At 57.3% G+C, this 57671-nt stretch carries 50 protein-coding genes (2 of these 50 running past the window's edge); 18 read left to right on the top strand and 32 right to left on the bottom strand.

The annotated features are described in order from the left end of the window. From mlaE to RSF91_RS04095, 5 genes are all read right to left on the bottom strand, one after another. A protein-coding gene (gene mlaE / locus RSF91_RS04115) for a lipid asymmetry maintenance ABC transporter permease subunit MlaE (protein ID WP_099738712.1) crosses the window boundary here: on the bottom strand, positions 1–164 show its beginning. It extends 613 nt beyond the left edge of the window; the window shows 164 of its 777 coding nt (coding positions 1–164); its start codon is at positions 162–164; the stop codon falls past the left edge of the window. Further along, complete coding sequence (locus RSF91_RS04110) at positions 161–973, bottom strand: ABC transporter ATP-binding protein (protein ID WP_332567218.1); 813 nt, start codon at positions 971–973, stop codon at positions 161–163. Before RSF91_RS04110 ends, mlaE begins: the two co-directional genes overlap by 4 nt. A gap of 219 nt (positions 974–1192) precedes the next feature. Continuing rightward, complete coding sequence (locus RSF91_RS04105; RefSeq protein ID WP_332567261.1) at positions 1193–1945, bottom strand: amino acid ABC transporter ATP-binding protein; 753 nt, start codon at positions 1943–1945, stop codon at positions 1193–1195. Between the two features lie 117 nt (positions 1946–2062). Beyond that, a complete protein-coding gene (locus RSF91_RS04100; protein WP_198461935.1) occupies positions 2063–2716 on the bottom strand; it encodes an amino acid ABC transporter permease in 654 nt (217 codons plus the stop codon). A gap of 158 nt (positions 2717–2874) precedes the next feature. After that, positions 2875–3684, bottom strand: a complete 810-nt coding sequence (locus RSF91_RS04095; RefSeq protein ID WP_332567217.1) for an amino acid ABC transporter substrate-binding protein — start codon at positions 3682–3684, stop codon at positions 2875–2877. 179 nt (positions 3685–3863) lie between these two features. Between RSF91_RS04095 and RSF91_RS04090 the strand changes: the two genes are divergently transcribed. Further along, positions 3864–4310: a DUF3293 domain-containing protein gene (locus tag RSF91_RS04090; RefSeq protein ID WP_332567216.1), complete on the top strand. Its 447-nt coding sequence runs from the start codon at positions 3864–3866 to the stop codon at positions 4308–4310. Between the two features lie 134 nt (positions 4311–4444). Here the strand turns inward: RSF91_RS04090 and RSF91_RS04085 are convergent, their stop codons facing one another. The 3 genes from RSF91_RS04085 to RSF91_RS04075 form a co-directional block, all read right to left on the bottom strand. Further along, positions 4445–5920 carry a glutamate synthase subunit beta gene (locus RSF91_RS04085; RefSeq protein ID WP_332567215.1) on the bottom strand — a complete coding sequence of 492 codons (1476 nt, stop codon included), beginning with the start codon at positions 5918–5920 and terminating at the stop codon, positions 4445–4447. A 71-nt stretch (positions 5921–5991) separates the two neighbouring features. Further along, positions 5992–10740, bottom strand: a complete 4749-nt coding sequence (locus RSF91_RS04080) for a glutamate synthase-related protein (protein WP_332567214.1) — start codon at positions 10738–10740, stop codon at positions 5992–5994. A 184-nt stretch (positions 10741–10924) separates the two neighbouring features. After that, a complete protein-coding gene (locus tag RSF91_RS04075) occupies positions 10925–11632 on the bottom strand; it encodes a transposase (RefSeq protein ID WP_332567213.1) in 708 nt (235 codons plus the stop codon). Between the two features lie 175 nt (positions 11633–11807). Between RSF91_RS04075 and pcaF the strand changes: the two genes are divergently transcribed. Continuing rightward, on the top strand, positions 11808–13016 hold the full coding sequence (pcaF, locus tag RSF91_RS04070) for a 3-oxoadipyl-CoA thiolase (RefSeq protein ID WP_332567212.1): 1209 nt from the start codon (positions 11808–11810) through the stop codon (positions 13014–13016). A 32-nt stretch (positions 13017–13048) separates the two neighbouring features. On the opposite strand, the gene RSF91_RS04065 is transcribed toward pcaF, so the two are convergent. Next, positions 13049–13897, bottom strand: a complete 849-nt coding sequence (locus RSF91_RS04065; RefSeq protein WP_332567211.1) for an SIS domain-containing protein — start codon at positions 13895–13897, stop codon at positions 13049–13051. 249 nt (positions 13898–14146) lie between these two features. Here RSF91_RS04065 and tal point away from each other — a divergent pair, with 249 nt between their 5' ends. Next, positions 14147–15103 carry a transaldolase gene (gene tal, locus RSF91_RS04060; protein ID WP_332567210.1) on the top strand — a complete coding sequence of 319 codons (957 nt, stop codon included), beginning with the start codon at positions 14147–14149 and terminating at the stop codon, positions 15101–15103. A 16-nt stretch (positions 15104–15119) separates the two neighbouring features. Then, positions 15120–16727, top strand: a complete 1608-nt coding sequence (gene pgi / locus RSF91_RS04055; RefSeq protein ID WP_332567209.1) for a glucose-6-phosphate isomerase — start codon at positions 15120–15122, stop codon at positions 16725–16727. A 30-nt stretch (positions 16728–16757) separates the two neighbouring features. Here pgi and RSF91_RS04050 read toward each other — a convergent pair whose 3' ends face one another. The 11 genes from RSF91_RS04050 to RSF91_RS04000 form a co-directional block, all read right to left on the bottom strand. Further along, positions 16758–17666: a class I SAM-dependent methyltransferase gene (locus RSF91_RS04050; protein WP_332567208.1), complete on the bottom strand. Its 909-nt coding sequence runs from the start codon at positions 17664–17666 to the stop codon at positions 16758–16760. Further along, on the bottom strand, positions 17666–18283 hold the full coding sequence (locus tag RSF91_RS04045) for a DUF1415 domain-containing protein (protein ID WP_198461911.1): 618 nt from the start codon (positions 18281–18283) through the stop codon (positions 17666–17668). The genes RSF91_RS04050 and RSF91_RS04045 overlap by 1 nt, the downstream gene beginning before the upstream one ends. 168 nt (positions 18284–18451) lie before the next feature. Further along, a complete protein-coding gene (locus tag RSF91_RS04040; protein WP_332567207.1) occupies positions 18452–19630 on the bottom strand; it encodes a deoxyguanosinetriphosphate triphosphohydrolase in 1179 nt (392 codons plus the stop codon). A gap of 102 nt (positions 19631–19732) precedes the next feature. Further along, entirely contained in the window at positions 19733–20824 is a 1092-nt protein-coding gene (aroB, locus tag RSF91_RS04035) for a 3-dehydroquinate synthase (protein ID WP_332567206.1), read from the bottom strand. A 66-nt stretch (positions 20825–20890) separates the two neighbouring features. Continuing rightward, the gene (locus RSF91_RS04030) at positions 20891–21433 is read right to left on the bottom strand and encodes a shikimate kinase (RefSeq protein ID WP_332567205.1); all 543 of its coding nucleotides are present in this window, start codon (positions 21431–21433) and stop codon (positions 20891–20893) included. 174 nt (positions 21434–21607) lie between these two features. Then, the gene (locus RSF91_RS04025) at positions 21608–23224 is read right to left on the bottom strand and encodes an Ig-like domain-containing protein (RefSeq protein WP_332567204.1); all 1617 of its coding nucleotides are present in this window, start codon (positions 23222–23224) and stop codon (positions 21608–21610) included. Between the two features lie 15 nt (positions 23225–23239). Beyond that, positions 23240–25393 carry a type IV pilus secretin PilQ gene (gene pilQ / locus RSF91_RS04020; RefSeq protein WP_332567203.1) on the bottom strand — a complete coding sequence of 718 codons (2154 nt, stop codon included), beginning with the start codon at positions 25391–25393 and terminating at the stop codon, positions 23240–23242. Next, entirely contained in the window at positions 25390–25941 is a 552-nt protein-coding gene (locus tag RSF91_RS04015; RefSeq protein ID WP_332567202.1) for a pilus assembly protein PilP, read from the bottom strand. The genes pilQ and RSF91_RS04015 overlap by 4 nt, the downstream gene beginning before the upstream one ends. Next, positions 25938–26612 (bottom strand): type 4a pilus biogenesis protein PilO, encoded by a 675-nt coding sequence (locus RSF91_RS04010; protein WP_332567201.1) that lies wholly within the window; start codon positions 26610–26612, stop codon positions 25938–25940. The genes RSF91_RS04015 and RSF91_RS04010 overlap by 4 nt, the downstream gene beginning before the upstream one ends. Continuing rightward, entirely contained in the window at positions 26612–27223 is a 612-nt protein-coding gene (locus tag RSF91_RS04005; RefSeq protein WP_332567200.1) for a PilN domain-containing protein, read from the bottom strand. The genes RSF91_RS04010 and RSF91_RS04005 overlap by 1 nt, the downstream gene beginning before the upstream one ends. Beyond that, positions 27220–28299, bottom strand: coding sequence for a pilus assembly protein PilM (locus RSF91_RS04000; protein WP_332567199.1), 1080 nt, complete (start codon positions 28297–28299; stop codon positions 27220–27222). The genes RSF91_RS04005 and RSF91_RS04000 overlap by 4 nt, the downstream gene beginning before the upstream one ends. A gap of 352 nt (positions 28300–28651) precedes the next feature. Here RSF91_RS04000 and RSF91_RS03995 point away from each other — a divergent pair, with 352 nt between their 5' ends. Next, on the top strand, positions 28652–30988 hold the full coding sequence (locus RSF91_RS03995) for a penicillin-binding protein 1A (RefSeq protein WP_332567198.1): 2337 nt from the start codon (positions 28652–28654) through the stop codon (positions 30986–30988). Positions 30989–31050: 62 nt separating this feature from the next. Here RSF91_RS03995 and cyaY read toward each other — a convergent pair whose 3' ends face one another. After that, the gene (gene cyaY / locus RSF91_RS03990; protein ID WP_332567197.1) at positions 31051–31392 is read right to left on the bottom strand and encodes an iron donor protein CyaY; all 342 of its coding nucleotides are present in this window, start codon (positions 31390–31392) and stop codon (positions 31051–31053) included. 12 nt (positions 31393–31404) lie between these two features. Here cyaY and lptM point away from each other — a divergent pair, with 12 nt between their 5' ends. Both lptM and RSF91_RS03980 read left to right on the top strand, forming a co-directional pair. After that, complete coding sequence (gene lptM, locus RSF91_RS03985; protein WP_332567196.1) at positions 31405–31659, top strand: LPS translocon maturation chaperone LptM; 255 nt, start codon at positions 31405–31407, stop codon at positions 31657–31659. Positions 31660–31732: 73 nt separating this feature from the next. Next, positions 31733–32560 carry an MBL fold metallo-hydrolase gene (locus RSF91_RS03980; RefSeq protein WP_332567195.1) on the top strand — a complete coding sequence of 276 codons (828 nt, stop codon included), beginning with the start codon at positions 31733–31735 and terminating at the stop codon, positions 32558–32560. On the opposite strand, the gene RSF91_RS03975 is transcribed toward RSF91_RS03980, so the two are convergent. The 5 genes from RSF91_RS03975 to RSF91_RS03955 form a co-directional block, all read right to left on the bottom strand. Further along, positions 32561–33157 (bottom strand): sulfite oxidase heme-binding subunit YedZ, encoded by a 597-nt coding sequence (locus tag RSF91_RS03975; protein WP_332567194.1) that lies wholly within the window; start codon positions 33155–33157, stop codon positions 32561–32563. Next, positions 33157–34152 carry a protein-methionine-sulfoxide reductase catalytic subunit MsrP gene (gene msrP / locus RSF91_RS03970; protein ID WP_332567193.1) on the bottom strand — a complete coding sequence of 332 codons (996 nt, stop codon included), beginning with the start codon at positions 34150–34152 and terminating at the stop codon, positions 33157–33159. Before msrP ends, RSF91_RS03975 begins: the two co-directional genes overlap by 1 nt. A 195-nt stretch (positions 34153–34347) precedes the next feature. Then, on the bottom strand, positions 34348–35682 hold the full coding sequence (gene ccsB, locus RSF91_RS03965) for a c-type cytochrome biogenesis protein CcsB (RefSeq protein ID WP_332567192.1): 1335 nt from the start codon (positions 35680–35682) through the stop codon (positions 34348–34350). Then, the gene (locus RSF91_RS03960; RefSeq protein ID WP_442878797.1) at positions 35679–37862 is read right to left on the bottom strand and encodes a cytochrome c biogenesis protein ResB; all 2184 of its coding nucleotides are present in this window, start codon (positions 37860–37862) and stop codon (positions 35679–35681) included. The genes ccsB and RSF91_RS03960 overlap by 4 nt, the downstream gene beginning before the upstream one ends. Positions 37863–37994: 132 nt before the next feature. After that, positions 37995–38618, bottom strand: a complete 624-nt coding sequence (locus tag RSF91_RS03955) for a c-type cytochrome (protein WP_198461886.1) — start codon at positions 38616–38618, stop codon at positions 37995–37997. 77 nt (positions 38619–38695) lie between these two features. Between RSF91_RS03955 and yihA the strand changes: the two genes are divergently transcribed. Together yihA and RSF91_RS03945 are read left to right on the top strand one after the other, a co-directional pair. After that, positions 38696–39436 (top strand): ribosome biogenesis GTP-binding protein YihA/YsxC, encoded by a 741-nt coding sequence (gene yihA, locus RSF91_RS03950; protein WP_332567191.1) that lies wholly within the window; start codon positions 38696–38698, stop codon positions 39434–39436. Between the two features lie 44 nt (positions 39437–39480). Next, entirely contained in the window at positions 39481–40395 is a 915-nt protein-coding gene (locus tag RSF91_RS03945; protein WP_332567190.1) for an alpha/beta fold hydrolase, read from the top strand. Between the two features lie 51 nt (positions 40396–40446). Here the strand turns inward: RSF91_RS03945 and RSF91_RS03940 are convergent, their stop codons facing one another. Beyond that, a complete protein-coding gene (locus RSF91_RS03940) occupies positions 40447–41328 on the bottom strand; it encodes a lysophospholipid acyltransferase family protein (protein WP_332567189.1) in 882 nt (293 codons plus the stop codon). After that, positions 41325–42197 (bottom strand): lysophospholipid acyltransferase family protein, encoded by an 873-nt coding sequence (locus RSF91_RS03935; protein WP_332567188.1) that lies wholly within the window; start codon positions 42195–42197, stop codon positions 41325–41327. The genes RSF91_RS03940 and RSF91_RS03935 overlap by 4 nt, the downstream gene beginning before the upstream one ends. A 126-nt stretch (positions 42198–42323) precedes the next feature. Between RSF91_RS03935 and metK the strand changes: the two genes are divergently transcribed. Beyond that, entirely contained in the window at positions 42324–43511 is a 1188-nt protein-coding gene (gene metK, locus RSF91_RS03930; protein ID WP_332567187.1) for a methionine adenosyltransferase, read from the top strand. Positions 43512–43570: 59 nt separating this feature from the next. On the opposite strand, the gene RSF91_RS03925 is transcribed toward metK, so the two are convergent. Then, positions 43571–44254: an NUDIX hydrolase gene (locus RSF91_RS03925; protein WP_332567186.1), complete on the bottom strand. Its 684-nt coding sequence runs from the start codon at positions 44252–44254 to the stop codon at positions 43571–43573. 123 nt (positions 44255–44377) lie between these two features. On the opposite strand from RSF91_RS03925, the gene RSF91_RS03920 reads away from it, so the two are divergent. The 6 genes from RSF91_RS03920 (at position 44378) to RSF91_RS03895 (ending at position 50587) form a co-directional block, all read left to right on the top strand. Further along, a complete protein-coding gene (locus tag RSF91_RS03920; protein WP_332567185.1) occupies positions 44378–45226 on the top strand; it encodes a cysteine hydrolase in 849 nt (282 codons plus the stop codon). A 66-nt stretch (positions 45227–45292) separates the two neighbouring features. Beyond that, entirely contained in the window at positions 45293–46507 is a 1215-nt protein-coding gene (pncB, locus tag RSF91_RS03915; protein WP_332567184.1) for a nicotinate phosphoribosyltransferase, read from the top strand. A gap of 16 nt (positions 46508–46523) precedes the next feature. Then, positions 46524–48227, top strand: a complete 1704-nt coding sequence (locus RSF91_RS03910) for an NAD+ synthase (protein WP_332567183.1) — start codon at positions 46524–46526, stop codon at positions 48225–48227. 107 nt (positions 48228–48334) lie between these two features. After that, positions 48335–49498: a bifunctional nicotinamide-nucleotide adenylyltransferase/Nudix hydroxylase gene (locus RSF91_RS03905; RefSeq protein ID WP_332567182.1), complete on the top strand. Its 1164-nt coding sequence runs from the start codon at positions 48335–48337 to the stop codon at positions 49496–49498. Between the two features lie 69 nt (positions 49499–49567). Continuing rightward, positions 49568–50065, top strand: coding sequence for a GNAT family N-acetyltransferase (locus tag RSF91_RS03900; RefSeq protein WP_332567181.1), 498 nt, complete (start codon positions 49568–49570; stop codon positions 50063–50065). 183 nt (positions 50066–50248) lie between these two features. Continuing rightward, positions 50249–50587, top strand: a complete 339-nt coding sequence (locus tag RSF91_RS03895; protein WP_332567180.1) for an H-NS histone family protein — start codon at positions 50249–50251, stop codon at positions 50585–50587. Here RSF91_RS03895 and RSF91_RS03890 read toward each other — a convergent pair. Beyond that, entirely contained in the window at positions 50581–53244 is a 2664-nt protein-coding gene (locus RSF91_RS03890; protein WP_332567179.1) for a chemotaxis protein CheW, read from the bottom strand. The genes RSF91_RS03895 and RSF91_RS03890 overlap by 7 nt on opposite strands. A 246-nt stretch (positions 53245–53490) precedes the next feature. Between RSF91_RS03890 and groES the strand changes: the two genes are divergently transcribed. Beyond that, positions 53491–53781 carry a co-chaperone GroES gene (groES, locus tag RSF91_RS03885; RefSeq protein ID WP_099738785.1) on the top strand — a complete coding sequence of 97 codons (291 nt, stop codon included), beginning with the start codon at positions 53491–53493 and terminating at the stop codon, positions 53779–53781. 91 nt (positions 53782–53872) lie between these two features. Further along, positions 53873–55522 carry a chaperonin GroEL gene (groL, locus tag RSF91_RS03880; protein WP_332567178.1) on the top strand — a complete coding sequence of 550 codons (1650 nt, stop codon included), beginning with the start codon at positions 53873–53875 and terminating at the stop codon, positions 55520–55522. A 164-nt stretch (positions 55523–55686) separates the two neighbouring features. On the opposite strand, the gene RSF91_RS03875 is transcribed toward groL, so the two are convergent. Both RSF91_RS03875 and RSF91_RS03870 read right to left on the bottom strand, forming a co-directional pair. After that, on the bottom strand, positions 55687–56856 hold the full coding sequence (locus tag RSF91_RS03875) for a porin (protein WP_332567177.1): 1170 nt from the start codon (positions 56854–56856) through the stop codon (positions 55687–55689). Positions 56857–57082: 226 nt separating this feature from the next. After that, on the bottom strand, positions 57083–57671 hold the 3' portion of the coding sequence (locus RSF91_RS03870) for a porin (RefSeq protein ID WP_332567176.1). Its footprint extends 497 nt past the window's final position; 589 of the gene's 1086 nt are visible here — the last part of the coding sequence; its start codon lies beyond the right edge, outside the window; its stop codon occupies positions 57083–57085.

The raw sequence follows: 57671 nt of genomic DNA, 5'->3' as shown, positions 1-57671 counted from the left end.
GCCAGCGAGTAATTGCCCAAAAAGTGAATCTGGTCCCCGATCAGGCGCGGGCGCTTGAGGGCCGGGCCCAGCAAGGTCAGCAGACGCCAGAACAGACGCGCGCCTATGCCCATATTGATCAGCTGGCCGCGTACAGCCGCGCCAATGCGTGCGATAAAGTTCATGCACGCCTCCCGCTGCCAAAGTCTTCATCGGCGCTGACGCCAGGATAGTGAAACGGCACAGGCCCGACAGGCCTGGCGTTGATGAATTGCTGCACCAGCGGATCGGTGCTGGCGCGCACCTCATCGGGTGAGCCCTGAGCGGCGACACCGCCAGCACCCAGAATCACCACATGGTCGGCCACGCGGAAGGTTTCTTCCAGATCGTGAGAGACCAGAATCGAGGTCAAACCCATGGCGTCGTTGAGCTGACGAATCAGCTGCGCCGAGGTACCCAGAGAAATCGGATCCAGCCCGGCAAACGGCTCGTCATACATGATGAGCTCAGGGTCCAGCGCAATCGCTCGGGCCAGCGCCACGCGGCGTGCCATGCCGCCGGAAACCTGCGAAGGCATCAAATCGCGCGCACCGCGCAGGCCCACCGCGTGCAGCTTCATCAAAACGATGTCACGAATCAACTCTTCGGGTAGGTCGGTGTGCTCGCGCAGCGGGAAGGCTACGTTGTCAAACACGCTCATATCGGTAAACAACGCACCAAACTGGAACAGCATGCCCATGCGGCGACGGGCGGCGTAGAGCTGAGCGGAATCCATGGTGGTCACATCCTGACCATCAAACAGCACCTGCCCTTGCTGGGCATGGTTTTGACCACCAATCAGGCGTAGCACCGTGGTTTTGCCGCCGCCCGAGGCCCCCATCAGCGCCGTGACTTTGCCACGCGGCACTTGCAGGGAGAGATCGCGCAGAATGACACGGTCACCATAGCCAAAGGTGACATTGCGCAATTCCACAAAGGGTGCGTTAGATGACATGCTTGAGGAGCAACTGAGAGAAGGCAATCGAGTATTGTGCCGGTAAGCACGGCAAAAAGCCCGGTTACCCCGAAGTAAACATTCATCAACGAATGTTTATTCGGACACCTGTATGCCTGACAGAGCCCTTACTCCTATTTCAGGAGCTACCAGCGCTTGTTGCAAAAGCGTTAGCTGCCAATTTTGCCATATGAAATTACACAGGCAGCTGTAACGTTTTTACAACATATTGTGCAAAAATGCCTTGGTTCGCTCGTGCTTGGGAGCTGCGAAGAACGCTTCCGAAGGACCTTGTTCGACGATGTGACCGCCGTCCATGAAAATCACGCGGTTGGCCACTTCGCGGGCAAAACCCATTTCGTGGGTCACCACCAGCATGGTCATGTGCTCTTCGGCCAGCTCGCGCATGGTGCGCAGCACTTCACCGGTCAGCTCGGGGTCGAGTGCCGATGTGGGCTCGTCGAACAGCAAAATATCAGGCTCCATGGCCAGCGCACGGGCAATGGCCACGCGCTGCTTTTGACCGCCGGAGAGGTGATTCGGGTAGGCATCGCGCTTGGCAGCCAGGCCCACCTTGGCCAGCAGGGCTTCGGCCTTGGGGATGATTTCCTCGCGCGTCAGGCCTTTGACGATGACGGGTGCCTCAATGATGTTCTCCAGCACCGTGAGGTGGGGGAACAGATTGAAGGACTGGAACACCATGCCCATCTTGCGGCCGATCTTGCGGATCTCGGCATCGCTCACATACTGAGCCTTGGCCTCGCCTTCGGATTGGGCCAGCACTTCACCTTCGATGGTGATGGTGCCGCGGTCAATGGATTCCAGATGGTTCAGGCAGCGCAAAAACGTGCTCTTGCCCGAGCCCGAAGGGCCGATCACTGCCACCACTTCGCCGCGCAGCAAATCCACCGAGACGCCACGCAGCACTTCGTTGCTGCCAAAGGCCTTGTGAATGCCTTGCGCAGAAATCATTACGTCAGAGGTAGACGTCATTACAAACTCTCCATAGCGCCCGGCGCAGAAAACTGGCAAGGCTCTACCGGCAAGACGCCGGTCAAGAGCCGCCTTGCGGCGCAGCCGCACAGGGGATCACGCTTCATACTTGGCATACTTCTTCTCAAGGTGCTGGAAGCCCCAGGTCAGCACCAGCGTCATGATGAGATAGAAAGCCGCAGCCACGATGAACGGGGTGAAGCTGAAGTCACGCTGCACCACGCCGCGCGCCACGCGCAGCAAATCGTTCAGCGCCAGCACATAGATCAGCGATGTGTCTTTGACTAGGGTAATGGTCTCGTTGCTGACGGGCGGCAAAATGCGGGCCCACATCTGGGGCAGCACGATGCGGCGCATGGTCTGCGCATAAGTCATGCCCAGTACCTTGGCGCCTTCATACTGGCCGCGATCCACGGACTTGATGCCAGCGCGGAAGATTTCAGCAAAGTAGGCGGCGTAGTTCAGTGCAAACGCGACCACGGCAGCAGGAAAGTCGGGCAGGCGCACGCCAATCACGGGCACAAAGGGCAGCGCGAAATAGACGAACAGCAACTGCAGCATCAGCGGCGTGCCGCGCATCAGCCAGATATAGGCGCCCACAGCGCTGCTCAATGGCTTGATGCTGGAGATGCGCATCAGCGCCAGTGCCAGCCCCATGGGGATGGACAGCATCAGCGTGATGAAAAACAGCTTGAGAGTAACAAGGGCACCAGCCGACATGGGCCCCAAGAGCGAGATTACATATTCCATCAATTGGCCTTCAGTGTGGCACCGCAGCTATCAAAAGCCCGCCACAGGCACAGGGCGTGCGCCGGAGGGAGTGTTTACCACTATCTTCCTGCACCGCATTGTCGTCGCAAAAAAAACCGGCAATGCCAGGCATTGCCGGTGCAGTACGCTAAAAAGGATTAGTGCTTGATAACGTCAGCGCCAAACCACTTCTGAGCGATTTCAGCGGCCTTGCCGTCCTTCTTCATTTCGGTCAGCACGTCGTTGACCTTGTTGCGAGTGGCTTCGTCGTCCTTGCGGAAGCCCACGCCATAGTCTTCGGTACCGAAGTCTTCGGTCAGAACCGTGTAGTTGTCAGGCTTCTTGTTGACGTAGTAACGACCCACAACTTCGTCCACCACCACCACGTCCAGACGGCCTGTTTCCAGATCCATCATGGCGGCAATGTTGTCACCGAACAGCTTGGTTTGCTTGAACTTGTCGGACAGTTCCTTGTCCTTGGTCATGGCGGTCACAGCGCTGGAGCCTTCCTGGGCGCCAACGATCTTGCCAACCATGTCAGCCTTGCCCTTGATGGGCGAGCCGGCCTTCACGATGATGATCTGCTTGTTCACCATGTAGGGGTCGGAGAACAGAATCTTTTCCTTGCGCTCTTCCAGAATGGTCAGGCCATTCCACAGAGCGTCAACGCGCTTGCCCAGCAGCTCGGCTTCCTTGGCGTTCCAGTCGATTGGCTTGAATTCCACTTCGATGTTGGCGCGCTTGGCCACTTCACGGGCCATGTCGATGTCAAAACCGACCAACTCGTTCTTCTCGTCACGGAAACCCATGGGAGGGAAGTTGTCGTCCAGACCCACCACCAGCTTGGTAGCAGCAGCCACAGGAGCCGGTGCAGGAGCTGCAGCAGTGCTGGATGCGGGTTCGTTCTTGCCGCAAGCAGCCAAAATGGCAGTCAGGGCCACGGTGGCCAGCAGGGTACGTTTTTTCATGGCGTCGAAAAGAGTGAAGTGAAAAAAACCGAAGAGCATTGACGGCACTCGCCTACCCCAACATCGCTGAAGCCAGACCGGGCTGCCGCCAGCGCCGAATCCGCTATTGTCGCGCAGACCGGCCACGGCGTCACCCGCGCGCAGCAAAACCATGCGCCGGCTTTCAAAAAATCACTGCCATGCCGTCCATACAAAGTCCCAACACCAGCCAGCTCCCCGCCGCCCTGCAGCAGGCCTACCGCGCAGCGCTCTACCGGGTGGATGCCGAGGGCGCTGTCTCTCAAACGCTACGCGTGGGTGAGCGTAGCAACTGGCTGCATCAGCAGCTGAGCCAGCGATCAACGCCCGCCGCCTGCTACCTCACGGCCTGCAACCCTTGGGGAGCCGTCTTAAGCGATGCGGCCAATGCAGAGCGCATGACTGCCCTGCGCCAAGCCTTAGATTCAAACGGCTGGCAATACCTGAACGGCTGCGGCCAGGACGCTGCAAACCAGTGGCGCGAAGACAGCCTGTTGATCTGGGGCATGGACGCCGCCACCGCCCTGCTCTGGGGCCAGCAATGGGAACAGAACGCTGTTTTGTGGAGCGCAGCAGATGCTGTGCCGCAGCTGCTATGGCTTCGCTGACCTTATTTTGATAGCTGCTTGCGCCTTCTATTGCTCAAAATATTCAGCAAACCCTGCTGAAGTGCCCTCAATACAAGCGGTAGCCGCTATGAAAAAAGGCATTCCTAAGAATGCCTTTTTCTGAATGTGCCTGATTAACGGGGCAGCTCGCTCGCACCCATCAGGAACTCATCGACCGAGCGTGCCGCCTGACGGCCTTCACGAATGGCCCAGACCACCAGCGACTGACCCCGGCGGATGTCGCCCGCCGCAAACACCTTGCTCACATTGGTGGCATAGCCGCCGATGAAGTCCGTACTCGCCTTGACATTGCCGCGTGCGTCCTTATGAACGCCAAAGGCTTCGAGCACGGGCGAGACAGGGTGGACAAAACCCATGGCCAGCAGCACCAAGTCAGCGGGCCAGACCTTTTCAGTGCCGGGCACTTCGGTCAGCTTTCCGTCCTTGAACTCGACCTGCACGGTGGTCAGGCTCTTGACCTTGCCCTTGTCGCCCGTGAACTCCTTGGTGGAGATGGCGAACTCACGCACCACGCCTTCGTCGTGACTAGAGCTGGTACGCAGCTTGATTGGCCAATAAGGCCAGACCATGGGCTTGTTCTCCTGCTCAGGCGGCATGGGCATGACTTCAAACTGAGTCACGCTCTTGGCACCGTGGCGGTTGCTGGTGCCCACGCAATCAGAGCCGGTGTCGCCACCGCCGATGACGATGACATGCTTGCCTTCGGCACGGATCTGGCCCTTGAGCTTGTCGCCACCGTTGATCTTGTTTTGCTGAGGCAGGAACTCCATCGCGTAGTGCACGCCATCCAGCTCACGGCCAGGCACGGGCAGGTCACGCGACTGCTCGGAGCCACCAGTCAGCAGCACGGCATCAAACTCGGCCTTGAGTTGCTCGGGGCTGATGGTTTCCTTGGCCCAGTTGGTGACCTTGGAATCCTTGCCCAGACCATCCTTGCCTGCAATCAGCACGCTGGTGCGAATCTTCAGGCCTTCGGCTTCCATCTGCTCCACACGGCGGTCGATCAGGCCCTTATCCAGCTTGAAGTCGGGGATGCCGTAGCGCAGCAGGCCGCCCACACGGTCGTTCTTTTCAAACAGCGTCACATCGTGGCCCGCGCGCACCAGTTGCTGGGCAGCGGCCATGCCGGCGGGGCCAGCACCGACCACGGCAACCTTCTTGCCGGTTTGGTGCTTGGGCAGCAGAGGCTTGACCCAGCCTTCGTTCCAAGCACGGTCGATGATGGAGTGCTCGATGGACTTGATACCAATGGCATCGCCATTGATGTTAGCCACGCAAGCCGCTTCGCAAGGTGCGGGGCAGATGCGGCCGGTGAACTCGGGGAAATTGTTGGTGCTGTGCAGCGTGGCGATGGCGTTCTTCCAGTCGTCGCGATACACCAGGTCGTTGAAGTCCGGAATGATGTTGTTGACCGGGCAGCCGTTGTTGCAGAAAGGCGTGCCGCAATCCATGCAGCGCGCGGCCTGAACCTTGGCCTGGTCAGTCGTCAAACCGATGACGAATTCTTTGTAGTGCTTGAGGCGTTCCGCAACGGGGGCATAGCCCTCTTCGATGCGCTCGTATTCCATAAAGCCGGTGGTCTTGCCCATGATCTGTATTCCTTGAAATCTGTGTTCGCTTGCAGTGCGGTGGCAGCTGGCCGCCACCGCTTCAGGCCTTGTTACTTGGCTGCCACTGCTTCTTTTTGAGGAGCTGTCAACGCTTTCGCTGCTTGCGATTGCGCCTTTTCAGCCTTCTGTTTGCGTTCAAAGATCTCGCCCAGAGCACGCTGGTACTCGGTCGGGAACACCTTGACGAACTTGGCACGCGCTGCGGCCCAGTTGTCCAGCAGGTCACGGGCACGCTTGGAGCCCGTCCAGCGGCTGTGTGCTTCCACCATATTGCGCAGCTGCTGATCGTCGCTCTGACCACGGTGCCAGATAGCGGGGTCAATACGCGAGACAAACTCGTCGTGCGGCAACACTTTTTCCAGCTTCACCGAAGCAGTGTTGCAGCGCTCGGCAAACTTGCCGTCTTCGTCGTACACATAAGCCACACCGCCGCTCATACCGGCCGCAAAATTGCGACCTGTCTTACCCAGCACCACGGCCGTGCCGCCGGTCATGTATTCGCAGCCGTGGTCACCCACGCCTTCGACCACTGCAGTCGCACCCGACAGACGCACGGCAAAGCGCTCGCCAGCCACACCGGAGAAGAAGGCTTCACCGCTGGTTGCACCAAACATCACGGTGTTGCCCACGATGGTGTTGGTGGTTGTCGAACCACGGAACTCATGGCTGGGATGCACCACCACGCGACCGCCGGACAGACCCTTGCCGGTGTAGTCATTGGCTTCGCCAGTCAGGTTCAACGTGATGCCGTTGCACAGGAAGGCACCGAAGGACTGACCGCCCGTACCTTCAAAGTGGATCCGGATGGTGTCGTCTGGCAGACCTTCGGCGTGCTGCTTGGTCACCGCACCGGAGAGCATGGCCCCCACGGAACGGTTGACGTTGCGCGCCACTTCCATGATGCGCACCTTCTCGCGGTTTGCGATGGCGGGCTTGCAGCGCTCGATGAGCTTGACGTCTAGTGCCTTGTCCAGCAGGTGGTCTTGCGACTCCACATGGTAGCGAGCCACATCGGCAGGCACTTCGGGCTGGTAGAACAGGCGGCTGAAGTCCAGACCCTGCGCCTTCCAGTGTGCGATGCCCTTGCGGGTGTCGAGCAGGTCGGAGCGGCCGATCAGGTCGTCGAACTTGGCGATACCCAGCTGGGCCATGATCTGGCGCACTTCTTCAGCGATGAAGAAGAAGTAGTTCACCACATGCTCAGGCTTGCCAGTGAACTTGGCGCGCAGCACGGGGTCTTGCGTCGCCACGCCCACGGGGCATGTGTTCAGGTGGCACTTGCGCATCATGATGCAGCCCTCGACCACCAGAGGTGCGGTGGCGAAGCCGAATTCATCCGCACCCAGCAGAGCGCCAATGATCACGTCGCGGCCAGTCTTCATCTGGCCATCGGCCTGCACGCGCACACGGCCACGCAGACGGTTCAGCACCAGTGTTTGCTGGGTTTCAGCCAGACCAATTTCCCAAGGGCCGCCCGCATGCTTGATGGAGGACCAAGGAGAAGCGCCAGTGCCGCCGTCATGGCCGGCGATCACCAGGTGATCACTCTTGCACTTGGTCACGCCAGCTGCAATCGTGCCCACACCGACTTCAGACACCAGCTTGGTGCTGATGCTGGCGTGCGGTGCCACGTTCTTCAGATCGTGAATCAGCTGCGCCAAGTCTTCGATCGAGTAGATGTCGTGATGCGGAGGAGGCGAAATCAGGCCGACACCGGGGACGGAGTGACGCAGTGCACCGATGTATTCGGACACCTTGCCGCCGGGCAGCTGGCCGCCCTCACCGGGCTTGGCACCTTGCGCCATCTTGATCTGGATCTGATCGGAAGAAGCCAGGTACTCGGCGGTCACGCCAAAACGACCCGAAGCCACCTGCTTGATCTTGGAGCGCAGGCTGTCGCCAGCTTGCAGCTCGATATCCGACTCGACCTTGTCGGCTCCGATGATGGAGCCCAGCGTCTCACCCTTGTTGATGGGGATGCCCTTCAACTCGTTGCGATAGCGCTTGGGATCTTCGCCGCCTTCGCCGGTGTTGCTCTTGCCGCCAATGCGGTTCATGGCCACGGCCAGCGTAGCGTGGGCTTCGGTGGAGATGGAGCCCAGGGACATGGCACCGGTGGCAAAGCGCTTGACGATTTCCTTGACCGACTCAACCTGATCTACAGGAATGGCCTTGGCGGGGTCAAACTTGAACTCAAACAGGCCGCGCAGCGTCATATGGCGCTTGCTCTGATCGTTGATCAGCTGGGCGTATTCCTTGTAGGTGTTGAAGTTGTTGGAGCGAGTGGAGTGCTGCAGCTTGGCAATCACGTCCGGCGTCCACATATGTTCTTCACCACGGGCACGCCAGGCGTATTCGCCACCGGCGTCCAGCATGGATTCCAGCACGGGGTCGTCGCTGAAAGCGGCTTCGTGGTTGCGAATGGTTTCTTCGGCGATCTCAAAGACGCCAATACCTTCCACGCGGCTGGCCGTGCCGGTGAAGTATTTGTCCACGGTTTCAGTGTTCAGGCCCACGGCCTCAAACAGCTGGGCACCGCAGTAAGACATATAGGTAGACACGCCCATCTTGGACATGATCTTGGACAGGCCCTTGCCAATGGCCTTCACGTAGTGATAGATGGCCTTCTCAGCCGTGATGGGCGCAGCTTCGCGGCTGAAAATGTCGACCAGCGTTTCCAGCGCCAGATAGGGGTGTACGGCTTCTGCGCCGTAACCAGCCAGCACGGCGAAGTGATGCACTTCACGGGCGGTACCGGTTTCTACCACCAGACCAGCGGTAGTACGCAGACCTTCCTTCACCAGATGCTGGTGAATGGCGGACAGCGCCAGCAGCGCAGGGATGGCCACTTGCGTAGCGCTCATGCCGCGGTCGCTGATGATCAGGATGTTGGCACCGCCCTTGATCTCGTCCACCGCGTGGGCGCACAGCGATGCCAGCTTGGCTTCCACGCCTTCCTTACCCCAGCTCAGGGGGTAAGTGATGTCGATGGTCGAGCTCTTGAACTTGCCGTTGGTGTGCTTTTCAATGTCGCGCAGACGGGCCATGCCTTCGAAGTCGAGGACAGGCTGCTGCAGCTCCAGGCGCATGGGCGGGTTGACCTGGTTGATATCCAGCAGGTTGGGCTTGGGGCCCACGAACGACACCAGCGACATCACGATTGCTTCGCGAATCGGGTCGATAGGCGGGTTCGTCACCTGGGCGAACATCTGGCGGAAGTAGTTATACAGCGGCTTGTTTTTGTCAGACAGCACGGCCAGCGGGCTGTCGTTGCCCATGGAGCCAATGCCTTCTTCGCCCAGCTGGGCCATGGGGGTGAGCAGGAACTTGATGTCTTCCTGTGTGAAGCCAAAAGCTTGCTGGCGGTCCAGCAGCGACAGGTCGGCCTTGGCCACGGGGGCCTTGAAGTCGGCGGGGATTTCCACCTCGTCGAGCTTGATGCGCAGGTTTTCAATCCATTGCTTGTAGGGCTTGGTGTTGACAACGTTGGCTTTGAGCTCATCGTCTTCAATCATGCGGCCTTGTTCCAGGTCGATCAGCAGCATCTTGCCGGGCTGCAGGCGCCACTTGCGCACGATCTTGCTATCGGGCACAGGCAGAACACCGGCTTCAGAAGCCAGGATGACCATGTCGTCATCGGTAATGCAGTAGCGCGAGGGACGCAGGCCATTGCGGTCCAGCGTGGCGCCGATCTGGCGGCCATCGGTGAACACGATGGAGGCGGGGCCATCCCATGGCTCAATCATCGCGGCGTGGTATTCATAGAAAGCGCGGCGGCGCTCATCCATGGCTTCGTGCTGTTCCCATGGCTCGGGAATCATCATCATCACGGCCTGGCTGATGGGATAGCCAGCCATGGTCAGCAGCTCCAGGCAGTTGTCAAAAGTGGCCGTGTCAGACTGGCCGGCAAAGCTGATGGGGTACAGCTTTTGCAGGTCGTCACCCAGCACAGGGGAAGCCATCACGCCTTCGCGCGCCAGCATCCAGTTGTAGTTGCCGCGCACGGTGTTGATTTCACCGTTGTGCGCCACATAACGGTAGGGGTGAGCCAGAGGCCACTCGGGGAAGGTGTTGGTGGAAAAGCGCTGGTGCACCAGACCAATGGCGGAGACGCAACGCTCATCCGACAGGTCCTTGTAGTACACGCCCACCTGATCAGCCAGCAGCAAGCCCTTGTAAACCACGGTGCGGCTGCTCATGCTGGGAACGTAGTATTCCTTGCTGTGCTTGAGGCCCAGGTTCTGGATAGCGGCAGAGGCGGTCTTGCGAATCACGTACAGCTTGCGCTCCAGCGCGTCCTGCACGATCACATCGGTGCCGCGGCCAATAAAAATCTGGCGCAGGATGGGTTCTTTTTCCTGCACGGTGGGCGACATGGGCATGTCGCGGTTCACCGGCACATCGCGCCAGCCCAGCAGCACCTGGTTTTCAGCCTTGATGGCGCGCTCCATCTCCTGCTCGCAGGCCAGACGGGAAGCGTGCTCCTTGGGCAGGAAGATCATGCCCACGCCGTATTCACCAGCCGGGGGCAATGTCACGCCCTGCTTGGCCATCTCTTCTCGATAGAGCTGGTCAGGAATCTGAATCAGGATACCTGCGCCATCACCCATCAACGGATCGGCACCGACGGCACCGCGGTGATCGATATTTTCCAGAATCTTGAGCGCGCCCAACACGATGTCATGACGCTTCTGGCCCTTGATATGTGCCACAAAACCCAGACCACAAGCGTCATGCTCGTTGGACTTGGAATACAGACCGTGGTCTTGGAGATGCTTGATCTCGGCAGCCGTCGTCATGGGGGAATCCTCTTATATCAATCGCGGGGAATGCAAGATTACGACAGAGCATAGAGTTATGCAATAAATTTTAATCAGGGTCAGATACCAATTAATTTCAGACTATTTTTATTTGTATTTAATTGGGGACATATTTAAATCAAATGCAGCAATTCAATAAAAACAAAGAGATAGAAATTGAGCCTTAGCTCTCGTGCACCAAAGCTGTGCGGGCGGGTGGCCTGCCGGCCTTCTGTCGCATAACCCGGCGCTCGGTTTTTTGTTGCAAATTTTCAATAAATTCAGGCTCGCCCAGAGCCCATCCACGCAAGGCAGCGTGGCTGATCTGCTCCTGGGTGTCTTGATCAAGTCCGGCTTCCACCGCTTTGACATAAGCAGCATCGCGCGCAAACGGCGTGTTCCCCAGAGCCCAGAAAAGCGCGTGCGGGCTGATGAGAGCATCTTGCTGAATGCCAGCGTTATGCGCATAGCTGGACCAGGGCCAGTCCAGAGCCCGAGGCACCAGCCCCGCGCGCACGGGGTTCAAATCCATGGACACCATCGTGGGCAGCAGCCATTGCTCAGCCTGCAGCAACGTGCCCCGGTAGCGCCCCTCCCACAAGGTGCCGGTTCGCCCATGGCGGTTATTGAAGTAGCGCACATAGCTGCGTCCCAGCGCCTGCATGAACTGGGGAACGCCCTGCTCTGTCTTGGGCGTCAGCAGCAGGTGAAAGTGATTGGGCATGAGTACATAGGCATGCACATCGACATCAAAGCGCCGCGCCATCTCGCGCATCAGGTCCAGCATGGCAAGGCGATCCTGCGCATCCACAAAAATCTCGCCGCTGTTATTGCCGCGCTGAATGATGTGGTGCGGCATGTTTGCCAGCGTGAGACGGGGAAGACGGGCCATGGTGATGAGCTGTAGTACCCAGCAATTATCTGGCGCAGAGCGTCAATCCGCACGCGGCAATCATTACAAGCCCCGAAATCATCACTGTCACAGAGGCGCAGCCAAAGCCGCCATCACTTGCCTAGACTGATGCGGACAAACTACACCAGTCAAATCAGAGTATTGGAGACATGGGATGAGCCAGCCACACGCTTTTATCTGCGATGCCATTCGCACCCCTATTGGCCGCTATGGGGGTGCACTGTCATCCATACGTACGGATGACTTGGCCGCCATTCCCATCAAGGCATTGATGGAGCGCAATCCGGGTGTGGACTGGAGGGCCGTAACCGACGTGATCTATGGCTGCGCCAATCAGGCCGGCGAAGACAACCGCAATGTGGCCCATATGGCATCGCTACTGGCAGGCCTGCCCGTGGATGTGCCCAGCGCCACGATCAATCGACTCTGCGGATCAGGGCTAGACGCCGTAGGTACAGCGGCACGCGCTATCAAATCAGGAGAAGCAAGGTTGATGATTGCAGGCGGCGTGGAAAGCATGAGCCGCGCGCCATTCGTCATGCCCAAGGCTGATTCCGCCTTCAGCCGCAATAACGCGGTTTATGACACCACCATTGGCTGGCGCTTCATCAACAAACAAATGAAAGCCCTGCATGGTGTGGACTCCATGCCCGAAACGGCCGAAAACGTCGCTGACGATTTCGAGATTGAACGCGAGGCGCAAGATCGCATGGCCCATGCCAGCCAGCAAAAAGCGGCGGCAGCCATTGCAGCAGGCTATCTGGCACAAGAAATCGTGCCCGTACACATCGCCCAGAAGAAGGGTGATGCCGTTGTCGTGAGTCAGGACGAGCACCCTCGCGCAACAACGCTTGAGGCGCTGAGCAAACTCAAAGGCGTGGTTCGCCCTGATGGATCGGTCACCGCAGGCAATGCCTCAGGCGTCAACGATGGCAGTTGCGCCCTGCTGCTCGCCAATGAAGAGGCCGCCTTGCAATATGGACTGACGCCCAAGGCCCGCATCGTGGGCATGGCTGTTGCCGGCATCGCCCCTCGCATCATGGGAATGGGCCCCGCCCCTGCCGCGCGCAAGGTGCTGGAGATGACGGGCCTGAGTCTGGAGCAGATGGACATCATCGAACTCAACGAAGCATTTGCTGCCCAAGGGCTGGCAGTGCTGCGCGATCTGGGGCTTAAGGATGACGATTGCCGCGTCAATCAGTGGGGTGGTGCGATTGCGCTGGGTCACCCTCTGGGTGCATCAGGCGCCAGACTGGTCACCACCGCTACCAATCAGTTGCACATACTGGACGGTCGCTATGCGCTATGCACCATGTGCATAGGCGTGGGGCAGGGGATCGCGCTGATTATCGAGAAGGTATAGCGGAGGGGATAGCGCTCTTAATTAAAGAGCTATTACCCCGTGTAGCGCTTGGCCCTGAGGTTGTTTTTCATCTGCTCCAGCGCTGGCTGCAGCGCTGGACCAATGCGCAAGGCTACGCAGGTGGCCAGCACGTCAATGATGAGCAAGTGCAGCAGACGCGACACCATGGGGCTGTAGCGGTCATAGCCCTCGGGGTGGTCTGCAGCCAGATGGATCTGACAGGCCGATGCCAGCGGGGAGCCACTGGCGGTAATGGCAATCGTGGTAGCGCCGTTTTTGCGCGCAATATCAGCGGCATCCATCAAATCGCGCGTACGACCAGAGTTGGAAATAATCACCACGCAATCACCCGGCCCCAGCAAAGTCGCACTCATCACCTGCATATGGCCGTCGCTGGTGGCAAGACTGGTAACACCCAGGCGAAAAAACTTGTGCTGTGCATCCAGCGCCACAATGCCTGAATTACCCGCGCCATAAAATTCAATGCGTTTACCGGTCTGCCAGGTCGCCGCAATAGCCTGCGCGGCCTGCTCTATGGCCGCGGTGCTGGATGCATTGCGATATTGCAAAAAGGCTGCGACGGCGTTATCCACCACTTTGACCATGACGTCGCTGGTTTTATCGTCACTATCCACACTGCGGTGAATAAACGGCACACCTTCGCTGACGCTGCCGGCCAGTTTGAGTTTGAAATCTGCCAGTCCGTCATACCCCATGCTGCGGCAAAAACGTACCACCGTGGGCTTGCTGACATGGGAGCGCAAAGCCAGCTCACGCACCGGCAGATGCGCAAACGCTCTGGGATCAGCCAATACCAAGCGTGCAACACGCTGCTCTGCAGGCGCCAGAGACGGAAGGGAGGCGGTAATGCGATCAAGCATATTGGCAGCAGATAAGGCAAAAACCGTTAGTAAACACTAGAACGACAAAGCATAAGACCGAAGCGACTCATCACCCAGCAAATGGCTGCAAAACTTGGATATTTCCGCAAATAAATGCAGAAAGTCATTCTTGTTTCTACAGGGTTTGCCTTGAGTCTGAGAATCCCGTATGAGTGGCCCATGTCATTTTCCACACAGGTTTCACGCTCTACACTTGCTGATTCGTTTACAAAACATCAAAGGATGGTCATGAATCAGTTGGAGGCGCTCAAGCAGTTCACAACCGTGGTCGCGGACACCGGTGATTTTCATCAGCTGGCGCAGTTTCAGCCGCGTGATGCAACCACTAATCCATCCTTGATTCTCAAAGCCGTTCAAAAGCCCGAATACGCGCCGCTGATGCGCGCCACGGTTGCGCAATTCAAGGACAGAACGCTGGATGAGATCATGGATCGCATCCTGGTCCGCTTCGGTTGCGAGATTCTGAACACGATCCCCGGCCGCGTCTCCACAGAAGTCGATGCCCGCCTGTCCTTCGATACTGTCGCCACAGTCACCCGTGCTGAACGGCTCATCGAGCTTTATCAGGCCGCCGGCATTCATACCGATCGCGTACTCATCAAGATTGCCGCCACCTGGGAAGGCATTGAAGCCGCACGCATTCTGGAGCAGCGCGGCATTCACACCAATCTGACGCTGCTGTTCTCCTTCTGCCAGGCCATTGCCTGCGGCCAAGCCAAGGTCCAGCTGATTTCACCGTTCGTGGGCCGCATCTACGACTGGTTCAAAAAACAGGCTGGAGCCCAATGGGACGAAGCAGCAATGGCAGGCGCCAACGACCCCGGCGTCAGCTCAGTGCGCCAGATTTACAACTACTACAAACACTTCGACATTGCGACCGAAGTCATGGGTGCAAGCTTTCGTAACACCGGGCAAATTCTGGCTTTGGCCGGATGCGACCTGCTTACCATTGCACCTGAACTGCTGGCGCAACTGTCAGCGCAAGACGGCTCCACCCTGGCTCGCGCCATGGATGTCAACTCGGCCAAGACTCAAGAGCTGAAACGATTGCTGCTGGATGAGGCATCTTTCCGTTTCGCTCTGAATGAAGATGCGATGGCCACCGAGAAACTGGCCGAAGGCATTCGCGCCTTTACCGCTGACACCCTGAAGCTAGAAGCATTGATGCAACAAGCTGCTGCATGATTTACTGGAATTTCTTTTGACACCTCTCTGTCACGAATTGCCTGCATGGCAGGCTTTGCAAACGCATTACGAGTCACAAATTCAGAATATGGATCTGTGTCAAACATTTGCACAGGACCCACAACGTCTGGCATCGCTGAGCTTTCAGGCACCCCATGTATTCGCAGATCTATCCAAAAACCTGCTGAATACAGACACGCAAGACCTGTTGCTGCAACTGGCGAAAGAAAGCCAGCTTGTGGCCAAGCGCGATGCCATGCTGGCAGGCGATGCCATCAACTCGACCGAACAGCGCAGCGTCATGCACTGGCTGCTGCGAACGCCTGCTAACCGGGGTGAAATCGCGAATGCGCCAACGGTGCAAGCTTGGCCCGCTGAAATGCACGCCGCTTTGCATGAGGTGCATCGCACTCTGGATCAAATGCTCGCTCTGGCCGATCAGGTCAGAGACGACAGGCAGATTACCGACATCGTCAATATCGGTATCGGCGGCTCTCACCTGGGTCCTGAGGTCGTGGTCAATGCGCTAGAGGACTGGATAGACACGGGTAAAAACTTTCACTTTGTCTCCAACGTCGATGGTCATGAGCTTGGGCATGTGCTGCGCCGGGTCAAGCCGGAAAGTACGCTGTTTCTCATCGCCTCCAAATCATTCACGACCGCCGAGACCATGCTCAATGCGCGCTCGGCCCGCCAATGGTTTCTGGAGCACGGCGGCAGCATCGATCCGCAAGCGCCCTGCTCGATTAACAAGCACTTTGTCGCACTGACCACCAACAAGCAAGCTGCCGCTGAATTCGGCATTCAGCGCACTCTGGGGTTCTGGGACTGGGTGGGTGGCCGTTTCTCACTATGGTCAGCCATTGGTCTGCCCATTGCCATTGCCATTGGTTCAATGCAATTTCGCGCCATGCTTGGCGGTGCGCATGCGATGGACGCTCACTTTTTTACAGCGCCATTAGAGAGCAACCTTCCCGTTCGCCTGGGTCTTCTGGATGTCTGGTATCGAGATTTTTGCCAGTTCTCCAGCCGCTGTATCGCCCCTTACAGCCATGGCTTGCGCCGCTTGGCCGCATATCTTCAGCAACTGGAGATGGAAAGCAATGGCAAGAGCGTGACCAAGGATGGCGTGCCACTTTCAGCACCTACCGCCCCCGTGATATGGGGTGAGCCTGGCACCAATGGCCAGCACGCATTCTTTCAAATGCTGCACCAAGGGCAGGATGTGATTCCCGTCGAGTTCATTGCCCTGCGCGATGGAGGCAAGTATCTCGGCGAACACCATCAAAGTCTGGTGATCAATGCCATCGCACAAGCTCAGGCATTGATGGTTGGACGCGCAGGAGATGGGCTGGAAAAGGATTGCCCTGGTAATCGCCCCAGCAGCTTTTTGCTACTGGAGAGGCTGGACCCAGCATCGCTAGGCGCACTGATCGCCCTGTATGAGCACCGGATTTTTGTTTCCGGCGCCATCTGGAATATCAACAGCTTCGACCAGTGGGGGGTGGAACTTGGCAAGCAGCTTGCCAAACAACTGCAGACCCGCCAAAGCAGCAATGACTGGAATGGCGTCGATTCTTCAACACAAGCGTTGATGAAACGATTGATGCAGCACTCTCAATAAAAGCAGCAGGCTGCCAGCAGCCTGCTGCTTTTACGCTGCCAACTCTTCCTGCGGCAAATGCGGGTAGCGCACCCCCTCCAAGCTGACCAAGCCAAACTCGGCCAGCAACTGGCGCAGACGCTGTGCAGAGTTACGCTTTTTCTGCCCTGTGTAACGCGCCACGATCAGCTCGTTTTTCATGCTGTGCTCCCAGCCCACCAGCTCCGTCACGGTCACCTGATAGCCACAGGCTTCGAGGTACAGGCAGCGCAGCACATTGGTGATCTGGCTCCCCATCTCGCGCGTGTGAATGGGGTGACGCCATAGTTCTGCCAGCGGAGTGCGTGAAAGACTCATGACCTTGGTCTGGCGCAGGCAGGCGGCTACTTCAGCTTGACAGCAGGGCACCAGCACCATGGCCTTGGCCTTTTTCTCCAGCCCAAAGGCAATAGCGTCATCGGTGGCCGTATCACAGGCATGCAAAGCCGTGACCACGTCAAACTGCGAGGGCATAAAGTCCACATGCGTGGATTCAGCCACCGACATATTGAGAAACTCCATGCGATCAAAAGCCAGATCGGCAGCCAGCTTCTGCGAAGCTTCAACCAGCGGCGCACGCGTCTCAATACCGTAAATCTTGCCTTGACCCAAGGCCTTGAAATACAGGTCGTAAAGGATAAAGCCCAGATAGGACTTGCCTGCACCATGGTCAGCCAAAGTCACCGCATGGCCATCCTTGGACAATTCATTCAGCAACGGCTCGATGAACTGATAGAGGTGATAGACCTGCTTGAGTTTGCGACGCGAATCCTGATTGAGCTTTCCCTCACGGGTCAGAATATGCAGCGCTTTGAGCAGATCAATACTCTGACCGGGCTTGAGCCCTAATTGAGCGGCAATATCTTGAACGCCAGTGCCCGCAGGCTTCTGAGTCGCCTGCTTTTTATCCGTTTTAGCCATTACTTCTCTGCCTTTGCTGAGCCATGGCCTGTGACTGGGCAACGCGCGCCCACATCCAGATCCAGCCAGCCTTCAATACCGATTTTCTCCAGCGTTTCCATATTGCGCTCGTAAATCGATTCAGCCTCGGGGAACACTTCTACGGCTTTGTCGATGCTGTCTTCGCGCAGCAGGTGCAGGATGGGATAAGGCCCCCGGTTGGTGCAGTTGGTCACGTCATCAACGTCCGTGCCTTCAAACTGAAACTGAGGGTGGAACGAGGCCACCTGGAGAATGCCACCCAGATCCAGCTCCTCGACCATGGCATCCGCCACTTCGAGGAAATCGTTGAAATCCAGAAAATCCTGCAGCGCATGGGGCAGGATCAGCAAGGTTGTGTCGCGCTTTTCTGCATTGGCTTCGGCCAGCGCTTCCAGTTCGCGATGCAGGTCTTCGGCAACCGCTTCGGCATCCATTGCCTCACTGACCACGTAATGAATCTGTCCCTTGACATGGACACCCTTGGCAAAGGGACAGAGATTGAGGCCAATCACAGCCTTTTCCAGCCAGCGCACAGTGTCTTCAATGACGAGATCCGGCGGAAAGCCCTGCTCGGCGATGGTTGAGGTTTCGGTCATGACAAGGCCCTCCAAAATGCAAACGGGGGCAATCGCCCCCAAAGATTGCGCACTGGGCGGGAAAAATTCCGGCTCTAGATACACAGCGCCCATATTTTAGCGAGCCCTCTTTAACGCTGCATGACAGGGCCAGCAAACCCGGCAACCTTCAAGCTACCGCGACTTTTATCAAGGCACACCCAGCAAGCTCAGTCCCGTAATCTGCTCATGTTCACGTGCCGCATAGCGATCTGTCATGCCCGCAATAAAGTCCGCCACCACGCGCGCTCTTTCATTCAGGGTGCTAGCCGCCAGCACCCGCTGCACAAAACGAGGTTTCATGCGCTCTGGCTCAACCATATAGGCCGCAAATAACTCGCGCACTACTTGCTGTGCACCATCCATGGTCTGCATGACCTGTGGGTGACGGTAGAGCTGCTTGAACAGGAATTGCTTGAGCCTCTGAGACTCAGCCTTCATTTCATCGCTAAACGCAATAAGCACCTGTCCATGCAAACGCACATCCTGCACTGAACTCACTTTTGCTGACTGCAACTGCGCACGCGAGCTGTTGATGACGTCATAGACCTGCTCACTCAGCATACGGCGAATACTTTCGTACAGGAGCTTGCGCTGGGCATCCGGCACAAGCAATTGAGGCCAGTCCGCCAATGTCGCCTCGTAATAACGGACAAACAAAGGCACGGCATCACGCAGCTGAGCCATGGTGATCAAGCCCGATCGAACGCCATCATCCACATCGTGGGCGTTATAGGCAATGGCATCAGCCAAATTGCACAACTGCGCCTCCAGCGAAGGCTGGGTTGCGTCAATAAATCGCTGCGCCACACCGCCGGGCTCACGCGCATTCAATAGTTCGGCGTTACTGCGCGAGCAATGCTTGAGAATGCCCTCGCGTGTTTCAAAAGTCAGGTTGAGGCCGTCAAAGGCGGGATAGCGCTCTTCCAGTCTGTCCACTACACGCAGGCTTTGCAAGTTGTGCTCAAAGCCGCCATGAGGCCTCATGCATTCATTGAGCGCATCCTGGCCCGCATGGCCAAACGGCGTATGCCCCAGGTCATGTGCCAGACAAATCGCCTCGACCAGATCTTCATCGAGCTGCAGCGCACGGGCAATGGAGCGCCCCAACTGAGCGACCTCCAGAGAATGCGTGAGCCGCGTACGAAACAGATCACCCTCGTGATTGACAAAGACCTGTGTCTTGTAGACCAGCCGCCTGAAGGCCGATGAGTGAACAATACGATCCCGATCGCGCTGAAAGTCGCTGCGCGTGGGCGCAACCGGCTCAGCAAAACGACGTCCCTTGCTGTGCAAGGGGTTGCAGGCATAAGAAGCCAGAGTGTTCATGCAAGCTGCCTCAACAACTGAATGAAGTCACTCTAGCAGCTCATTCCCGGCCTGAAACAACACCAGATGTGTCTTTGGAGCAGGCGCCTGATCTTCTGCGCTTCAGGCGCAGCAACTATTAATGACTTCACGCACCAAAGCATCGGGCGCAGAGCGCATCACCGCCTGACCCGCTCCATCAATCAGCACAAAGCGAATTTCACCCGCTTCCGACTTTTTGTCGACACGCATCAGCTCAAGGTACCGGCCCGCATTGTCCTGCGCATCAATGATCGCGCCGCGCACGGGCAAACCTGCACGCTCAATCAAAGTGCGCAGACGCAAGACGAAGTGCTCATCGACCATGCCCAGACGCTTGGAAAGCTCTGCCGCCATCACCATGCCTGCGGCAACGCCTTCGCCGTGCAGCCAGTTGCCATAGCCCATACCCGCCTCAATCGCATGACCAAAGGTATGACCAAAATTGAGAATGGCCCGCAGTCCAGCCTCTTTTTCATCCTGCCCAACAACCCAGGCCTTGATTTCCACGCTGCGCTTGACGGCATGCGCCAACAGCGCGCGATCACGGCGCAGCAAGCCATCGATGTTTTGCTCAAGCCAGTCAAAGAACTGCATGTCAGCAATCGGGCCGTACTTGATGATTTCGCCCAAGCCCGCACTCAGCTCACGCTGGGGCAGGGTATCCAGCGTCGCCAGATCGCAGACCACCAACTGAGGCTGGTAGAACGCACCAATCATGTTCTTGCCCAAGGGGTGGTTGATAGCGGTCTTGCCGCCCACAGAGGAGTCCACCTGCGAGAGCAATGTGGTCGGCACCTGCACAAAAGGCACGCCGCGCATATAGCTGGCGGCGGCAAAACCTGTCATATCGCCCACCACTCCACCGCCCAGTGCAAACAGCACAGTCTTACGGTCACAGCCATGGGTAAGCAGCGCATCAAATATCAGATTCAGCGTTTGCCAGTCTTTGTACGCCTCGCCATCGGGTAGCACCACCTCATGGACTTGCGCATATTTGCTGCTCAACGCCTGCTTTAACGTGGACAGATAAAGCGGCGCCACCACATCATTCGTCACAATCAGCGCCGCAGCCGCTTTGGGCAAAGCCTGCCAGGTAGGTCTCAAGGCCAGCAAGTCCTCAGCAATCACTATCGGATAGCTCCGCTCGTCCAAATCAATGTGCACCGTTTCCACGTCGAAATCCTCTCAAAATACATAGCAGGTACTGCATACCGCACCTAGGCTAGATAGCTATTTGACTCAAAAACAGGAATGCTGCCCCAACTCAACCTGCATTGCCACCCGCTGAGCCACCTGAGCTGCAGAAAGGCCACTGCCAGCCACCACAAAATCAGCGACCTCCCGGTACAAGGGATCCCTGACTGCATGCAAATCCAGCAAGCGTTGCAGCGGGTTATCTACCTGCAGCAAAGGGCGCTGAGTGTCTTTTTGCAGACGGCGGGCAATTTCATGAGGAGCTGCACTTAAATAAACCACTTGGGCATGTGCTGCCAATTGCTGGCGATTTTCGGGCCTGAGTACAGCCCCGCCACCCGTGGCGACTACCATTTTTTGGGCGTTTGAAAGCAGATGCGCCAGAACCTCTTGCTCGACATCGCGAAATTTTGCCTCGCCTTCTTTGGCGAAAAACTCGCGAATCGTGCAGCCAATGTGCTCCTCAATCACCATATCCACATCCACAAAAGGAAGAGACCAGCGCTTGGCCAAATAACGCCCAATCGTGGACTTGCCACTTCCCGGAAGGCCCACCAAAGCGATATGCGAGTTTTTCACAAAGTTCATTCCTTCACTGCACGGCCTTCGGCCTGCATTTCACATTAACTGAAGGATTGTCGCAGGCACGGCCACCCTGAACACAAAAAAAAGGCCTGCACTATCATCATGCAGGCCTTCTTTGAAAAGCGGTAATGCGCCTAGAAGGTACTCACCGCTTCACAAAGTGAATCAAGGGAACTCTCACTGAGGCCCGCATGTAGGCGCCGTGCCATAAGGAGACTCCAGAAAAGAGCCGTTCTTTTCGTCACCTTCAACAAACTCCGTCATGAAAACTTGATCGGCACGCCCTTCGGAGCCCACAACCTTCGCACTGACACTCAGTTTGTAGTCCAGCCATGTAGCAACGCTTTGCGAATACTCCACCTGGACAGCAAGCCGGCCATTGGCTCCGGTCTTGCGACCATTCAAGTAAGACACCAGGATATCCGCCTTGGGAGGAGTCAGCTTGCCATCTCCATTGACATCCTCACCAACATCCAAGTTCCCGTTACGGTTGATGTCCTCATTCAAGCAGGTTGCGATCGGAGTAACACCATACCTACCAGTTTTAAAGCGAAGAATATCGACGCTGACTGATGTTTCAACATCGGCAACAGCCTCGCCGGCAGCGTTGGCAACTGCTACGTCGAATTTCTTGATGTAAGTGAGATTGTTTTCCCCTTTTTCCAGTTCGTTGTTATGACCAATAGTGATGTTAACGGGCTCATTGGCAACGGTCAGTGTTCCAAAGCGCCGGTCCAGGCATTGATCATTGGCCAATGAGGCATCCGATGAACCAAAGCAAATACGGATATTCACGCCATCGGTGGGACTTGAACGTGCGCCAGGGATGTATTGCGCAAGAGCGACACCACTTGCGTTAGTGATGACGGACTGAGTACCTGTGGAAATGGACTCTCCGGAACCCAAGCCAGGCGGAACAATTTCAAAACGCACGCGCATATTGGGAATGGCGCGATTGTCCTTGTCAATGAACAAAGCGCGCAAATCTGCCACATTAGCTTTACCGCCATCGGTGTTTGGCTTCACCGTATTAGGGGTAATGGACAGGCTTGCCGCACTGACCACTCCAACCGCGTCAGGCACCTGAGATGCTCCACCTCCCGCCACAGTGATCTGTTCACTCTTCTCTACACCCGATGCCTTGGCTCGCAAGGTGTAGCCTTGGGCTGCACTTGGTGCCTTAATTGTCCAGCTGCTTGTGCCAGATGCATCGGTAGTCTTGGACTCAATAGCCGCACTCAGCATAGAACCCGACAAAGAGACTTTAGTGCTACGGATGCCCGCGCCATTCACGTCGGAAACCTTCGCTGTGACCTGCACATCCTGCCCAGGTAGAGGCATCGGGGGAAGCGTGGTTATAGAGATCTGGCTTCCGGTGACAGAGACTGCCCCTGAGCCAGACTGACTACCTGCCTTCAATTGGAAACCAATGTCACGATTGGCACGATTCCCACCAATTTCAATCTTTCCACTCACACGACCGGACTCATCCGTCACGCTCGAGCTAGGTGTGAAGATGCCCGAGTCAACCGTCACGCTCACTGGCACATTGGCCACAGGATTTCTGGTACTGGACAGCGCTATCACGGTCAGCGTAGCTACATCACTACCCGAGTTGGTAATCACTGTCTTATCTAGAGAGAACTCTACAGAAGAAGCATCTGGTGTAGGTGTTGTAGTGCCTCCTCCGCTTCCTGTTGAGCCTCCACCTACCGGGGTACCACCACTGCCACCACCACCACCGCAAGCAACGACCAGCACAGCAATTGAGATTGCCGAAATCAAAAACCTCATCCCTGCCTCCATATTTTAATTACGAACACTAGCATTCGCCAGCATTTTTGGCGTTATAAAAACCAGCATCTCTCTTTTAGTAGATTGACGGACGCGATTTTTAAACAAATTACCCAAAACTGGTATATCTCCAAGCAGTGGTATTTTATTAACTTGATTAGTTTCTTCCATCTCAAAAATACCACCAATCACAATAGTACCACCGTTTTGAACAAGCACTTGCGTCTTAATATGCTTAGTATCAATCGCAACACCTTGCGTTGTAACTTCCCCTCTAGAATCCTTATTAATATCCAGATCAAGAATAATATCGCCTTCAGGCGTTATTTGCGGGGTTACTTCTAATTTAAGAACAGCTTTCTTAAAAGCCATAGTAGTGGCCCCATTAGGGGCGGTCACTGAATAAGGGTACTCTGTACCCTGCTCAATCAACGCTTTAGTCTGATCTGCTGTCACAAGCTTTGGGCTTGAAACGATCTTCCCCTCACCTTCCGCCTCCATCGCATTTAATTCCAATGCCAGAAATCTGTTGGCTGCAGAATTAAAAATAGAAATGGCAAAAGTTCCGCTTCCACTAATACCGGGAATGCTTGCAGGAAGATTTACAAAGCTACCCGATGTATCAACAGTACCGCCCAATCCAGTAGAGGCAATTGCATTATTAAATCCTGTACCAATTGCTAGTCGGTTATTGCCAGACAGTCTGTATCCACCATCACCACCTTGTTGCGCACGAAGATCCCCTCCTCCCAATTTCACACCCAACGCACGACCAAAGGTATCGCGGGCTTCAACAATGCGAGCTTCAATCATGACCTGACGTACAGGCACGTCCAGAGTTGCCAGCAAAGCCTTCATCTCATCCAGCTTGGAGGGTGTATCCGTCACAAACAATTGATTGGTGCGAGGTTCAGAAATGGCAGAGCCACGTGGCGACAGGAAACGAGTGCTCGTACTCGTGCCACCAGCACCACCGCCTGTTGACGTTGTGATCTGCGTCAGAATATCTCCCGCCTTGGCATAGTTCAGCTGAAAGCCCTGTGTCCGCAGCGGCTCCAGCTTCTGGATTTCCATCGCAGCTTCATAGTCACGCTTGGTACGCGCATCAATCTCATCCTTGGGCGCGATCCAGAGCACAGAGCCCGACTTTCGCATACCAAGGCCCTTTGCATCCATGATGATTTGCAGAGCCTGATCCCACGGAACATCTTTCAAGCGCAGCGTCAAAGCGCCCGTCACCGTATCCGAAGTCACGATATTGAAGTTTGTGAAGTCTGCAATGACCTGCAGCAGCGAGCGCACTTCAATATTCTGGAAATTCAGCGACAGCTTTTCACCGCTATAGCCGGGGCCTTGCGTCAGCTTGCTGGTATCAACTTTTTTCTGACGCACCTCCACAACGAACTGATTGTCACTCTGGTATGCGCTGTGCTCCCAGTCGCCCACAGGCTCAATGCGCATGCGCACACGATCACCCTGCTGACTGGTAGAGATGGTTTGCACCGGGGTACCAAAATCAGCAACATCTAGTTTTTTGCGCAAATTTTCTGGCAATGCTGTGCGCAGGAAATCAACGGTTAAGCCCTTGCCTTCCTGGCGCAAGTCCACTCCCACCTGGCTGTTGCCCAGACTCACGACAATCCGCCCCGAGCCATCGCTGCCACGGCGGAAATCCACGCCTCTGATAGGTGCAGCATCAGACGATGCAGACTTGCTCTCAAAAACCGGCGTCACAGCAGGCGCCGAGCCTGCCGCAGATGCAGTCGCACCAGCAGGGTCAAGCAAAATCAGCAACGACTTGCCTTGGCGCTGCAAGCGATACGTTGTTGCCGCCTTGAGATTCAGTACCAAGCGCGAACGACCAGAGGCCTCCACGAGGTTGGCTGAGCGCAAGTTGCCCTGATTAAATTCATGGAGTGATTTTCCGGAACCATTCGTCACACCCGGAAAATCAAGCGCAATTCGTGCAGGGGACTGCACTACAAACCCGGTCGGATCTGCTGCCAATGGCTCAGACAGTTCAACTCGAATAACCTCGGAACCAGACTGTAATGCTCCAGTCACAGACTCAATACGAGCCTGCGCCCAAGCTGCGGAAGAAAGCAAAAGACTGCCCAGTGTCAGTCCCCAACGGGCCTTCGCCAAAGTCCTGCGGTTACTACCCATCATTTGCTAACCTCCTGCAACTCTAAAGTGCTTATTCTCTCAATCCAGTCACCGCCACCATCCTGAACAATTTCGCGAAGCTGGATGGAGTTTTCAGTGATCTTGGTAATTTTTCCGTAGTTCTGCCCCAGGTAATTGCCAACGCGTACCTGATAGAGCAGCGCACCAACCTTGACCAAGGCCGTCGGCACACTCTTTTTGTCCAAGCTACCCACCATGCTCATGGCATCCAGCGGCTCAGCTTCCAGAGGCTCCTTGCGTCGATTCAATTCAGGGGCCAGCAAAGCGGTGCTGATATTGGACTGCGCAGACTCCTTGCGCAGCACCTGAATCAGCTTGAGCTGATTGAATGGATCCATCCCCTCTGCCCCGGTGTACACCTGAGGTTTAAAAGGTTTGGGCTCCTCCAGGGGCTTCACATTGGGCTTGGCATTGGCACGCTCCTGAGCCATCCATTCTCGCAATTGATCTTCTTCAGATGAAGTGCAGCCCATTAACAGGGCACTACTCACCAAAGCCAGCCAGAGAGGGTTCAACAGTAGCTTGCTCATTTCTTCCCCTTAGCCGCATCACGCTGAGCCTTCACTTCGTCCGCATCCAGATAGCGGAAGGTACGTGCTGTGGCATCCATAGTCAGCACATCACCATCCTTGCCTGAAGGCGCAATAGACAAGTTATTCAAGGTCACGATGCGAGAGAGAAAAGCGACATCTGAAGCGAAGGATCCAATGTCGTGATAGCTGCCAGTCACCTTCAGAGTAATGGGTAGCTCGGCGTAGTATTCCTTGGCCACCATGGCTCCGGGACGGAACACCTCAAACTGAAGACTTCGGCCCAAGCCTGCCTGATTGATATCCGAGAGCAAGGCTGCCATTTCTGCTTTACTGGGCAATTGTTTTTCCAGTTGCGTCACGTACTGCTGTACCTGCTCACGCTGCTTCTTCAAGCCTTCAAGGCTCACGGCCTTGAGCATCTTCTTGGTGTAGTCCTCGCGCAAAGTCACCTCGGTTGCGCGCTCGGTTTCCAGCTCTGCTTCGTAGTCCTTGAGCATGACAAACCACAGCAACGCAGCAACGGCGATGGCAACAGCGGCATACAGCAATGCCTTGGGCAACGCTGGCCAGACGGATGGATCATTGGGATCCAGATTACGAAACTGCCGCTGAATTTTTTCTTGCAGCGCAGCAAAATCAAGATCTGAAGATTTCTTCTTTTTTGCCATTACTGCGCCTTCACAGAAGGAGTGGCAGCGGTCAGACTTTTCTCTGCATCGCTGGCTCTTGTCAGATTGAAGCGCAATGTGAATGCAGCTGCTCGGCGCTTGTCCTTGGCAGTCACATCGACGGTCTTGGCCACAATCTCCATCAGCTCAGGCTTGGAGAACCACGCCGTGCCCTCGGTGAGATTGCGCAGCATCTCGGAAATGCGCTCATTCGATTGCGCAGTTCCCTGCATAGTCACCAGCAAACCGTCTTGCTTGATGCTGCTGAGATAGACGCCATCTGGCAATTGCTTCACCAGCTCATTGAGCATGTGCACTGGCAAGTTGCGATCAGACTGCAGGTCTTCCACAGCCTTCTGACGGGCACGCAATGCAGTAATTTCGGCCTCCAGGCCATCAATTTCCTTGATCTGGGTTTCCAGAACCTTGATCTCGGAGCGCAGCAGATTGTTCTTGTTCTGCTGACCTTCAATCATGATCTGGAAATACCAGTAAATCAGGCCTGCAATCAGCAGACCTGCAATCGCAGCCATCACCATATTGACCTGAAACGCCTCTTTTCGACGTTTCTTGGCGGCCTCGCGGTGCGGTAAAAGGTTAATCAGTATCACTCTTGAAACCTCCGCATGGCCAGACCGCAAGAGGTCAAATAGGACGGTGCCTCACGCGCCATCTTCTTCAGGCGCACAGCGCTGCCAATTTCCATCCCGTCAAATGGGTTAGCAAGACTGCAGGCGCATCCGGTCTGTTGACTGACGGCCTCTGCCAAGCCAGGCAAGGACGCAGAGCCTCCTGCCAGCAAGACATGGTCAACACGGTTGTACGGCGTACTGGTAAAGAAAAACTGCAGCGCGCGAGCCACTTCCTGCGTCAGGCTCTGCACAAAAGGCTTGAGCACGCCTGTTGCGTAATCTTCAGGCAATTCACCACTGCGTTTTTTGGCCTCGGCCTCTTCGGGCGAAAAGCCGTACTGTCGCGCAATCAGCTGCGTCAGCTGCGCGCCACCAAAGGCCTGATCACGCTCATACAGCACTTCGTCATTGCGCAGCACCTGCATGCTGGTGGTCATCGCCCCCACCTCAAACAGCGCAACCACGGCATCCTGCCCGGCGTTGCTCAGTCTTGAGACCAGGCGTGTGGCAGCCATTCGGGCCGCATAGGGCTCAATATCGACCACGACGGGCTTCAAGCCTGCGGCTTCAGCCAAGCCCTGACGGTCTTGAACTTTTTCCTTGCGCGAGGCGGCAATCAGCACGTCCACGTCACCAGAAGAAACCGACGATGGGCCGATGACACAGAAGTCCAGACTCACCTCATCGAGTGAAAACGGAATGTACTGATTGGCTTCGGACTCGACCTGCACTTCCATTTCCAGCTCAGACAAGCCTGCAGGCAAAGTGATTTTTTTGGTAATCACTGCGGCAGCAGGCAGGGCCATGGCCACGTGCTTGGTGCGTGTGCCACTTTTTTTGACCAGGCGACGAACAGCCTCCGCGACTTCGTCAAATTTTTCGATGTTGCCGTCGGTAATCCAGCCTTTTTCAAGAGGCTCGATCGCACAACGCTCCAATTGCCACTCACCTGACTTGCTTTTGGACAGTTCAACCAACTTCACGCTGGAGGAGCTGACATCAATGCCAAGCAATGGTGCAGGCTGACGGCTGAATAAAGAACTCAGAGCAATCAACGTGCCCCCCTAGATTGTAAGAATGGAAACAAAAGCCAGCAATACATGGGAATCCTAGCAGCAAGCTATAGCAACCAACGCTTTGCTGTAGCCACATGCCACCCATTTTGTGGACAAAAAAAGACAAGCTTGTGTAACATCAAACAGACGTAGCGCAGCATCCACTCATGCAACAGTGCTTACCCTGTGCTTTAGGATTCAGCCAACGTGTGACATCCACATCGTCACAAAGATGCTTTTCTGAAGGGGATTTCTATAATGCCCCACCCCTTGCTCATACTGCGAAATGCCGCCATCAGAACATTCTGCTAATCAGGCTCCAGCGCCTGGCTCCAAAACTCCTAAAAAACGCATGCACTGGTTGCTGCGCTCCATCTTCTGGCTCATGGGCCTTGCAGTTGCGGGCGCTCTGGCCGTCTTGCTGGCTGTCGCTGTGGCGCTGGCCATGGCCTACCCCAACCTTCCAGACGTCTCCGAGCTGGCGGATTACCGCCCCAAGCTACCGCTGCGGGTGTACTCCAGCGAAGGCGCGTTGCTAGGCGAGTTTGGTGAAGAGCGCCGCACGCTGACGCCCATTCAGGAAATTCCCAAGGTCATGACCAATGCGGTGCTGGCCATTGAGGACACGCGCTTCTTTGAGCATGGTGGCGTGGACTACAAGGGCATGCTGCGTGCCGCACTCGCCAATCTGGGCAAGGTCAAGAGCCAAGGCGCATCCACAATCACCATGCAGGTGGCGCGCAACGTGTACCTGACCTCCGAGAAGACATACACCCGCAAGATCTACGAAATTCTGCTGACCTTCAAGTTAGAGCACCTGCTCACCAAGGAGCAGATACTTGAGATCTACATGAACCAGATCTTTCTGGGCAACCGTGCCTATGGCTTTGCTGCGGCCAGTGAAGCGTACTTCGGTCACCCCCTGAAAGACATCACCGTTGCTGAAGCCGCCATGCTGGCGGGCCTGCCCAAGGCTCCGTCTGCCTACAACCCTATCAGCAACCCCAAGCGTGCCCGCATTCGCCAGCTCTACATCATTGAGCGCATGGAAGAAAACGGCTTCATCACCGCCGAGCAAGCCAAGCAGGCCAAGGAAGAGCCACTCAAGCTGCGAACCAACTCCAACTCCACCCGCGTTCATGCTGAATACGTGGCGGAAATGGCGCGTCAGCTGATCTTTGCCCAATACGGCAACGATGCGTACACACGCGGTCTGAACGTCTACACCACCCTGAATGCAGGCGAGCAAGAAGCCGCATACAAGGCTCTGCGCGAAGGCATCATGAACTACGAGCGCCGCCAGAAGTACCGCGGCCCTGAAAAATTCATCACCCTGCCCAGCAACCCGCAGGAGCTGGAAGAAGCGATTGACGATGTGCTAGCCAACCACCCCGACAACGGCGATGTGGTTGCCGCCGTGGTGCTGGAGGCCTCGCCACGCAAAATCGTGGCTGCACGCGCTGACGGCACACACTTTGACATTACCGGCGACAACCTCAAACCAGCCGAGTCCGGCCTTAGCGCCAAGGCGCCTCCGAACATCAAGATCCGTCCTGGTGCGGTGATCCGCGCTGTCAAAAATGCCAAGGGCGCATGGGAAATCACCCAGCTGCCTGAAGTGGAAGGCGCGTTTGTCGCCGTGTCCACCCAATCCGGCGCAATCCGCGCTCTGGTGGGCGGCTTTGACTTTGAAAAGAACAAGTTCAACCACGTGACTCAGGCTTGGCGCCAGCCCGGATCCAGCTTCAAGCCCTTCATCTACTCGGCAGCGCTGGAGCATGGCTTCTCGCCCGCGACCATGATCAATGACGCGCCGATCTTCTTCAGCGCAGCCACTACCGGCGGTCAGCCTTGGGAGCCCAAGAACTACGACGGCACTTATGCCGGCCCCATGACCATGCGCACGGGCTTGAACAAGTCCAAGAACATGATCTCCATTCGCCTGCTGCAGGCAATCGGCCCCAAGACCGGCCAGGAATGGGCGACACGCTTTGGCTTTGAAGCCTCCAAGCAGCCCGCCTACCTGACCATGGCTCTGGGCGCAGGCTCCGTCACGCCGCTGCAAATGGCAGGAGCCTACTCGGTCTTCGCCAATGGCGGCCACCGCCTCAACCCTTGGCTGATTGCTCGCGTCACAGACCACAAGGGCCGAATCCTGTCCGAGTTCACGCCCCCACCCCTCAGCAGCCTGCCCCAGGCCATTCCTGAGCGCAATGCCTTCATCACCGGCACCTTGCTCAACGATGTGGCGCGTGTGGGTACCGCCGCCAAGGCGCAGGCCACACTCAAGCGCCCCGATCTGTACGGCAAGACTGGTACGACGAACGATTCTGTGGATGCCTGGTTTGCCGGCTATCAGCCCAGCATCTCGGCCGTCTCATGGATTGGTTACGACACGCCCCGCAACCTGGGCTCCCGTGAAACCGGTGGCGGCCTGAGCCTGCCTATCTGGATCAGCTTCATGCAGCACGCACTCAAGGGTGTTCCCGTGGCGGAGGTTCAAGTACCTCCCGGCGTTGTGAATATGGGCGGCGACTGGTACTACGAAGAAAATGCCCGCAGCGGCGGCATCTCCAGCCTGGGTATGGAGGCAGCTGTGCCTTCCAACGGCGATAACGCAGGACCGGGTGCCACACCTGCTCCCGCTTCTGAAGAGCGCAGCCGAATCCTGGATCTGTTCCGGAATTAAGCTCGCAAAAAAAGCCTGCCTCTCATCGAGGCAGGCTTTTTTCATTCAGCGCCTGAGATATATCAGCCCAGCGCTTTGAACTCCAGCGGCATACCCGACTGCTCGCTTGCATATTGCGTCAGGTTGGCAAAAAACTCGCCTGCGCCCTTGGTGTCCATCCAGGCCTTCTTCTCTTCATCAAAGCGGTAGTGAAAGCCGCCCGCCTTGGCTGCCAGCCAGATTTCGTGCAAGGGCTTTTGCTGGTTGATCACAATCTGGCTACGGTTCTCGAAAACCAGTGTCACCAGGCCTCCCACGCGCTGTGCATCAAGGTCAGCATCGGTTTCATCGTTGATGCGGTCACAGCATTGCTCCACGGCCATCAGTAGTTGGTCAGCGCGGTCCAGATATTCAAGGTCAGTCATTACAATTTGCCCATGTTGAAAGCCACCCAAATTTTAGTCAGGAGCATTGCCCTTGCAGCTTGTGCGGCGTCCATCGCTTCACTTTCCGCCTGTGGACAAAAAGGCCCGCTCTTTTTACCGACCGATCCAGCCGCTCAAGGCCGCGCCACCTTGCCGGAAGCACTGGGTATTTCATCTCCTAAAACACCCGTCACAGCAGCGCCTGTGGTGAAGCCTTCACCGCTGACCGATTCAGAGAACTCCGCCGAGACAGATGCCAAGCCCTGAGGCTTGATAAACATCAACACTCTGTTCGGGGTTCAACTCTAGAGTGAGGCATCTTGTCCTTTGACAACCTGCCATGCCCATAGAGCTTTACCGCGACAAAACCCATGCCTGCCTGATGTTCACCGACCTCATCGAAGAGGACGGTCAAGCCATTCAGGCCAATCAGTTCCTGATCGTGGACAACGGCACAGGTGCCATCATCGACCCCGGTGGCAACCTGGCCTTCAACGAGTTGTTCATGGGCATGTCCCGCCACTTTCCGCCGCAAAAGCTGGCCTATGTGGTCGCGTCGCATGCGGACCCGGACATCATCGCCTCGCTTGATCGCTGGATGACCAGCACCCGTGCCCAGCTTGTCATCTCGCGCATCTGGGAGCGTTTTGCGCCGCACTTCACCAAAGTGGGCAAGACGGAGAACCGCGTCATCGGCGTGCCAGATTCAGGTGGCCGCCTGCCGCTGGGCAATACCGAGCTGGTACTGCTGCCTGCACACTTTTTGCATGCAGAAGGCAACTTCCACTTCTACGACCCCATCAGCAAGATTCTGTTTACGGGCGACTTGGGCGTTTCTCTGACCACCGGCGCCGAGGCGCAAAAGCCTGTGACCGACCTCGTACCCCATATTGCGCGCATGGAAGGCTTTCACCGCCGCTACATGGTCTCCAACAAGATTTTGCGGCTGTGGGTGCAGATGGCACGCCAGCTACCCATCGAAATGATCGTGCCCCAGCACGGCGCGCCCATCATGGGCAAGCAGGCGATTGGCGATCTGTTCAACTGGCTTGAAGGTTTGCAGTGCGGTATTGACTTGTTCGATCAACGCGCCTACCAGTTGCCAAGCGCAGAGATTGACCCCGTCTCGCGCCAGGTTCGCCCACCGCTGCGCGCCGTGGCAGGTTAATCATTTTTTGATAGCACGCACCACACGCCAGGCAAGCAAAGTACTGAGAATGACTGCATAAACAGCCACCTCGGCAAAGTTGTTCTTGCCAGCGCGCATCCAGAAGAAATGCAGCAGTGCCAGCGGCACCGTGGCGTAGACCGCACGGTGCAGCCACTGCCAGCGCTTGCCGCCCAGCGCCTTGAGTACAAACTTGGGCGAGGTGACGGCCAGCACCAGCAGCACCAGCCAGGTGGTGAAGCCCACCAGAATAAACGGGCGCTTGGGAATATCGGCCACGATATCGCCCCAGTCCAGCCCCATGTCGAACCATGCGTAGCAAAGCAGGTGCAGGCAGGCGTAGAAGAACACGTACAGGCCCAGCATGCGCCGGTAACGCACCAGCAGATTCCAGCCTGTGAGCTGACGCAACGGTGTCACCGCCAGCACGATGCAGAGAAAACGCAAAGTCCAGTCACCAGTCTGGCGAAGCAAAGCCTCCGCAGGGTTGGCCCCCAGCCCATCGGTAAAGGCCGCATAGAAAAGCCATGCGAAGGGCAGCAGGCACAGCGTAAAGACCAGCGGCTTGGCCCATGGCTTGAGCAACCAGGCCTGCATCAGTAGAACTTCTTCAAATCCATGCCTGCGTACAGCTGCGCGACCTGATCACCGTAGCCGTTGAACATCAGCGTTTTGCGCTTTTTAGCAAACAAACCGCCTTCGCCAATACGGCGCTCGGTGGCCTGGCTCCAGCGGGGGTGATCCACCTCGGGGTTCACGTTGGAGTAAAAGCCGTACTCATTGCGCGCGGCCTTGTTCCAGGCCGTGCCGGGTTCTTTGTCCGTCAGGCGAATCGCCACCAGTGACTTGGCGCTTTTAAAGCCGTATTTCCAAGGCACAACCAGCCGCACCGGCGCGCCGTTCTGGTTGGGCAGTACCTCGCCATACATGCCAAAGGCCAGCAGCGTCAGCGGGTGCATGGCTTCATCCAGCCTCAACCCTTCGGTATAGGGCCAGTCCAGCACACCGCTTCTAAGGCCGGGCATCTGCGCCTTGTCGGCCAGGGTGACAAATTCCACATACTTGGCGCTGGAAAGTGGCTGCACATTTTTGAGCAATTCAGACAGCGAGTAGCCCACCCACGGGATGACCATGGACCAGCCCTCTACGCAGCGCAGGCGGTAAATGCGCTCTTCCTGCGCGCTGAGCTTGAGCAGGCTGTCGATATCCAGCGTCTGCGGCTTTTGCACCAGACCTTCGATGCGTACCGTCCATGGCCGTGTCTTCAGCGTGCCGGCATTGCGGGCCGGCTCGCCTTTATCCAGACCGAACTCGTAATAGTTGTTGTAGCCCGTGGCGTCTTTGTAGGCCGTGGCGGCTTCCACCGTCATTGCACCTGAGACCTTGCTGGGCAGGCCTTTCAGAGCGGGAAGGTGAGCGCGCTCAGCCTCTGCTGCCAATGCATCGCGCCCGGCCCAGCTGGCCAGTGCAGCGCCTGCTGCCCCCGTGGCCAATGTCTGCATAAAGGCTCGTCGCTGCAGATATTGCGTCTGCGACGTGATTTCGCTGCTCAGCGAATGGACAAAACCATGGTTGTTATTGCGTATCAGCATGTTGCGCTCCAGGTACTCACAACAGAGTACCTATGACTTCAGAGCAGCGCCAGTCGGCAAAGTTCCACGCCTGCATCTCTATAAAAAAAGGAGCTGCTTACGCCTGTTATCCATAGGTTTCAATAACAAAATATATTGAAACTCAGCAAATTCAGGTGCAAGCAGCTCCTTTTTTGGGAGCGCCTGGTTCGAGACTTACAGCTCGCCGTAGCTATGCAGGCCGGACAGGAACATGTTCACCCCCAGGAAGGCAAAGGTGGTGACAGCCAGACCGGCCAGCGCCCACCAGGAGGACACGGTACCGCGCAGGCCCTTCATCAGACGCATGTGCAGCCATGCGGCGTAGTTGAGCCAGACGATCAGCGCCCAGGTTTCCTTGGGGTCCCAGCTCCAGTAGCCGCCCCATGCTTCAGCCGCCCAAAGGGCGCCCAGCACCGTGGCGATGGTGAAGAAGGCAAAGCCCACGGCAATGGCCTTGTACATCACGTCGTCCAGAATTTCGAACGAAGGCAGACGCGCGGCAATGCGCTTGCGGGCCAGCAAGATGCCAGCCACGATCAGCGCGGAGATACCGAAGTACACCATCCAGTAGCTGCCGCCGTTTTCGGTCGCACCCTTGCGGAAGACAATGGGCTCGAAGCACAGCACCACGCCCAGCAGCCACAGCGGAGCCAGCTTGTACCACTTGGTCTCGGTCGCCTGCTGCTTGATGAGGTAGGCAAACGCCACCATGGCCGACAGCGCAAACGTGCCGTAACCAATGAAGTTGGCAGGCACATGCAGCTTCATCCACCAGCTCTTGAGCGCAGGCACCAGCGGCTGAATCTCATGGGCTTGGCGCACCAGCGTGTACCAGAGCAGAAAACCCACGGCCGCGCTGACGACCAGCATCACAAAGCCGCCCAGAGCGCGGGTATCGTAATGCTGCTCGTAGTACAGATAGAACAGCGCCGTCATCCAGCAGAACATCACGAACACTTCGTAGAGATTGCTAACAGGGATGTGGCCAATGTCCGCACCCAGCAGATAGCTCTCGTACCAGCGCACCATGGTGCCGACCAGCGCCAGAACCACCGCCAGCCACGCCAGGCGCGAGCCCAGCAGCGACATGACGGATTGCTCGCTCTTGGCAAACACGCCCACCCAGTAAAAGATGGTGCTGATGAAGAAAACCATGCTCATCCACAGAATGGCAGACTGGCTGGACAAGAAGTATTTCAGGCCAAAGACCGTTTCAGATCGCGCCAGCTCGCCGCCTTCTGCCCCCTGATACAGGCCGACAGCCATGAGCGAGAAGCCCGCCACGGTCAGCATCAGCACGGCCAGCGGTCGCCAGAACCAGCCCAGCCAGATCATGGCGGGTATGGTGGCAAGCAAGATGCCCTTCTCATACACATCCATATAGGCGGCATAACGCTGCAGCGCATAGCCCAGCCCCACGACCACCACGACCGCAAACAACCAGTCAAACCAGTTGCGGCGGGCGAGGTAGCCTTCGTTCAGTGTCAGTGTCGTGGTTGCGGTGTTCATACAGAACCTCCGGGAGTCTTCTTTTGTACGGGTGTGGCCCCGATCAGCTTATCGGCCAGCATGGTGAATTCGCGGTCGCCATCCATGGTCTTGCGATTGGTGGACAAGGCCATATTGGCATGACTTGCGCCATTCGATGGGGTCAGCCAGATCCAGATACGGCGGTCACGCACATACAGCATGGCAAATACGCCAATGATCAGGAAGAGGCAGCCCAGGTAAACAATATTCTTGCCAGGGGCGCGTGCCACCTGGAATACGCTGGCCTGCACCTGCGTGAAGTCCTTCATCATGAAGATCACGGGCGCAGGGTAGAACTGGGCATCGCTGAGCGAGAAGACGGACTGGGTCATGAAGGCCTGCGTCTTTTCATCATTATCAAAGGGCTTGTGCCCGGCCTGCTGACGCACCTGCTGGGCCAGCTCGAAAAGCACGCCGTTCAGAATGCGCACCAGCACCTCGCCGGCGCGCTCGCGCTCAGCTTCGGGGACATTGCTGTCCATGAAATTGGAAATGGCTTGCAGACCGCCCAGAGGCTTGCCCTCGGGACCCTTGATCTTGCTGTCCTGACCGGCAAACAGCTCCAGCGCCTTGAGAGCGGACTGGGTCAGCGGCTCGGCCAGTTCAGGTCGGGACACATCCACGGCCTTTTGCACATAGGCGCGTGCGGCCTTTTCAGCCAGCTCCTTGTTCTGCATGGCCTGGCGCAGATTCAGGAAGGTGTCCATCGTGCCCTCTGGGTCGGCAGGTACACGCAGATAGCGCAGCTCTTCGGCGGGGTTCTCGCGCACGCCCAGCAGAAAGACGGGCTGACCTTCGCCCGTATCCACCGGCAGCATGTAGTTCTGGAACTCACGCGCCTGACCCGAGGCATCGCGCAACTTGTAGCCCACGCTGGGGCCAATATTGCGCAAGTCTTTCTTATCCGTTGTCTTGTGGGCAGCGCCCAGACGGTCATCAATGGCCTGCTTCAGGTCAACCTTGCGCACATCAGTGCCCGCCGCGCCGCCCTTGTTCTGTCCGCCAAAGTTTTCGACGTTGATGGTGCGCAGCGCTGTGTATTCCAGCGTGACCTTGTCTTGCGAGCCATCGGCCAGCTTGCGCACGAATTCGGTGGAATTGCCGATCACGCCTTCCACATCGAAGGGCTGCGAAATGCCGTCCATAGGCACAGCGTGCAGCTTGACGGTGGAGCCGCCGTCATCAAAGCTGCTTTGGTAGATTTCAATGCCTTTGTAGCTGGCCGGATGATTCACCTCGATACGCTTTTCCAGCTTTTCGCCGGTTTCGCGGTCATGAATCACGACTTCGCTGGCAAACAACTTGGGCATGCCGGTGGAGTAGTACTCCACGATGAATTTCTTGAGTTCCACCGAAAATGGCAGCTCTTGCAGCAAGATGCCATCTGATTGATTCAAGATAGCAGTACCCGACTGCGTTCCTTCAGACACCATGAGGTTGCCGCGGAACGTCGGGTTCTTGATGGACAGGCGGTGCTGTGGCGCTACATCCGAAATCATGCCGCCACCGGTGTATGGCGTTTTGCCACCCAGTAGCATCTGGGCGCGCACCACCAGGTCACCGTCAAACAGGCCGCCAATACAGATCAACACAATGGCGGAGTGGGCAGCGATATAACCCAACTTGTTGGCAGAACCCGCTTTGGCAGCCAGCATCCAGCCCGTGCCGGGGCCTGCTGCCGTATCGCGCTGCTGCATCTTGACCTTCCAGCCACCCTTCACCAGTTGCTGGCCAATGCGCTTGGCCGCTTCTTCGGTGCTGCCGGGCACATCAGCTTCGGCACGGTGACCAAAGGCTTTCAGGCTTTGCTCGCGAATGTTTTCCTTGTAATTGCGGATATCGGCCAAATACTTGGGTGCATGGCGACTCACGCACAGCGAGGTGCTGATCACCAGAAACGCCAGAATCAGCAAGAACCACCAGGCGCTGTAAACCGCATTGAGCTTGAGCGCCAGAAACAGTTGCGCCCAGAAGGGGCCAAACTGGTTGACGTAGTTGACCAATGGCTCATGCTGCTTGAGCACCGTACCAATGACCGATGCAATGCAGATCACCGTCAGCAGTGAAATCGCAAAACGCATGGAGCCGAGCAACTCCGTGGCCGCGCGCACGGCCGGTGAGCGGGAGGAGTCACGATCGGAAAGTGGAAGGTCTGACATGAACGATTTGAAGTATCCGGACGCAAAAAGGCGGGGCCATCTGCTGAACTAGCCGATGGGCCCGCCTGACTTGGGGGATGAAAAATGCCTGAAAGTTCCCGGAGTCACCTCAGCATCTGGTGAAAAGGATTTTTAACGCAAGCCAGCTATATAGTCTGCCACGGCCTTGATTTCGCGATCATTAAGCTTTGCAGCAACCTGAACCATGGGAATGCTATTGGTGCGTTGACCATCGCGGAAAGCGATCAGTGTTTTGACGGTGTAATCAGCATGCTGACCCGACAGACGAGGGTACTGGGCCGGAATGCCTGCACCGTTAGGGCTGTGGCAGCCAGCGCAGGCCGCAACTTGGCGCTCCTGAATACCACCGCGGTAAATGCGTTCACCCAAGGCAATCGAATCCTTGTCCTTGGAGAACCCATTCTTGGGGGCCTGTGTGTGCAGCCAGGCGGAGATATTCTTCATATCACCATCGCTCAGCGACGAGGCAAAGCCCTTCATTACTGGATCATTGCGCTTGCCGTCTTTAAACTCGCGCAGTTGTTTGACCAGATACTCTGGGTGTTGCCCTGCCAGCTTGGGCTGCAGGGGAATGGTTGAATTGCCATCAGCAGCATGGCAGGAGGCGCAAACCGCCCCATAACTGGCTTGCCCTTTGGCAGCATCTGCTTTAACAGGTGTTTCTCCCGCAGAAAATGCAGGAAAGGCAGGTGCTGCGAAAATAACAGCAGTCAGCAAAGAGGCAAGCAACTTCATATCAAGGGGCTGGGTCTATTGTTGAGAGTGCGAATCCTCCAAATTCTACAATGGGCCTCCCTGAAATAGTTACCGTCATGACCCATGCTTCCCCGGATACCACAGCCGGAAATACACATTCTTTGATCGACAGCAAGCTTGCGATGGGCTGGATGCACACTGCGCGCTTCTTTACCACCGCAGCCCAGCTCAATCAGCTGCCTCCGATCAATGTGCCCGAGATCGCCTTTGTGGGCCGATCCAACGCCGGCAAGTCCACAGCCATCAACACGCTGACTCAGCAAAAGCAGCTGGCCTTTGCCTCCAAGAAGCCCGGCCGCACCCAGCACATCAACCTGTTTGCCCTCGGTAGGCAAGGTGTGACAGACGCGATACTGGCCGACTTGCCCGGCTACGGCTACGCCGCTGTGTCCCGCGAAGACAAGCAGCGCTGGCAGCGCGTGATGCTCAACTACTTGATGGAGCGCGAAAGCCTCACGGCCGTGGTGCTGCTGTGCGATCCACGACTGGGCCTGACCGAGCTGGACGAAGCCCTGCTCGAAGCCATTCGTCCCCGTGTGGAAGCCGGCCTGAAGTTCCTGATCGTGCTGACCAAGGCCGACAAGCTGACCCGCGCCGAGCAGGCCAAGATTCTCTCCATCACCAAGCTCAATGCGGGTGGTGGCGAAGTGCGTTTGTTCTCTGCCCTCAAAAAGCAGGGTGTGGACGACGTGGCTCAGTTGCTGTGGCATTGGTGCCACCCCGAGGGATTGCCTCAGGCAGCTCCCGTCGCCGAAGCGACGCCTGCAAACAACGCCCCTGCGCAAAATCAGCCCTAGGCGCTTATTTGGCAAGCGCCAGAAGCTACAAACAGGAGAGCTTCATGGTCACGACTTGCATGCACCCACTGGCGACAGGCATCACGCTTGAGTGCCGCACCAGCGGCCAGCCCGACCAGCCCCTTCTGCTGTTTCTGCACGGCTTTCCCGAAGGGGCTTTTATCTGGGATGAGCTGCTGGAGCACTTTGGCGCCAGCTACCGCTGCGTAGCGCCCAACCTGCGCGGCTATGGCCGCTCCAGCCAGCCCAGCGCCATCAGCGACTACCGCGCCAAGCATCTGGTTGATGACCTGGCCGCCTTGATCGCGCTTGAAAGCACTGAGAACCGCGCCGCCTGCGTGATTGCGCATGACTGGGGCGGAGCCGTGGCCTGGGGCCTGGCTAACCGCTACCCAAAGCAGCTGCAGCGGCTGTTGATTCTCAATTCCCCGCATCCCGGCAGCTTCTTACGCGAACTGCAGACAAATCCTGTGCAACAGGCCGCCAGCCAGTACATGCACTTTCTGCGCAGACCAGATGCCCCCGCCCTGCTGGCCGAAAACCGCTGGCAGCGCATGCTGGGCTTTTTTCAGAATCCCGATGGCAGCCAACCGGCATGGCTGACGCCCGAGCTAAAGCAGCAATACCGAGAGCATTGGGACCTGGGCGTGCATGGGGCCTGCATGTTTTACGCAGCCAGCCCGCTGGTGCCACCCCAGCCCGACAGCAGCACCGAGGATTTACAGGACATTCGCGGCCTGAGCCTGCCCGATGAAATGCTGCATATCCCCGTGCCAGTGCGCATTCTCTGGGGCGATAGCGATATCGCCCTGCAACCAGCCTTGCTCAATGGGCTGGAGCAATGGGTGCCGCAGTTGACGGTGGAGCATTTAAAGGGTTGCAGCCACTGGGTAACGCATGAGCAACCCGAAGCCGTGCGGCGCGCATTAACAGAATTCTTAAAGCAAAACAGCTCCTGAAACAGAAGCTGCTTGCGCATACTCATCAACGGCTAGAGGCCATTTTGAGTATTATTCTTTGGTGTACAGCGATGGCTCGCCATCCGGGCGCGTCTTGAAACGTTTGTGCACCCAGTAGTACTGCGGAACCATGGTCATGATGGCTGCCTCCAGCTCACGGTTCATGCGTGCCGTATCGGCCACATGATCATCGGTAGGGAAGTTTTCCCAGGCGGGCGTCAGCTCAGCCACATAGCCTTCAGGCGTCATGCGGTTGTACAGCGCCACTACCTTGGCTTTGCCCAGCCGTGCAAAGCGCGAGAGCGAGGGAATCGTGGCCGTGTTCTCTACCGCGAAGAACGGCACAAAGACCGAGTCGTTCTTGCCATAGTCCATATCAGGCAGCAGATACAAGAGCCCACCCTTGCGCACGCAGGAGATGATGGGTTTGACACCATCGGCACGGTTCAGCATCTTCACGTTGCCAAAGCGCTGGCGACCGGCCATAAACCAAGCATCCAGATCAGGATCAGGGTTGGTCGCGAAGATGGATGTGAACTCGCGCTCGGTATTGAGCGGCAACGCCAGCCCACCGGCATCCATGCTGTAGAAGTGCGGCGCAAAAACGATGGTGGGGGAATCGCCTTCCAGCTCATGCGTAGCGCCCACCAGCTTTACGCGGCTGCGCACCAATTCTTCAGAGCCGAACCACAGCCAGCTTCTATCGAGAAACGTCTGGCAAAAGACTTCAAAAGACTCTTTCGCCCATGCTTTGCGCTGTGCTTCGGGCACATCGGGGAAGCAGAGTTCCAAATTGCGCAGCGCAATACGGCGGCGCTGGCCTGCCACCACAAACAGCACGCGGCCAATGAATTTACCCAAACCGCGCAGCATGGGCAGCGGCAGCTTGGCCAGCACATGCATGAAGCCAATGGCGATCTTGCTGCCGCTCATGCGTTTTCTCCAGGCTTCACAACAACTGCGGCTTCGCTGCGCTCCACACGCGGCTGCTTGTAGCGGCCATAGCCCCACAAATATTGCTCAGGGCACTGGCGAATGGTTTTTTCCATAGCCAGATTGATTTGCAGCACGCAAGCCTCCAGCGTGGTGGCATCCGTCATGGGCCACTCTTCAAAATACAGGGTGTAACCCCTGCCCCAGCTCAAACGTTCGCAACGGGCAAGCACCACGGCCGCACCGGTTTGCAGCACCAGCCTGGCCGCCAGCGTCATCGTGTATGCATCACGGCCGAAAAATGGTGCCCATGTGCCTTGTCCATCCGGCGGTACCTGGTCGGGCAGCAAGCCCACGGCCTCACCCTTGCGCAAGGCCTTGATCATTTGCCGCACACCAGACAGCGTGGTGGGCACGGCCTGCACACCCGGGCGATTGCGCGCGGTTTCCAGAATTTCAGCCAGCCAACTCTGGCGCGCCGGGCGATAGAGCACGGTAATGTTGCCGTGCTCAGCCGACCAGCGCTGCGCTGCAGCCTGTACCGACATCTCAAAGCAGCCCAGATGCGGCGTTAAAAAAACGAGGCCCTTGCCTTGCGCATAGGCCTTTTCGACACATTCCCCGTTGACGATGTTGCAAGGCGGCAACTCCTTCCCCAGCCAGATGCGCGGCATCTCAAACACCATGCGCCCGGCATGGCCGACCGCAGCGCGTACCTGCCCAAAGCGGTAGCCCGCCTGCGCCGCATTGGCCGAAAAACGGCGTCTGTAGGTCGGCGAAAGAAGCAAAATCAACCAGCCCATGGCTGCACCTAGCATGTGCAATAGCCACAAAGGCAGCGCTGCAAAGAGTCGAAACAGGGAAGGCATTAGAATAGATAGGTCGCTGAGTTAAAGAGCAACTTGCAGGGCGACGTTAAAACAAAACTGCTAAAGCGTTCGCCAGACTTCGAAGCTCAGGCAACGCAATTGCCCAAGCTACAAGGAGTTATATCAATGGCGAACAGCGATTTTCTGTTTACCTCGGAATCGGTTTCTGAAGGTCACCCCGACAAGGTCGCGGACCAGATCTCTGATGCGATTCTGGACGCTATTTTCACCCAAGACCCGCACAGCCGCGTGGCGGCCGAGACACTGACCAACACCGGTCTGGTGGTATTGGCAGGTGAAATCACCACTGGCGCGAATGTGGACTACATCCAGGTCGCCCGCGACACCATCAAGCGCATTGGCTATGACAATACCGAATACGGTATTGACTACAAGGGCTGCTCGGTTCTCGTCGCTTACGACAAGCAAAGCCAGGACATCGCCCAAGGCGTGGACAAGGCGAGCGATGACGAGCTGAACACCGGCGCTGGCGACCAGGGCCTGATGTTTGGCTACGCCTGCGACGAAACGCCCGAGCTGATGCCCGCGCCCATCTATTACGCACACCGCCTGATGGAACGCCAGGCCCAGCTGCGCAAGGATGGCCGTCTGCCCTTCCTTCGCCCTGACGCCAAGAGCCAGGTGACTCTGCGCTATGTGGATGGCAAGCCCCACAGCATCGATACAGTGGTGCTGTCCACCCAGCACAGCCCCGATCAGTCGGAAACATCGACCAAGATGAAGGCCTCGTTCACCGAAGCCATCATTGAAGAGATCATCAAGCCCGTGCTGCCATCCGAATGGCTGCTGGACACCAAGTACCTGATCAACCCCACCGGCCGTTTCGTCGTGGGCGGTCCTCAGGGCGATTGCGGCCTGACCGGTCGCAAGATCATTGTGGATACCTACGGCGGTGCCTGCCCCCACGGCGGCGGCGCCTTCTCCGGCAAAGACCCAACCAAGGTGGACCGCTCGGCTGCTTACGCTGCCCGCTATGTGGCCAAGAACGTGGTCGCCGCCGGTCTGGCGCGCCAGTGCCAGGTTCAGGTGGCCTACGCCATTGGCGTGGCTCGCCCCATGAACATCACCGTGTACACCGAAGGCACAGGCGTGATTCCCGATGCGGAAATCGCCAAGCTGGTAGCTGCGCACTTTGACCTGCGCCCCAAGGGCATCATCCAGATGCTGGACCTGCTGCGCCCCATCTACAGCAAGACCGCTGCCTACGGCCACTTCGGCCGCGAAGAGCCTGAGTTCACCTGGGAACGTACGGACAAGGCTGCCGAACTGCGTGCAGCTGCTGGCCTGAAGTAATCAAGCCATCCATACAAAAGGCCACCGATATTTCGGTGGCCTTTTTTTATTTCAACCTCTCAAAGTCCCCTGGCGCTCAGTGCCAGCGTCTGGCTAAAGCCCGGTTTAGCGCGATACAACTGCGCCGGGCGATGCGCGCCGCCGCCCTGCATGGCGCCGGGCACTGCTTCCAGCCAGTCCATCTCATCCATCTTGCGTCTGAAACTGACCTTATTCAAAGGCTCACCCAGCACGTTTTCATAGACCTGCTGCAGTTGCGGCAGCGTGAACGTCTCGCAACACAAATGCACGGGCAGCGAGGAATAAAGGCTTTTGCTGCGTACCCGCGCCAGCGCCGCATCCAGAATGGCGCGATGGTCAAAGGGCAACTGCGGCAGGGCCGACACGGGCACCACACACAAATCATCTCGCTGCGGCGGCAGGCTCTGCGCAGGCAGCAAGGCGCAATACGCCACGGCCACCGACCAGCCACGCGGATCACGCGCCGGGCCGCTGAAAGTGGCGAGTTGCTCCAGATACGCACCTTCAATACCCACCTTGGTCTGGAGCACCCGGGCCGCGCTGGCCTTGGTGTCTGCATCTTCTGCGGTGTGGATAAAGCCGCCGGGCAAGGCCCACACGCCCGCAAATGGCGCAGCGGCGCGGCGCAGCAGCACGGCATGCAGCTGCTGCTCGACCAGCGTGAGCAGCACCACATCGACGCTGACCTGCACGGCTTCTCTGCGCTCGGTGGTTTGATTCATTTTTTTACCAACTCCATTTTCTTCTGCGTGATTATTTCACAATCATCCAAAATTACTTAGTTGCAATTTTATTTTAAGTAATTTAGACTGCAGACATTGCACATCGCTCAGAAGGTGAAGACCATGCGCTACACAGAGACCCAGTTACTCATCATCGACCCGCAAAATGACTTCTGCGACCTGCCTGCGAACTGGCAGCCTCGCTCGCCGGTGACTGAGCAAGTGATAGCACCCAGCCTGCCCGTGGCAGGTGCACATGCGGATATGCAGCGCCTCGCCCGCTGGGTTGCAGCCCAAGGTGAAAAGCTGGACCAGATCACCATCACCCTCGATTCGCACCAGAGCTACGACATTGCCCACCCCGCCTTCTGGCAACAGCGGGACGGCAGTGCGGTCACTCCCTTCACCCAGATTACAGCTGCGCAGGTGCGTGCTGGCGACTTTGCCCCGCGCAATGCGGCAGAGCAGGCGCGCACGCTGCAATACCTGGATCAACTAGAGGCACAGGGCAGCTACACGCTGATGGTCTGGCCGCTGCACTGCGAGATTGGCAGCTGGGGCCATGGCGTGCATGCCAGCGTGCTGACGGCTTGCCGCCAGTGGCAAGACTTGCAACACCGCGCCGTGCGCCATGTCTTCAAGGGCATGAACCCGTGGACCGAGCACTACAGCGCCATCCGCGCCGAGGTTCCCGATGCGCAAGACTCCGAAACCGGCCTGAACACGGCCCTGCTGGCTCAGCTTCGCGCCAGCCACCAGTTAGTGATTGCCGGTGAGGCCAGCAGCCACTGCGTGCGCGCCACGACGGAGCACATTGTGGACAACTGGGGCAGCGACGATTTCTCGCGCATCGTGCTGCTGACGGACTGCATGAGCCCGGTAGGTGGCTTCGAGGCGGCGCACACCGCCTTCCTGCAGCGAATGCATGCAATCGGTGTACGCTGCGAAACCAGCGCCAGCTTTAATTTATGAGACAAACAGGCCTCTAGCGCATACAAGACAAGCGCTAGCAGCTCACATTTTTGAAAAGAAAACGGTATGAGCCCGATCATCACCAATCTGCTGGACACCGACCTCTACAAATTCACCATGTGGCAGGCCATGCTGCACCGCCACCCTCAGACCGAGGCCGTGTACGAATTTGTCTGCCGCACGCCCACCGCCTTTCCGCTGGCCACCTTGCTGCCTGAAGTGAACCGTGAGCTGGACGCGCTGTGCAGCCTGCGCTTTGGCAAGGACGATCTGGACTATCTCGACAGCCTGCGCTTTATCAAGAGCGATTTCATCGATTTTTTGCGCATCTTCCAGTTCCAGCGCGCCTTCATCAAGGCATGGGCTGAGGGTGACACGCTGCACATCGAGGCGCGCGGCCCGCAAGTCCACGTCATGGGCTTCGAGATTTACGTGCTGGCCATCGTCAACGAGCTGTATTTCCGCCGTTTTGATGCCGAAGCCGCCATCGTTGAAGGCCGCCAGCGCCTGAGCCAGAAGCTAGAGAGGCTCAAGCACTTGGCCGTGGAGGCCAAGCTGCGCAACCCCTTTGAGCTGTTTGACTTCGGCGTACGCCGCCGCTACTCCGGCCCCTGGCAGCGCGAGGTGGTTCAGGCCTTTGCCGGCGAGACTTCGCAGTGGTTCAAAGGCACATCCAATGTGCTGCTGGCGCGTGACCTGAACCTTGTGCCCATCGGCACCATGGCCCACGAATATCTGCAGACCTATCAGGCATTGGGCGTGCGGCTGCGTGATTTTCAGGTGGCAGCACTGGAAGACTGGGTTCAAGAGTACCGGGGCGATCTGGGTATCGCACTGACCGACACCGTAGGTATGGATGCCTTTCTGGCCGACTTCGACATGTACTTTGCCAAGCTGTTCGACGGCCTGCGCCACGACTCTGGCGACCCGTTTGAGTGGGGCGAAAAAGCCATTGCCCACTATGAAAAGCTGCGCATTCCACCGCAAAGCAAGCGCCTTGTCTTCTCGGACGGACTGGATCTGGACACCGCGCTGGCCCTGTACCACCGCTTTGCCGATCGCATTCAGTGCGGCTTCGGTGTCGGCACCCGCCTGACCAACGATATGGGCCTGACTACCATCAACATCGTGATGAAGCTGACCCATGCCAACGGCCAGCCCGTCGCCAAGATTTCAGACTCGCCCGGCAAGACGCTGTGCAACGACGAAACCTATCTAGCCTATCTGCGCCAGGTGTTCAGCATTGCCGAATCCGCGGCCAAAAGGCCTGAAACCGTCTGACCTAGAGGAGAGAGCCATGTTGAAAGTCACCCTCGCCCAGCTCAACTACATGGTGGGCGACATTCAGGGCAATATCCGCCGCATGAGCGAAGCCGCAGCCAAGGCAAGTGCCGACAAGGCTGACTTGGTGGTGTTTTCCGAGCTATCGCTGTCCGGTTACTACCCCGGCGACATGCTCGATGAGCCCAGCTTTTTGCAGCGGCTTGACGCTGGCCTGCAAGACCTGCTGTCTGCCACACGCCAGTTCCCCGACCTGCACTGGGTGGTGGGCGCGCCCACCCGCCACAGCGGCCCTGGCAAGCCGCTGCACAACAGCCTGCTGGTTTTAAAAGACGGGAAAATTCGCCTGCAGTACGACAAGCAACTACTGCCCACCTACAACATCTTTGACGAGCGCCGCCACTTCGAGCCCGGCGCAGATACGGCCAAAGTGCTGCGCGTAGGCAATTGCCAGGTCGGCTTTCTGGTCTGTGAAGACGGCTGGAACGACCAAGGCGCCGACTACGCCACCAACCCCTTTGTGCGCATGGGCGACGCTGCGCCGGACATGGTCATCAGCATCAACGCTAGCCCCAGCCACCTGGGCAAACGCGAGCAGCGCCATGAAGTCTTCACGCAGGCAGCGGCGCGCCACAAGCTGTCCATCCTTTATGTGAACCAGATCGGCGGCCAGGACCAGATCGTGTTTGACGGCGCGTCGTTTGCCGTCGAACCCGAAGCCGGTGTGGTGTTTGAAGCAAAGCGCTTTGAAGAAGACATCTACACGCTGGAACTGGGTGACAACGGGCACTTTCAGAGCGCCATCGGCCAAAAGCTCGGCCCAGTGCCCGCGCAAGGCCTGTCCACCATGGAGTTCTACCGCCAGCAAATCGTGCTGGGCCTGCGCGACTATGCGCGCCGCTGCGGCTTCAAGCAGGTGGTGGTGGGTAGCTCCGGCGGTATTGATTCAGCGCTGACACTGGCTCTGGCCGTTGATGCGCTGGGGGCGGATAACGTGGTGGGCATCACCATGCCGTCCAGCTATTCGTCAGCCGGCTCGGTGGATGACTCGGTGGATCTGTGTCGCAATCTGGGCATCAAGCTGTACGAGCACCCCATCAAGGAACTGGTCACCACCTACGCGCGCCAGTTCGAGGCCAGCTTTGGCGAACCTCTTCAAGGTTTGGCGCTGGAGAACCTGCAGGCCCGCGCTCGCGGCACCACGCTGATGGAATTCAGCAACGCCTTTGGCCACCTGCTGCTAACCACGGGCAACAAGTCCGAAGTGTCGGTGGGCTACTGCACGCTGTATGGCGACACCAATGGCGGGCTGGGCTTGCTGGGCGATCTCTACAAGACCGAGGTCTTCGAGCTGTCGCGCCACATCAACACCCACGCGGGCCGTGAGCTGATTCCGCAGATCATCATCGACAAGCCGCCATCGGCCGAGCTGGCCCCCGGCCAGAAGGACGAGGACAGCCTGCCGCCTTATGCCGTGCTGGATGAAATCCTCAAATGGCATATCGAGGGCCAGCACCTGTCCAGCAAAGAGTACGCCCATGCCGCCGCGTTTGTGGAAAAGCTGCGAACTCAGAGCGGCGGGCCCGAAATCATTGCCCGCGTGCAAAAACTGGTGTTCCGCAGCGAGTACAAGCGCAGACAGGCCCCGCCCATGCTGAGAGTGCGCCCTCGCGCCTTTGGCACCGGCCGGCAAATGCCAATTGCGGCACACTATGAGTAAGCCTTAATCAAAAAGTGAGCAGCTTGCGCTTGATAAACAAGCGCAAGCGCCTCTTTGAGCCAATATGCCCAACTTCGGGCGCTGATTTCTGTACGGGTTTTGCTTTCATGCCTCAAGCCAGTTCCCACACCGCCAGCAAACGTGTCATCTCTGCTGCGCCAGAGACTCTGCCCACCTCGATGCCCCTGCATACCGCCGTGCTGATCGGGCGCTTTCAGCCACTGCACAACGGCCATATGGCACTGCTGCACGCAGCGCTAGAGCGCGCCCGCCAAGTGGTGGTCGTGCTGGGCAGTGCCTGGCAGGCACCCAACCCCAAAAACCCTTTTAGCTGGGAAGAGCGCGCGCAGATGCTGCGCGATGCGCTATCAAAAGAGGATGCGGAGCGCGTTCAGTGCGTGCCCGTGCGCGACTATTACAACGAGCCGCTGTGGGTCAATGCCGTGCGTGACGCCGTGCAAGCCCATGTTCCCGAAGGCGCCAGCGTGGCGCTGGTGGGCCACTTCAAAGACTCCAGCAGCAGCTATCTTGCGCGCTTTCCGGGCTGGGAGCTGATCAGCCTGCCTCGTCTGGGTCAGTTCGATGCCACGCCGCTGCGTGACATCTTCCTGGGCGAAGGCAGCGCATCGTCTGAAGCCATGGATGCCGCACTGGGCAAGCTTTCCACCCATATGCCCGAAAGCACGCTGGCCTTTTTGCGTCACTGGGCCCACACGCCTTTGTATGTGCGCCTGCAAAAAGAGTGGCACATGCTGCAAGCCTATAAAGAGGCCTGGGCCAAAGCCCCTTACGCCCCCCTGTTTGTGACGGTAGACGCCTTGCTGCGCTGCCACGCCAAGGGCCAAGGCCATGTGCTGCTGATTCAGCGCGGCCATGCGCCTGGCGTGGGCCTGTGGGCCTTGCCCGGCGGCTTTCTGGAGCAGCGCGACAGCCTGTGGCAATCCTGCGTGCGTGAGTTGCGCGAGGAAACCTGCTCCTCCATCAGCGAGGCCGATCTGCTGGCCGCCGTGCAAGCCGTGCAGGTGTTTGACCACCCGGACCGCAGTCTGCGCGGCCGCACCATCACCCATGTCCACTACCTGGATCTTGGCATGCAGCCCGCCCTGCCTCCCGTGCAAGGCGCAGACGACGCCGCGCTGGCGCGCTGGGTGCCGATTGCCGATCTGGCGCAAATGGAAGGGGACTTTTTTGAAGACCACTTCCAGATCCTGTGCCAGTTCCTGCCCATCACGCTAATCCACGGCGAGCAGCCTGCTAGGCAGGTCGCGTAAGGCGAAAAATACATAGCTTCCAGCGCTTATTTAATAAGCGCTTCAGCCCTGTTTTCTCTAAAAATAATCATGAGCACTTTGAGCATCCGCCCCGCCACCGAGCAAGACATTGACCTCATCCTGCACTTTGTGCGCGAGCTGGCCATCTACGAAAAAGCCGAAGACGAAGCCAAGGCCACGCCCGAGCATGTGCGCCGCACGCTGTTTTGCGAGCACCCCGCCGTTTTTGGCCTGATTTGCGAGGTCGATGGCAAGGCCGTGGGCTTTGCGGTGTACTTCTTCAACTACTCCACCTGGCAAGGCCAGCATGGCCTGTATCTGGAAGACCTCTACATCACCCCCGATGCGCGCGGCCACGGCGCGGGTAAGGCACTACTCCAGCAACTGGCCCAGATCGCCATCGACAAGAACTGCGGCCGCTTTGAATGGAGCTGCCTTGACTGGAACACACCGTCCCTGAAGTTCTACGACAGCCTGGGTGCCCTGCCGCAAACCGAGTGGATTCGCTACCGCATGACAGGTGACGCCCTCCAAGCACTGGCCAGCGGCCAGAAAACCGTCAGCTAATCTGCATCAAAAGCATTCAGAGTGATGCGCGCCGCCCAGCAAACTAGCGGGTACCCCCTTATCAAATGACGAGTACGCATCTTCAACAATATGCGGGGTAACAGCTTGCGTCAAAATGGGTGGTTTTGCATAAAAATAATAAGGCGGCTATCAGGCTGACCTTCACACTCATTGGAATCCTTGATGCCTAGCTACAAAGAACTTATTGCTCGCAAAGACGAACTGGACAAACGCATTGAAGAAATGCGCCACAGCGAGGCCAAAGAAGCCCTGGCCACCATCAAGCAATTGATCGACACTTTTGGCTTTACCTCGCAGCAAGTTTTCCCCTGGAAGCCTGAAGAGAAGAAAAAGGTCGAAGCCAAGTACTACGACCCCGAAAGCGGTGCCAGCTGGTCAGGCCGCGGCAAGCCACCAAAGTGGATTGAAGGCAAGGATCGCAGCCAGTACGAGATCAAGACCACCCCGGTGATCGACTACAGCGCACCCCTCGACGAAAAGAACCCCTTCCCGGTTCAGTAAGCCCCAGCGCCCCCTGCCACTTGGGCCGGTGCAGGCGCTTTGAGCATTTGCACCAGCGCCGCCACGTTCAGACACTGAATCAGCAAATCGCCCCCATTGGCCTGAATCAAGCGGTCCACCAGCGCATCCGCCGAATGGGCCAGCGCAGGGGCAGCGCGCAACTGCCGCGCATCCAGTCTGGCAACCCCCTCCAGATCGCTGACCAGCAAACCCAGCTTCAGCCCCTGATGCGCCAGCACAATCACCTGACTTTGTTGGCTTCTGATCAGTGGCTTGCCGTAGAGCAAAGCCCCCAGATCAAACACCCAGACATAGCCAGCCACAGCACCTTGACTGCGCCGCGCCAGCGTGCCCACGCAGTGGGGCAGGCGCCCCGCTGAGATTGGAGCAATGTCCGCAGCACTATGCGCTTCCAGCACACAGGCGGCATCCAGAGCCAGCACGCTCTGCCCCACAAAGAACGTCGCCATTTCCATGCTTGCCCCAGCTGTTGATGTGGCCGACGGCAGGCTCTGCACGCGGGCACTGCGGCGCCAGACTGCGGCTTGCGCATCCCCCTGCACCGGCCCGAAGGCCTGCACGGACAGGGCCAGAACATCTTCCTCATAGCCATCGCTGCGCTTGAACTCGCGGTAGCCGCTGCCTGCCGTCACCGCCACCACGCAATACTGGCCTTGGTATGCCATGGCCCGCGAAAGGCTCTGACCAGCAGGCAAAGCCAGCATGTCTGCCGGCAAATCCAGCACCATGCCCGGCCGCATTTGCGCCGCTGATGAAGACATGACAACACCTGCCCGATTGAGATACGCGACCTGCCTGCTGCCAACGCCCTCCGCTCGATGCTCTGTCTGCGAGCCCAGCACGCCTTGCAGCATGGCCTGAAACTCGCGTTGCGCATGGAAGATCAAACCAATTCCACCCAGCACCTCGCCACGTGAAGAACGAATGGCAGCGTGATAAACATAGGTCGGCCCAGCCCCCTCATGCAGCGCAGAAGGGCACCACGCAGAGACGTGATAAGCCTGCGTGCCTTTCAAGGCCAGCACTTTGAGCAGACTCTCCTGATCGACAAAGCGACCTGTCAACACCTCCTCGGCCCCGCCTTGCAGGCTCGTCACCACAATCTTGCCGCTGATGTCGTACACCATGATTTGCTGGTACACGGTGTAAAGCCCATGAATGCCGGTGAGCAACTCACACACCTCAGCGCTCGCACTTTCAGCTGCATTGCCTTCTTTCAGCGCCTGCAACAAGGCTGGCAATTGCAGTGTCAACGCCCACCAGCGGCAGTCGTTGGCGCGTTCGTAGAGATTGCGGTCCAGCAAGTCCACCAGTAAACGCGTGAGCAAGCTGTTATCGTCCAGCGCCACCGCCAGCACTGTGCTGTAGAGCGAGCGAATGGACTGGGTAAACACCTCGTTGGTGCGCGCTCCCGTCTCACCAATCTGCTCCAGCACGGCTTGCAGTCTTGTGTTGTCCGCCTGCTTGCCTGCCGTCATGACTTGCCCGTTCCAGACCACACGCCTGATGGTGTCTGCCGCACTGCGAATCGCGTGCAAAGGTGGACAAAAGCGATGCGCATGACTCAGCAAGCCCTGCGCCACCACCGCATCCACCTCTTGCAGGTCGCTATGCCCATGTGAGCCAAACGCCAGCTCAAGCGGCACCATGATTTGCGCACGCCACCCTTCAGGACCCCCATAGCCCTGATAGCCGGCCGAGAGTGCCGATTGCACCAAATAAGTGCGACCGCTATGAACCCAGAGCAGGTTTGCACCATTTTTGCGAGACCTCACCTGAACGCCCACTCCAATCCAGTGCATATCGCTGCTGGCCAACACCCGGTCTTGCTCATCCAGCAGCAGGGCTATGCGGGTTTCGGGCTCATGAGCCGCGTCTGACCGTCGCCCGCTCCAAAGGCCCTGCATCTCTCCCTCAAAATCAAAGCACAGGCACAGCACACCCACAGGCTTTTGCGTGACGGGATTCAGCATGCGTTGGGCATAAATCAGCCCACGTGACTGATCTGGCAGCAAGTCTGTGACACCAAATGTCTGCACAAAGCTTTGGCTTTGCAGTGCCTGCGCAATCAGCGGGTCGCGGCATGGCTCACTTTGCACCGCCCCTCCCTCCTGCGTGCTTGCCCGCACATAGCCTTCGCAATCGAGTAGCAGCACCTTTTGATAAACCGTGTACTTGCTGCGGTATGCACGCAGACGCTCGGTAATCTGCGCTTTATCGTCATCCGTCTGCGCATCCAGCTCCGCCATAAAGCGGCACAGCAACACATCGGTGGCCAGAAAGCCGACATCGGCTGTTCGCTCATAGAGATTGCGCACCAGCGTATCCATCAGATGCTGAGCCTGGCTGTGCAAACCGCGCCTCACACCCTCGACGGCCTGCGCCACCATGGACTGCACCAAATCCTGCTCCAGCTGCTCAAAACCCGCCCGCGTCGCAGCCATCATGGGCAGCAGGGCCTGCGCCTCCTGCGGGCAATTCATCTTGGCAGATGACTCAATGAGCCGCCACATCAGGCTCAGCTCCTGCAGCGAACTCTCACATCGCGCCACCTGACGCATGTGGGGGATGAAGGCGTCTGTCTGCAGCAGGTCTTGCGCTTGCTGCACCGGGGCGGTGAGTTGTTTCTGAGGCATGCACTGGTGGAGCAAAACTCAGGCCTATTTGTAAAAACACGTTACATCTAGAGCAGGACAAACCCTGAACCCCGAACAATTTGCCCTCTCAGCCCCCAAGGCTGGGTCTTGAAACCTCGGGAAATTGCCTTATTATTAGCACTCAAGGGGGTTGAGTGCTAACAGCTTGACCCTACGTATTCCGAATGTCGGCCATGAAGGCTGGCAAGTCTTGTTTCAACTTTGTTGATGTATTTAGGAGTTGGTATGAACCTGCGTCCCCTGCACGATCGCGTGATCGTCAAGCGCCTCGAAAACGAAACCAAGACGGCTTCGGGCATTTATATCCCCGACAACGCCGCAGAGAAGCCTGATCAAGGCGAAGTGCTGGCAGTGGGTCCCGGCAAGCGCAACGACAAGGGCGAACAAATCGCTCTGAACGTGAAGGTCGGCGACCGCGTTCTGTTCGGCAAGTACTCTGGCCAGACCGTCAAGGTTGATGGCGACGAGCTGCTGGTGATGAAGGAAGACGACCTGTTCGCAGTCGTCGAGAAGTAATCCTTCCCGCATTACTCACATATTCATAGCTTCTAGCGCTTGATAGACAACCGCTAGAAGCCTATTTGATACAGATTTGTAGGAGCCAAAAATGGCAGCAAAAGACGTAGTTTTCGGTGGTGAAGCCCGCGCACGCATGGTTGAAGGCGTGAACATCCTGGCTAACGCAGTCAAGGTCACTCTGGGCCCTAAGGGTCGCAACGTGGTGCTGGAGCGCTCGTTCGGCGCTCCTACCGTGACCAAGGACGGTGTGTCCGTGGCCAAGGAAATCGAACTCAAGGACAAGCTGCAGAACATGGGCGCTCAGCTCGTGAAGGAAGTGGCCTCCAAGACCAACGACATCGCTGGTGACGGTACGACTACCGCTACCGTGCTGGCTCAAGCCATCGTGCGCGAAGGCTCCAAGTACGTTGCTGCTGGCCTGAACCCCATGGACCTGAAGCGCGGTATCGACAAGGCTGTCGCCGCCCTGGTGGAAGAGCTGAAGAAGCAATCCAAGGCCACCACCACTTCCAAGGAAATCGCTCAAGTTGGCTCCATCTCCGCCAACTCCGACGAATCCATCGGCAAGATCATCGCTGACGCGATGGACAAGGTCGGCAAGGAAGGCGTGATCACCGTTGAAGAAGGCAAGTCCCTGGACAACGAACTCGACGTCGTTGAAGGCATGCAGTTCGACCGCGGTTACCTGTCGCCCTACTTCATCAACAACCCCGAAAAGCAAGCCGCTGTTCTGGACAACCCCTTCGTGCTGCTGTTCGACAAGAAGATCAGCAACATCCGCGACCTGCTGCCTACACTGGAGCAAGTTGCCAAGGCTGGCCGTCCCCTGCTGATCATTGCTGAAGATGTCGAAGGCGAAGCCCTGGCAACTCTGGTGGTGAACACCATCCGCGGCATCCTGAAGGTTGTGGCTGTGAAGGCTCCTGGCTTCGGCGACCGTCGCAAGGCCATGCTGGAAGACATCGCCATCCTGACTGGCGGCAAGGTCATCGCTGAAGAAGTGGGCCTGACCCTGGACAAGGTGACTCTGGAAGACCTGGGCCAAGCTCAGCGCGTCGAAATCGGCAAGGAAAACACCACCATCATCGACGGTGCTGGCCAAGCTGCTGAAATCGAAGCCCGCGTGAAGCAAATCCGCGCTCAGATCGAAGAAGCCACTTCCGACTACGACCGTGAAAAGCTGCAAGAGCGCGTGGCCAAGCTGGCCGGCGGTGTTGCCGTGATCAAGGTTGGCGCTGCCACCGAAGTCGAAATGAAGGAAAAGAAGGCCCGCGTTGAAGACGCCCTGCACGCTACCCGCGCTGCTGTGGAAGAAGGCATCGTGGCCGGCGGCGGCGTGGCTCTGCTGCGCGCCAAGCAAGCGGTGGGCACTCTGTCCACTGGCAATGCCGAGCAAGACGCTGGTATCAAGCTGGTGCTCAAGGCGGTGGAAGCTCCTCTGCGCGAAATCGTGGCCAACGCCGGTGGCGAGCCATCGGTGGTGGTGGACGCTGTGTTGAAGGGCCAAGGCAACTTCGGCTTCAACGCTGCCAACGACACCTACGGCGACATGCTGGAAATGGGTATCCTGGACCCCACCAAGGTGACACGTACTGCGCTGCAGAACGCTGCTTCCGTGGCTTCGCTGCTGCTGACCACCGAGTGCATGATCGCTGAAGCCCCTAAGGCTGAAGGCGCTGGCGCTCCTGACATGGGCGGCATGGGCGGCATGGGTGGCATGGGCGGCATGGGCATGTAATTGCCAAGCTGCTGACCGGGTGCTTCAAACCACCCGGTTCTGCTCAAAAAAAGGCCGCTTTATGCGGCCTTTTTTACATTTATCTAATCTGCACGCACCACTCAATCAAGAAAAAAGCCAGCCAAGTTAATTGGCTGGCTTTTTAGTTTTATATGAACTGAATATTAGAAGCGATGACGCAGACCGACAGTAATCCCTGTACGCTTGGTGGCACCATTCGTACCATCCAGAACTACACCAGCACCACCTTTGGTTTTTGTGTGATCAACCGCAAAATAAGCATCTGTGCGCTTCGAGAATGCGTAATCGACTACTGCCACCAAAAAATCTGCCTTGCCATTAAATGTGCCAGCAGAGCCAGATTGTCTCGCATGATAATAATGCATTCCCGCATTAATCTGAGGTGTAATCTGGTAGCCAAACCCGACCTTATACATCTGCCTCTTATTTGCATCACCTGCAGCAAATGCTCCATTTGCGGAGTTGTAAACCGTCGAAGATCCTTGCCAATAAAGATTCAGAAGCGTTGAATCAACTGCTGCATTGACAGGGTTTGTCGAATAACTATCTTTACGCTTATTGAGACCGTAACCCAAGTTCACATACAAAGGACCGGACCGGTAAGAGCCACCAATCGTATAGGCATCAACATCCGTTCCAGCCGGCAATGTCGTTCTCAAGAATCCACCACCAAGAGATATTCCACTTTGCGAGTAGCGCAAATATCCACCAGCTGTTTTTGTGGCACCACCTACTGCAGCGGGAATTTGGGCAGCAGAGGTGAACGGCCCCTTATTTCCTTCGTCAAAAGAATATTGTAATGCTCCTCGCACCGGACCAAACTCTGCTACATACTTCAGCATATTATTGGCACGCGCACCCATAGACATACCAATTTCCGGCTTATATGCCTCCATATATGGAGAATATGGGAACGATGCATAGGTACTTGTTACGACGTCAAACAATACATTGTATTGACGACCCATGGTAATTTGGCCAAAGCTCTTACTGCGTAATCCAACCCATGATTGCTGGAAGAAATTACTACTCGCCGAGATACCGGAATCCGTCAAAAAACGAGCTTCCAAGTTCGCAATAGCTGATAAGCCTCCACCCAAGTCTTCGGTCACATTGATACCCCAACGACTTTGCGACATACCGCCACCGATCATTTGGGTCAAACCGCTTTTATTGGGTCCTTCATTTGTAGTGTGTCGAACCGCTGCATCCACAATGCCGTAAAGCTGCACGCTGCTTTGGGCATAAGCCATCGATCCCAAGCCCCCCAGCACAGCCAAAGCCAATGATTTTTTTACAAATGAAGATGTCATTGTTTCGCCTCTCACTTTGATCACAAACAGTTGGTGGAAATTTCATTCTAGAAATGCTTTATCCAACTGCGTGATCTTTGGCGCAGGCACAACACAGGCCTTTCCCTGCCAAGACAAACCCCTCAGCAATTACCCTTTCAGGCATAACTCTTAAAAACAAAAAAAGGCCTGTCTTTCGACAGGCCTTTTGGCTTTTAAGCAGTTACTGGCTTACACCAGCAATTGATTAGAAAGCGTGGCGAATACCAACTTGCACGCCAGTCTGGTTAGCACCAGTTGTCACACCGCTCAGGTTTGTGCGTGTGTCGACGTTGTTGTTCACGTTCTTGGCGTTCAGGCTCATCTGCGAACCCTTCTGGTTCTTCAGGTAAGCCACGGTACCGTACAGAGCAGTACGCTTGGACAGGTTGTGCACATAGCCCAGGGACACTTGGTGTGCCTTAGCATCGCCTTGCTGATCGTAGAAAGCGTATTGAGCCTTCACTTCGCCAACGCCACCCACGGGAGCGGACACGCCCAACAGGTAGTTGTTGTACTTAGCGCTGCTCACACCCAGGACGTCAGACTTGTACTTGACTTGTTGAGCCAGACCCACAACCTTAGCCACGCCAAAGTTGTAACCAGCGCCAACAGAGAACTCGTCACGATCACCAGTACCGCCGGACAGGCTGCCGTAAGCAGCAGTCACGCTCAGAGGACCGTTGTCATAGCCAACGTTACCACCAGCGTAACGGCCAGTCTTGTTCAGACCTTGCTTTTCGTCGAAAGCGTAGCTCAGGTTAGCAGTGAAGCCGCTGAAGTTAGGCGAGGAGTAC

The organism is Comamonas sp., assembly GCF_036643215.1.
In the GTDB taxonomy this organism is placed as follows: Bacteria; Pseudomonadota; Gammaproteobacteria; order Burkholderiales; family Burkholderiaceae_C; genus Comamonas.
The sequence above is the reverse complement of the archived record's forward strand: the minus strand, read 5'-3'. Positions and strand labels throughout refer to the sequence as shown.

Excerpts from the sequence above, each read along its gene's own strand:
- RSF91_RS04110 (WP_332567218.1), bottom strand. The coding sequence starts at position 973 with ATGTCATCTAACGCACCCTTTGTGGAATTGCGCAATGTCACCTTTGGC.
- RSF91_RS04105 (WP_332567261.1), bottom strand. The coding sequence starts at position 1,945 with ATGATTTCTGCGCAAGGCATTCACAAGGCCTTTGGCAGCAACGAAGTG.
- RSF91_RS04100 (WP_198461935.1), bottom strand. The coding sequence starts at position 2,716 with ATGGAATATGTAATCTCGCTCTTGGGGCCCATGTCGGCTGGTGCCCTT.
- RSF91_RS04095 (WP_332567217.1), bottom strand. The coding sequence starts at position 3,684 with ATGAAAAAACGTACCCTGCTGGCCACCGTGGCCCTGACTGCCATTTTG.
- RSF91_RS04090 (WP_332567216.1), top strand. The coding sequence starts at position 3,864 with ATGCCGTCCATACAAAGTCCCAACACCAGCCAGCTCCCCGCCGCCCTG.
- RSF91_RS04085 (WP_332567215.1), bottom strand. The coding sequence starts at position 5,920 with ATGGGCAAGACCACCGGCTTTATGGAATACGAGCGCATCGAAGAGGGC.
- RSF91_RS04080 (WP_332567214.1), bottom strand. The coding sequence starts at position 10,740 with ATGACGACGGCTGCCGAGATCAAGCATCTCCAAGACCACGGTCTGTAT.
- RSF91_RS04075 (WP_332567213.1), bottom strand. The coding sequence starts at position 11,632 with ATGGCCCGTCTTCCCCGTCTCACGCTGGCAAACATGCCGCACCACATC.
- pcaF (WP_332567212.1), top strand. The coding sequence starts at position 11,808 with ATGAGCCAGCCACACGCTTTTATCTGCGATGCCATTCGCACCCCTATT.
- RSF91_RS04065 (WP_332567211.1), bottom strand. The coding sequence starts at position 13,897 with ATGCTTGATCGCATTACCGCCTCCCTTCCGTCTCTGGCGCCTGCAGAG.
- tal (WP_332567210.1), top strand. The coding sequence starts at position 14,147 with ATGAATCAGTTGGAGGCGCTCAAGCAGTTCACAACCGTGGTCGCGGAC.
- RSF91_RS04050 (WP_332567208.1), bottom strand. The coding sequence starts at position 17,666 with ATGGCTAAAACGGATAAAAAGCAGGCGACTCAGAAGCCTGCGGGCACT.
- RSF91_RS04045 (WP_198461911.1), bottom strand. The coding sequence starts at position 18,283 with ATGACCGAAACCTCAACCATCGCCGAGCAGGGCTTTCCGCCGGATCTC.
- RSF91_RS04040 (WP_332567207.1), bottom strand. The coding sequence starts at position 19,630 with ATGAACACTCTGGCTTCTTATGCCTGCAACCCCTTGCACAGCAAGGGA.
- RSF91_RS04030 (WP_332567205.1), bottom strand. The coding sequence starts at position 21,433 with ATGAACTTTGTGAAAAACTCGCATATCGCTTTGGTGGGCCTTCCGGGA.
- RSF91_RS04025 (WP_332567204.1), bottom strand. The coding sequence starts at position 23,224 with ATGAGGTTTTTGATTTCGGCAATCTCAATTGCTGTGCTGGTCGTTGCT.
- pilQ (WP_332567203.1), bottom strand. The coding sequence starts at position 25,393 with ATGATGGGTAGTAACCGCAGGACTTTGGCGAAGGCCCGTTGGGGACTG.
- RSF91_RS04015 (WP_332567202.1), bottom strand. The coding sequence starts at position 25,941 with ATGAGCAAGCTACTGTTGAACCCTCTCTGGCTGGCTTTGGTGAGTAGT.
- RSF91_RS04010 (WP_332567201.1), bottom strand. The coding sequence starts at position 26,612 with ATGGCAAAAAAGAAGAAATCTTCAGATCTTGATTTTGCTGCGCTGCAA.
- RSF91_RS03995 (WP_332567198.1), top strand. The coding sequence starts at position 28,652 with ATGCACTGGTTGCTGCGCTCCATCTTCTGGCTCATGGGCCTTGCAGTT.
- cyaY (WP_332567197.1), bottom strand. The coding sequence starts at position 31,392 with ATGACTGACCTTGAATATCTGGACCGCGCTGACCAACTACTGATGGCC.
- lptM (WP_332567196.1), top strand. The coding sequence starts at position 31,405 with ATGTTGAAAGCCACCCAAATTTTAGTCAGGAGCATTGCCCTTGCAGCT.
- RSF91_RS03980 (WP_332567195.1), top strand. The coding sequence starts at position 31,733 with ATGCCCATAGAGCTTTACCGCGACAAAACCCATGCCTGCCTGATGTTC.
- RSF91_RS03975 (WP_332567194.1), bottom strand. The coding sequence starts at position 33,157 with ATGCAGGCCTGGTTGCTCAAGCCATGGGCCAAGCCGCTGGTCTTTACG.
- msrP (WP_332567193.1), bottom strand. The coding sequence starts at position 34,152 with ATGCTGATACGCAATAACAACCATGGTTTTGTCCATTCGCTGAGCAGC.
- ccsB (WP_332567192.1), bottom strand. The coding sequence starts at position 35,682 with ATGAACACCGCAACCACGACACTGACACTGAACGAAGGCTACCTCGCC.
- RSF91_RS03960 (WP_442878797.1), bottom strand. The coding sequence starts at position 37,862 with ATGTCAGACCTTCCACTTTCCGATCGTGACTCCTCCCGCTCACCGGCC.
- RSF91_RS03955 (WP_198461886.1), bottom strand. The coding sequence starts at position 38,618 with ATGAAGTTGCTTGCCTCTTTGCTGACTGCTGTTATTTTCGCAGCACCT.
- yihA (WP_332567191.1), top strand. The coding sequence starts at position 38,696 with ATGACCCATGCTTCCCCGGATACCACAGCCGGAAATACACATTCTTTG.
- RSF91_RS03945 (WP_332567190.1), top strand. The coding sequence starts at position 39,481 with ATGGTCACGACTTGCATGCACCCACTGGCGACAGGCATCACGCTTGAG.
- RSF91_RS03940 (WP_332567189.1), bottom strand. The coding sequence starts at position 41,328 with ATGAGCGGCAGCAAGATCGCCATTGGCTTCATGCATGTGCTGGCCAAG.
- RSF91_RS03935 (WP_332567188.1), bottom strand. The coding sequence starts at position 42,197 with ATGCCTTCCCTGTTTCGACTCTTTGCAGCGCTGCCTTTGTGGCTATTG.
- metK (WP_332567187.1), top strand. The coding sequence starts at position 42,324 with ATGGCGAACAGCGATTTTCTGTTTACCTCGGAATCGGTTTCTGAAGGT.
- RSF91_RS03925 (WP_332567186.1), bottom strand. The coding sequence starts at position 44,254 with ATGAATCAAACCACCGAGCGCAGAGAAGCCGTGCAGGTCAGCGTCGAT.
- RSF91_RS03920 (WP_332567185.1), top strand. The coding sequence starts at position 44,378 with ATGCGCTACACAGAGACCCAGTTACTCATCATCGACCCGCAAAATGAC.
- pncB (WP_332567184.1), top strand. The coding sequence starts at position 45,293 with ATGAGCCCGATCATCACCAATCTGCTGGACACCGACCTCTACAAATTC.
- RSF91_RS03910 (WP_332567183.1), top strand. The coding sequence starts at position 46,524 with ATGTTGAAAGTCACCCTCGCCCAGCTCAACTACATGGTGGGCGACATT.
- RSF91_RS03905 (WP_332567182.1), top strand. The coding sequence starts at position 48,335 with ATGCCTCAAGCCAGTTCCCACACCGCCAGCAAACGTGTCATCTCTGCT.
- RSF91_RS03900 (WP_332567181.1), top strand. The coding sequence starts at position 49,568 with ATGAGCACTTTGAGCATCCGCCCCGCCACCGAGCAAGACATTGACCTC.
- RSF91_RS03895 (WP_332567180.1), top strand. The coding sequence starts at position 50,249 with ATGCCTAGCTACAAAGAACTTATTGCTCGCAAAGACGAACTGGACAAA.
- RSF91_RS03890 (WP_332567179.1), bottom strand. The coding sequence starts at position 53,244 with ATGCCTCAGAAACAACTCACCGCCCCGGTGCAGCAAGCGCAAGACCTG.
- groES (WP_099738785.1), top strand. The coding sequence starts at position 53,491 with ATGAACCTGCGTCCCCTGCACGATCGCGTGATCGTCAAGCGCCTCGAA.
- groL (WP_332567178.1), top strand. The coding sequence starts at position 53,873 with ATGGCAGCAAAAGACGTAGTTTTCGGTGGTGAAGCCCGCGCACGCATG.
- RSF91_RS03875 (WP_332567177.1), bottom strand. The coding sequence starts at position 56,856 with ATGACATCTTCATTTGTAAAAAAATCATTGGCTTTGGCTGTGCTGGGG.